Here is a 57671-nt window from a genome sequence, read left to right on the forward strand (position 1 = left end):
CTTTGCGTAAGTACCCTCGCTTTATTGTTGCGACTCCAGGCCGTCTTGCGGATCACCTTGAGCACCGCTCACTGTTTTTAGATGGTGTTGAAACGCTGATCCTTGATGAAGCTGACCGTATGCTGGATTTAGGTTTCGCACCTGAATTGCGTCGTATCGCGAATGCAGCTAAACACCGTCGCCGTCAAACGTTGATGTTCTCTGCGACACTTGATCACGCGGAAGTGAACGACATTGCAAATGAAATGCTAGATTCGCCTAAACGCATCTCAGTGGGTGTTTCTAACGAACAGCACCTTGATATCACTCAGAAGTTTTATCTATGTGACCATCTAGATCATAAAGAAGCAATTCTGGATCGTGTTATTGAAGAAGCTGAATACCGTCAGGTGATGATTTTCACGGCAACTCGTGCTGATACTGATCGCCTAACCGAGAAGCTAAACGAGAAGAAGCTTAAAGCGGTGGCATTGAGCGGTAACCTAAACCAAACGCAACGTAATGCAATTATGAGCCAGTTCGAGCGTGCGGTTTACAAGATCTTGGTAACAACAGACGTTGCTTCACGTGGTATTGATATTCCAAACGTAAGTCACGTTATTAACTTTGACATGCCTAAGCATACAGAAGAGTACGTGCACCGCGTTGGTCGTACTGGTCGTGCGGGTAACAAAGGTGATGCAATCTCTTTGGTTGGTCCAAAAGACTGGGACAGCTTCAAGCGTGTTGAGCTTTACCTTCAACAAGATCTTACCTTCTCGGTACTTGAAGGACTTAAAGGTAAGTTCAAAGGTATTAAGCCGCGCAAACCTGCTTTTGCTAAAGGCGGTCCTGCGAAGAAGAAAACCAACACTCAAGCTAAGAAAACGCCGAAAAAACCGGTTAAGCGCGATAAGAGCTTCCATAAGAATGTGGCAGTGGGTGATACAGTATTTATCCCTAAGAAGAAAGTTGCGCCAAAAACTGACGACGAGTAATCAACTCGCGTGAGCTAAAAGATTATGTTTATAAAAACAGATCTTTATACAAGCTAGCGTAAATAAAAACCGCCTATGAAGGGCGGTTTTTTTGTATCTGGTTTCTGCACCTGAGAGGTGTTGTCTCAGGTTACAGAGTCATTCGAAAGGCTTTAGAAATCAAAGGTTGAGAATGAATACGCTAAGATATGGTCGGCAATGTATTTGTGGATGGCGGTCGTTGGGTGTGTTACTCCCCAGAAGACATAGCTGTCTGATCCGTACGCTGCGCAATCATTGGTTAAGCTGTGACTTTTTAGGTAGTCGGCCGCTGAGCTTCTATTGATATTAAGGCAGGCATCACTCGCGTTTCGAAAGCCATGTTGCTCTGGATTATCGGTAATGCTGGCGAACAACGCGCTTGCATCGAACAACACCACGTTTTTACCCATGCTTTGGTAATACTTGGCCTGCGTCTTGATGAATTGATTGAACTCTAAAATCTTGCCACGAACTTTAATGATCTCCTGTTCAGTTGAGTATTTGAATTGAGGTGCTTTGGTTGCATCGGGCAAGGTGAACAGCAGGATATTGTTTGCACCAGATTCCGTTAAGCGGATCAAAGCGCTGCTGAAATCGGCCTTTACATCGGCCACTTCTCGGTTGTAGTTCATAAAGTCATTGAGGCCAAACTCTAAAGTAAACAACGAGTTTTCTGGGCGGTAGTTTTTGGCGATTTTCATATAGGTTAAGTAAGAGGTGACTTGGTCATATACTCCGGTTAATGCGACGTATTGATTGGTGCCAGCAGCCCCACCTACTGCCCAGTTATAAAGAGGTACATCTTTCGCCTTGGCTAAATACTCTGTCCAGACTAAACCGTTTGAAAAGTGCCCTAAAAACCATGAGTTAGCGTTCGGGAAAACCCATTGAGAACCGTTAAATAGGTTACCGGTGTCAGAAAGACTATCACCGAAGGTGACGATACGGTTGATGGTGTTCGCTTGGACAACGTTGTCATTTGTCCAAATCGAGTGGTTATAAGAGAAGCGATTGTCTGCTGCAAAGTAAGTGATGTCTGCGGCGTCATGTTGGATGTCGAGCGTCTGTTCACAACGCTGCTTGATTTCAGATCGCGGAGCATCACTGTAGAACATGTTCTTGAAGGATACAGAAGACCACCAGTATCCATTGATTGTGTAGTAATCACCATTTTCCTTTTTCGCCCATTTCCAGTCGGTGGCTGGAGAGTCATGTGAGGCATCGGTTCGATACCAGCATCGAACATAAGAATAGGTCTCTGAACCTTGTGTACTAAGTACTTGTGCGGATGTAATGGATTCAGGTGTCGGTATTGAATCTTCAGCTGCATAAGCACCAAAAGGCAGGGTTAACGCGAGTATAAAAGCCGTATTTTTCATCACTGTATTCTCTTTTATATTTAGTGAGCCAAACAAAACGTTGTTGCTTGTGACTGTTTTAATAACTGAATTGCTAATAACTGGTATGACCTATATCTAAAACCAATAACTCTCGTCAATACATTCAGTTTTTTAGCGACTCATAACTGGCATCAGTGTCAAAGTTCCAACTACTTTTTGATTGAAAAACAATGGCTTCGAAATGAGATAGCTAATATCTAACATTTGATTTTAACGAACTATCGCAGGCAAACACGTCGTCATTGACCTGTACGGGATGATTTGTCTATTGAATGCCTAAATGAAAACGTTATCAGAAGGGTGGGAGGTAAATTTTAATTTAATCAGCAACTTACCCGTTGGTGGTGTCAAGCGATGTTGCATTTCTAATGTTCATCACAATTGTTTAATTCAAGTTCAATATCACAAATATCAAGTTATCACTTTTTGTTTTATAAAATCATCATCTACGGTTTCTTTACTCATCAGAGGTCTAATCTGTTTAAGGAAAGAGCATTGAAAAAGATATTAATTTGGACGATAGCCTGCCTATCCAGTTTTGGCGTCTATGCCGGAACAAGCGCATCAGCATTAGAAACCAGCGGATACACTGCAACGAAATACCCTATTATGCTGGTACACGGTTTGTTTGGTTTCGATACATTAGCAGGCGTGGATTACTTCTATGGCGTACCGGAGTCTCTAACAAAAGATGGTGCGAGCGTATACGTTGCTCAGGTTTCTGCTACCAACAGTTCCGAAGTTCGTGGTGAACAGTTACTCGCTCAAGTAGAGACGCTGTTAGCCGCGACAGGCGCAAGTAAAGTGAATCTAGTTGGTCATAGTCACGGTGGTCCTACTGCGCGCTATGTCGCATCGGTTCGACCTGATCTTGTTGCTTCGGTGACGAGCATTGGTGGTGTTCATAAAGGATCTAAAGTGGCAGACCTTGTTCGCGGGACGGTATCTGAAGGGTCAGTTTCAGAAGGTATCGCGGTTAAATTGGCTGGTGGATTGACGGCGCTGATCAACCTGTTATCTGGTGGAACGGATCTTGATCAAGATGGCCTTGCGTCTCTTGAAGCGTTGACCACTGAAGGTTCGCTTGCATTCAATCAGTTTTACCCTGAAGGCGTGCCAACGTCTGAGTGTGGTGATGGTGAATGGCAAGCAAACAACGGTGTCTATTACTATTCATGGACAGGATCTTCCACTTTTACTAACCTTCTTGATCCTACCGACGGAGCGATGACAATCCTTGGTTTAGCTTTTAATGAACCTAATGACGGGTTAGTGGGAGCATGTAGCGCGCATTTGGGCAAAGTGATTGGTGATGACTACAAAATGAATCACCTAGACGAGATCAATGGACTATTGGGTATCCACCATCTTTTTGAGACCGATCCAGTGACCTTATATCGTCAGCACGCCAATCGATTGAAGTTGGCTGGCCTTTAGGTTGCACTGCCCATTCATGACGAGAACAAGGAAAGTATGATGAAAAAGACCGCCATTTTGTCGATAACCACGATAGCCCTGATGAGCACAGCGGCGGTCTTTTTGTATCTAAAGAAGGAAGATACAAGTTCATATAATCACAGCGAACAAAGCGCTTCTTCATTGAAGGTTAGCTCTCAACAAGATACTGAAATCGATAGTGCGTCAGCTAAAGACATGATGGAATATTTCGTGTCAGGCAATACAGAATTAACCCTTGAAGATATCCGTGACAATGTAGCGAAACACCACGAGCAATCACAAGCGGCAGTGGTCGATGAAGCATTGTTCGCAAAGTACCTTGAGTACAAGTCGGCACTGACAGCATTGGATGTCCAATTCGACACCACCTCAATATCCGCAGAGGACTTACGCGCACTGAATCAAGCTCTGCTTGACCTTCAAACTCAATTTTTCAGTGAGAGCGAGATAAGTATTCTGTTTACCCATGACAATAAAATGAGGGAAATCGCTTTAGAAAAGTTACTTCTGAAACAAGAAGGGCTAGAAGAACAAGAATATCAGCAAAGGCTTGAATCCTATCTATCTGAACAGCCAGATTACGTTCAAACGAGCCATCAGAATCAGGTATTACTCCCACAGCTATCCAGTTCAGAAGGTCTAGACGAACAAGGTAAATACTTGAAAAGAAGTGAACTGGTCGGAGAAGAAGCGACACAGAGGCTCGAAGCGCTTGATCAACAAAGGGCGGACTTTGATGGAGCTTTAGATATTTACTTTGTTGAACGAAATGACATTTTGAATGACTCAGCACTCTCAGAAATTGAGCGACAAGAGACTATCGCACAGCTTCGGACTACGCATTTTCAGCCCGAACAACTTCGAAGAGTCGAAGCGATTGAAAGAATCAGAGCTGCTGAGAGCGATCAGTAATCTCCAGCAATTAAAAAAGCCAACTACTGATGACTCGATAGTTGGCTTAATAATGAAGGTCGGTTACTGCAATCTGTACATGTTAAGTAAGTGCTTACAGTTTAAGGCTTAAATTTTGTATCCTAGAGCCTATACCATAAGCCGTTACAGCTGAACCTTAAAGATTATTCGCCCTTACCCCTTAACCCTTAACCCTTAAACCTTAAAGAAACCCAACTGCTGCTTTTGTTGTTCAGCGAGGTTTGATAACTCGTGGCTTGCTGCTGCTGCTTGGGTAATGCCGGTTACGTTTTGGCTTACTAAGCTGTAGATATTTGAGATATTACGGTTAATGTCTGAAGTCACTTGGCTTTGCTCTTCTGCAGCAGCGGCGACCTGAGTGTTGATTTCCGTGATATCCGTTACTGAGTTCGCAATGCCTGAAAGTGCAGAGCTTACCTCACCCGAAAGAGTCTGGTTATGTTCCAACATAGACAGCGAACTGCTCATACTCTCATTCGCGTTTCCAGATTGAACCTGCAAGCCTTCAATGATGGTTTGGATTTCTTTGGTCGAATCTTGTGTACGTGCTGCTAGCATTCTCACTTCATCAGCTACAACCGCAAAACCACGTCCGCTTTCACCTGCACGAGCGGCTTCAATAGCAGCGTTAAGCGCTAGAAGGTTAGTCTGCTCTGAGATGCTTTGAATAACCTCAATGACATTACCAATCTTCTCTGAGTGCTCTTTTAGCGTGCCAACAACGTTCGCAGCTTCGCTAAGCTGAATCGCCATTTGCTCGTTTGCTTGGTTACTTTCATTAAACAAGCTCATGCTGTGTGTCGCCATTTCGTCAGCTTGCTTAGACGCGGAGTCAGCTTGTACTGCATTTTCGTTGACGTTTGCTGCTGTGCTCTCAAGTTGATTCACGGCAGAAGCAACTTGTTCCACTTCTTGCTTCTCTTGGTCTGAGTTCGCACTTGATTGTGTCATTACAGCGGCTAGTTCAGTCGATGCTGACGCAACTTCGATGCTGATTCGAGACAGTGAACTTACCGTGTCACGCAATTGCTCAACGGATTTGTTTACGTCTTGCGCAAGACGTGAGATCTCATTATCTCCATGTTCTTCGGCTTTAACTAGCAGGTTACCTTTTGCTACTTCGCGCATGGTTGCCTGAATATTGTTGATTGGTTTAACAATGATGCCAGCCAGTGTCCAGCTAATAACAAGAGCAATAGAAAGAATCACTAAAAGCCCAATAGTCGCAGTATTTAGGGTGCTAGTGTGTTGCTGACCATTGGTATGGACTTGTTGAGTAGCAAGCAAGTTTAGCTTTTTAGAAAGACTGTCGATTGCTTTTACCATTTCGTTACCTGCATGGCGGTATTGGTCAATTGCCGTTTGGTAACGAGTATCAAAGTCAGAAGTTAGCACTGAATTACCGTGTTTTGCCTTTAACAGGGGAAGCATGGTATTGCGTGAAAAGTTAACGTAATGGTCCATCGCCTTGCTCATTGCTGCGACTTCATCTTGCATACCTGGCACTGTGTCTAATGAGCTCAGTAGGCGTGAGTTTTGATCGCGTTTTTGATTAAGCGTTTCAACGAGCGTGTTTACATCATCAGGGTTGAACAAGCTATAGATTGCTTTGATGCGCATGCCGTAACTATTGTCGACGATTTCGCTGAGTTCTTCTTTATGTAGAATGAGTTGATCTGTTGCTGTTGATACATCTTTAAATGCGTTTTCCAGCTTGTCACCACCGATGATGACACCCGTCAAAAGTAATACGACGGAAAAGAGTACTGGAATAAGAATTTGTATTTTAATTGATAAGCCACTGAGAAGTTGGCGCATGAATTGTCCCTCTATAAATAAGTAAATGAGCCGATGCAATTGCTTTTATTATAATTATCCCGTGATTCTAACTACTGAGAATGACAATTCAATCAGTAATACATTCGATTTAGATATATGCGATAGGCAATTGATAAATTATGGTTGTTTATTGTGCAAAATGAGCGTTTTTCTTTATTTCTCTATGGCTTACCCGTTCTGGGTGGCTGTGCGGTAATTGGTAATATTCGGTGTTGGTGGAATGTTGAACGATTTGGGTTAAATAGATTGAAATAAATGTTTAACGTTTATGAGTTATTTAAACTTATTGCTTCAAGGTTATTTGACACGAAAAAAGACGGAAATAAATGTCAGCTGTCATATAGGCTTCAATTTAATGAAACACAACTGTCACATTCAGATTCTAAAGTGGGCACCGTTCAAGTTAAACACAACGGCAATAACGCCACTTAAGGAAATTTGTGATGAAAAAGACAGTTATCGGTGCAATCGCTCTTTTAGGTGCACTAACAGTGACTCCAGCTTCAGCTAAAGAAACTATTTCAGCAGTTGGTTCAAGCAGCGTGACGCCACTGATGGAAGTTTTCTCTGAAACATACATGAAAACGAATTCAAACGTATTTATCGAAGTACAAGGCCCAGGTTCGTCTGCTGGTGTTAAAGCGGCGAAGAACGGCAGTGCAGATTTAGGTATGTCTTCTCGTAACCTTAAAGATAGCGAGAAAGAAACAACACTCGTTGAAGAAGTGGTTGCTCGTGACGGCATCGCAGTCGTGGTTAACCCTAAGAATGGCCTTGACGGTCTAACGGCTGAGCAAGTAACGGCTATCTACAAAGGTGAAGTAACAAACTGGAAAGACGTTGGTGGTGCGGACAAGCCAATCGTAGCAATCACTCGTGATACAGCATCTGGTACTCGCGGTGCATTCGAAGACATCATGTCTCTTAAAATGAAGATTTCTGGCACGAAAGTATCAGCAATCTCTCAACGTGCTCAAGTTGCTAACGGTAACGGTGCACTAAAAACAATGGTTGCATCTAACCCTTACGCAATCGGCTATATCTCTTTAGGTACAGTAGATAACTCAGTAAACGCGCTTGCAATTGACGGTACTGAAGCATCTGTAGACAACGTTAAGAACGGTTCTTACAAAGTAGCTCGTCCTTTCCTAGTACTTTACAAAGAAGGTAAGCCTTCTTCTGAAACTCAAAAGTTCCTAGATTGGATGCTAACTGACGAAGCTCAATCTCTTGTTGAGAACAAAGGCTACATCTCAGTTAACTAATCTATATCTCAATTAATTAAATATTGCTCAGCCTACCTTTTCAGGCTGAGCCTTTTCTATCCCACTTCGAGTTAATCCGTACGCTTATACAGCGTGTTAAGGATTTCGATATGTGAGACTTGTTATGACCATCGCAACGAATAGTGAACAGCTTATGAATAGCGAAGCGACTCAACTGAAACGCGGCTTACGTAAAAAGAAGCGTGTAGATTGGAAAGAGCGTATTTTTCACGGCTTATTTCTTACTAGCGCAATCATCGGCATCGTATCCCTTGCTGTTATTGCTTTTTTCATCGTTAGAGAAAGTATCCCTGCGTTCCAGGAAGCGGGCCTATCGGGCATCGTGCTAGGACAGAACTGGCTACCACCAGCACTTTACGGTGTTGCTACCATGATTGTGGCATCTGTCGTATCGACATTAGGTGCAGTAGTGGTCGGTGTGCCGATTGGTGTGTTAACGGCAATCTTTATTGCTGAAATCGCGCCAAAGCGTCTGGCGGACATCATTCGTCCTGCTGTCGAATTGCTAGCGGGTATACCTTCGGTAGTTTACGGCTTCTTCGGCCTCGTTATTATCGTTCCTCTGATTCAAAACGTATTTCAAGTGCCCGCGGGTAACACGATTTTGGCGGGTATTATTGTTCTGGGTGTGATGATCCTTCCGACGGTAATTACGGTTTCTGAAACCTCAATCCGTGCTGTACCAAGAACGTACAAAGAAGGTTCTTTAGCGTTAGGTGCTTCAAAGATCTTTACTATCTTTAAGTTGCTCGTTCCGGCTGCTCGCTCAGGCATTATGACGGGCGTAATTTTGGGTATTGGCCGTGCTCTTGGTGAAACGATGGCAATCATTATGGTGATGGGTAATGCACCTGCAATGCCTGAAGGTATCTTAGATTCAGCTCGTACACTAACCGCGAACATTGCGATTGAAATGTCTTACGCGAGTGGTATTCACGCAAGTGCACTCTATGCGACGGGTGTTGTTCTCCTTGTTTTCATCATGTCTCTGAATGCAATTCTCCTTTACTTGAACCGTGAGAAGGCGAGGTAACATTATGTCTTTAGAAAATAACGTAGCACCTCAAGCTCACCCTACGAACTTGCAAGGTAAGACGATGAATAAAATCGCGTTAAAGAAAGCCCGCGCACGTAAAGACGCCGTTCTGAGTGGTTTTATATGGGCTGCTGCCGCGTTAACGGTGGGCTTTTTGTTCTGGATTATGTGGTACATCCTCTCAAACGGCTTGCAGCACGTTGATTGGAATTTCATCACGGATGACTACACGCGAACGGGCGATGAGCACGGCATTTTTCCGATGATCATCTCGACAATCTACATGGTTATTGCTTCGATTGCGGTTGCTGCGCCATTGGGTATCATGACGGCAATCTACCTGACTGAATACGCAAAAGTAGGCAGTCGCTTAGTTAAGATCATTCGATTTTGTACCGAGTCATTAGCAGGTATTCCGTCAATCATCTTCGGTCTGTTTGGTATGACATTTTTCGTGGCTATTTTAGGTTTAGGTTTCTCTATCCTATCGGGCGCGTTGACTCTGAGTATCTTGATTCTTCCAGTGATTATTCGTACTACTGAAGAAGCATTGATGGCGGTATCTCAAACTTATCGAGAAGGCTCATATGGTTTAGGGGCTTCTAAAATCTACACAATCTGGCGTTTGATTCTACCAAGTGCAATGCCGGGTATTATCACTTCAGTTATTCTGAGTATTGGTCGTGTTATTGGTGAATCAGCGCCAGTATTCTTGACCGCAGGTATGGTTGCTCGTATCCCAGATTCACTATTGGATTCTGGCCGTACATTAACCGTTCACTTATATAAGTTAACGACGGAGCTATTTACCATTGAAGAATGGAATCAAGCATACGGCACAGCAACAGTACTGATTGTTCTTGTACTGCTGATCAACACACTCACGAAGTTGATCGCAAGACGTTTTAATACTGCAACTTACTAAGCAGGGTTTTCTAGAGCCAAATGAGCTCCTAAAACAGTACAGACTTTGACGAATTACGAGATTACGAATATGAACAAATTTAATATTAAAGACCTAGACCTTTTTTACGGTGAAAACCAAGCGCTTAAATCAATCAACCTACCCGTGCCAGAGCGCCAGGTGACCGCTTTAATTGGCCCGTCGGGTTGTGGTAAATCAACGCTATTACGTTGCTTGAACCGAATGAACGATCTTATTGAAGGTGTAAAAATTACCGGCCTTCTTGAGATGGATGGCGACAACATCTACGGCAATATCGATGTGGCTGATCTACGTATCAAAGTCGGCATGGTTTTTCAAAAGCCAAACCCCTTTCCAATGAGCATCTATGAAAACGTGGCATACGGACTACGTGCTCAAGGTATCAAAGACAAAAAGCACATTGATGAAGTGGTTGAAAGTTCACTTCGCGGCGCGGCGCTTTGGGATGAAGTGAAAGATCGTTTGAAAGCACACGCATTCGGTTTGTCTGGTGGTCAGCAGCAACGCCTGTGTATTGCTCGCACTATCGCAATGCAACCAGACGTAATTTTGATGGATGAACCTACTTCAGCACTTGATCCAATTGCGACTCATAAAATTGAAGAGTTGATGGAAGATCTGAAGAAGAACTTCACTATCGTTATCGTAACGCACTCTATGCAGCAAGCCCGCCGTATTTCAGACCGCACGGCTTTCTTCCTAATGGGAGAGCTTGTAGAGCACAACGAAACCAGCGTTATCTTCAGCGAACCAAAAGATGATCGCACTAAAGGCTATGTAAACGGTGACTTTGGTTAATTGCTTAATCGATAACGTGGTCAATACCACTAACTGAAACGCAGGTTAGATATTCGATTCGATTTACAGAATTATCACTATAACTATAAGCGATGGAAGTTTTGCCCCACTTTAGGTGGGGCTTTTTTATGCTGTTAAAAAACATCACATGTCGACGAAATTTTGGGCAGGAAATCCCATTTTTGTAGTCCTTCTCATGCTTGTGATAATGCAAAAGGTCAAATTGCGACCCACTTAACATCTCATTTTTAGTTACATTGATTGCATATCAAGGCTTCTGTATTTTTGCGTTATTCTTATTAGCCAATGGACCAACGCCGTGCATGTTAAAGCCTTTGCAAAACAGATATCTGCTACGCGTGATCACCGTTTATTGGCTGAGTCTCTGTTTGACTACCTGATTAAAATGCTTGGCCCCCAAGGGGTCGGAATATTTGCAGAGCCAATACCAGAAAGTGACTCGTTACCGTTGTTTTCCTGCGGTGAATTAACTTCTCTTGATCATTACCCTTCAACATTTTGGCCATGGGTTTCACAGTTCGACACTGCAGACGGTGTGTTACCGATGTCGCTCAATACGTGCAAGTGGGAGCACAGTAAAGCGCTTGGTGGAGAGTCGTTCATCATGATGCTCGACAACGCACCAGCCTGTAGAACTTATTTAATTATTCAAAATTGCATCGCAGAAAAAGTTAATCAAACCTTTGACCAAGGGCTGGATGGCCTTCAATTAGCGGCAGCTCGCTGGCAGTGTATTCGCGCAGAAAAAAATGCAGCTATCGAGATTAAGCATAGGGATACACGTGAAGCGCAATATCTTGATGAAATTAAGCTTCGAGAGTTGTTTGTAGATAATATGAAATTGGTTCATCAGGTGGCGTTAGAGCTCTCGAACCCTGAATCATTGGATGCACTCTACAAAGCATCGGTAGAGGCGGTACGCGATAGACTTGGTTTTGATCGCGCTATATTTATGTTGCTTGATATGAAAAAGCGTTGCTTTAGTGGCACCTACGGCACCGATGAACTAGGAAAAACCAACAGCGAACATCACACTCAATATGACCTGCATCAGCTTGAATCGGAATATATCGAGGCATTGTCTGACAACCACACTAACTTGGTCGTTATTGAACATGCTCCACTCTACACTGAAGGTAAGGTTGTAGGGCAAGGGTGGAATGGCATGCTTATTTTGCGTGAAGGGGATAAACCCGTAGGTTGGATTGCCATGGACAACTACATTCACCGCTCGCCAATCACCAATTACCAAAAGCAGATGCTTGAATCGTTCGGCTCTCTGCTGTCTCAGATATACATTCGTAAACGCCAAGAACTGAACATCCGAATGCTGCATTCGAGTATGGTTGAGTTGTCTCGCTGCGATAGCGTCAGTGCTGTGTGTAAGTCCGCCGTCAGTTTTGCTATTCAGCATTTAGGCATTGATCGATTAGCCGTTTTCCTTACCGATAAAAATTGCAGTTACATGCAAGGTACTTGGGGTACCGATATAAAAGGCGATATTGTCGATGAGTCTTATTATCGTTCAGAGCTGGTAGAGCGTGACATTGTGTCTGCAGCTCGTACTTACCCTAACCAAGTCGCTTTTGAAGAATCGGTCCCTATTTATCATGATTACAATATTGTCGGGGTTGGCTGGACGGCAATGACAATGCTCACCACAAATACAGGCGTTCCGATTGCGTTTATCGCTGCGGATAATTTGTTAACACGAAGCCCTTTAACTTCACAACTGCGTGAAGTGATACGTATCTTCGCCTCTAGCCTTGCTGAAGTCTTACAAAGAACCATGGCGCAAGAAGAGATCAAAAAGCTCAATGAAACCCTAGAACAAGAGGTTAGCAAGCGAACTCAAGAGCTTGAAAATGCGAATGAACAGCTCGATGTGATTTCTAAACTCGACCCGCTGACTCGTCTTGGTAACCGCCGTATGCTGTCACAAGTTTTAGATGATCTGAATTGTGAGGAACAAGGTGCATTTGCTACGCAGAATGAGGTCACCTTTGGGTTAATTCTTGTCGATCTTGACCATTTTGGTTTGTACAACAGTGTCTATGGCCATACTGAGGGGGATGTCGCTTTACGTGCCATTGGCAAGATACTGAGCACTCATGTTTACGGTGATCAAGAAACCTTCTGCCGTATCGGCGGTGAGGAGTTTATGTTGTTGATGATCGGCACCAATCACACAACAACAAAGCAGCGTGCAGAGTCGATTCGACAAAGTATTGAAGACGCAAAAATTCTCCATTGTAAAAGTAGCACTAGCCAATATTTAACCGCGTCTGTGGGTTATGCATCGATAACTTCGGATCAGCGCCAGTTCGATTTTGATTTGTTGTATGGCAAGGCAGATAAGGCTTTGTATAAGGCGAAAGATTCAGGGCGAAATAGAATTGTCTCGGCTATGAAGCGAAGAAAAGTTGCGGCTACACTGACTTAGTGTGGTATCTGTTTTTCCCGTTCTCAAAAACGACTGAAGCCGTGATGTTCACAATGTGGTCATCACGGCTTCGTTCTTTTTTTGACTTAGATTTTCTGTTTAATTAGCTTTCTGCTTACTTAGAACACCGGTTAATTAAAGCCTTTCTAACGTGCTCTTGTGTGCTTTGTTCGAGATGCGTTTTGGTTTCTTAACCGCTTTGATTACCTCAGAAGGGTCCCATGACTGACTTGGTGAGCCAGCTTCAGCATAGAGGCTCTGATTTAGTCTGGTGAGCTCAGCTTCGATTGTTTCTAACGTTTCATCACTCAAGTCTGGGTTTTCTGTTTTCCACTGTTCGAACAAAGTTCTCGTCTTCACACCGTCTTTCATTTTCAGAGCTGCAATAAGCGCTTCTGCCGTATCGGATTGACGTTCATCTTTTTGCTTTTGTTTTACTGCTGTACCGCGGCGTGACCAGAAGTAGAAAGCAATCGCAGAACTGGTTAACCACAACACAGCAAATAGGGCGGTCAGATAAGGCCACATTCCCGGGTTTTCAACGGTAATAATCGTCGGACTGGCTTGTTGTGTCGGCGCTTCAATCGCTGGAGGAGGCGTACTTGATGTTGCTCGCTCGCTAGCCTGAACCGACAACTCAAGACCAAGAGCTTTACTGATTTCTTGTGATTGTGAGTCAGTGTTAAACCAAGCTTGAGAAACATCAGGAAGCGAGATATTTCCAGCCTCTTTCGGAATCAAGACTTGCTTGTAAACAACGACAGCATCACCGGATTGAGTGGTGCCAAATTGCGGCTTTTCTTCATAAACACGCACCGTTTTAGGGTAGGTGATATTCAGTTTTGGCAGTTGGTGCTGCGTTAAGTTGCTAGCCGTCATAGTTATGGTTCGAGTTAACGAATCACCGGCTTCTATTCCAATCTTCTGTTTGTCGTTACCTAAAGCATTGCCATCCCTGAGTTCATTGCCTTGGCTATCTGACCATTTCTGAATCAACTTGAAGTTCGATGTTGGTAACCACTCACCTTGATAGCCTTTTGGTACCGGATTCACTGTTACATCTAAGGTTTCAACAGGCGTGTCGAGCTGGAAAAGGCGCGTCGTGCTTGAGTTGTTGGTTGAGTAAACAACAGCACCGGTTAACTTTGGCCCTTGAAGCTGAAATTGTCCTGCTTGCTGTGATGATATATGGAAAGATTGCTGAACAACCGTGACTTCTTGTCCGTTGATAACATCTTGGAACTGTTTCGACTCACCGATGGGTTCCACGTCCAAATTTGATGAGTTTGGTAGAGAGATTTGGGGATCTTGTAATCTTCTTGGATCCGCTTTGATGATGAGTTTTACATCAAGTTCCGCGACCTCTTGAGGGTATAGCGAGTCTTTACTCAGATTAAGTTGAAACTCGGCCATATCACTCTGCTTTGGAGCGGCTTTATTAACCGAAACGTTGATGGTGATCGGTTGGGTTTTTGCGCCTTCAATATCAAAGCTAGGAATCTCTAATCGGCCTAATCGAAGTGGGGCAAGGGTAATATTCCACTCGCTAGATACGGTGCGGCTACCATTGACGATTCGCATCGATGACCCAAAACTTGGGGTGCCGACGTAGAAATTTTTCTGAAGGGAGGTCAGGTCTAAAACACCGGACGATACTTTTTCATCGGTCGCCACTCTAAGTAGGAATACTTCATCTTTGGTCACACTGTTTTGCGAAACACTCGCCACAGCGGTCGCTGCCAATGCAGAGAAGGACGAGAAAGCTCCCAGCAACAAAGTCAGGAGTATTGATAAAAATGGCTTGTTTAAAAATCGCATGGTTACCACTTTTTGTTTTGGTTGTTAGGAGCACTTTTTTGTCGTGCTTGTAGAATCATTTGCGCTTTAAGCAATTGGCTCGGATCACGAGCGCTTTCTACTTGCTCAAGTTTTCGCATATCAGGATCGCTCGACATAGGTTGACCTGATACTTGTGCGGCAGCTTGTTGAGCGTTGTTATCACTGTCTTCCTTAGCAGCCTCTTGTGCTTGAGTAACTTGAGATGCTGAGTCATCTTTATCTTGTGGCTGTTTATCTGCTTGATCCGCTTTGTTTTGTTGCGCAGCTTGCTTGTCGTTTTCTTCATCCGCCTTGGAATCAGGGCGGCTATCAGCTTGGCTTTGGTCAGTATTCTGAGCTTGGTTTTCACTTTGATCTTGTTTATTGCTTTGATCTTGGCTGTTGCTTTGACTTTGTGACTTCCCATTGTCAGTAGAGCTTTGTTGTTGATCCTGCGAGCTTTGCGAAGAATCATTTTGCTGACCTTGCTGACCTTGCTGACCTTGCTGGTCTTGTTCATTTTGGTCTTTGGACTCAGAATCGTCTTGCTGTTGCTGTTGCTGTTGCTGTTGCTGTTGCTGTTGCTGTTGCTGTTGCTGTTGCTTCTGAGCCTGTTCGACAATCTCTAGGTTCTTCTTTGCATAAGCATGTTCAGGGTTGCTTTCGAGAATACGTTGATACTCTTTTATCGCTTGGTCGTACTTACCTTGCTTTGCTTGTGCATTGGCGAGGTTGTAGCGAGCATCTTCGCCAGAAAGGTCTTGCAGCGTCTGCTCAGCCGCTTCGAAATCACCAGCTTTGTATTGCGCTATGCCTTTCCATTCTTGCTGCTCGAACTGTTCTGCAGCTTGTTGAAAGTCCTCATCTTGATACAACTGATAACCCACTTGGTCATCGGTTTTCCAAGGGTTTGCAAACGCAGTATTCGGTTGGCTGAACGAGACAAGCACAGCTAGGCCACACCAAATGACCCCTTTTCGAAATAGCCCAAGAGCAGGAAGTAACAAAAACGGCAATAACCAGAAACCGTTGTTCACTCTGGTGTTGAGTGAGTTATTGGTTTTAGTCACTTCTGATGTTGTCGCAACTCGGTCAAGATAACTTGCGATGTGTTCAACGTCTGAGTTATCTAATTGCAATTCAGTGAATGTGCCGCCAAAGCGACGCGTCAGGTCGTGCATATTGCCTACGTTGGTTTTCGCAACCACGGTTTGTCCTGAGTCGGTCTGTAACATCGAACCTGTAGGTAACGAGATCGGCGCGCCGCTTTCCGTACCTACAGCCAAGACTGATAACGTCCAATTACTACCAGAGAGTAGCGAGTCGATATCTTTCTTCTCTTGACCATCAATATCATCAGCAATCAGTACCAGATCGCCTTGATAGATATGAGCACGAGTCATCATCTCAATCGCAAGCTTAACTGCCGATGCTGCATTGCCGCCTTGGAAGGGCATGATATCTGGTGATAGGTTGGGTACGAGGTTCTTGATGGTGTTGATGTCAGACGTTAGCGGACTGATGGTGTAAGCATCTCCGGCGTATGCCACCATTCCCGTTAGGCCTTCTTTCCAGAGTGATAGTAGATCCAAAGCCTTGTATCGTGCCTGTGTTAAACGGTTCGGCTTAATATCAGTGGCATACATAGACATCGACATATCCATGATCACAACTCGCGCCTGTGTTTTTTCAAAGCTTGGCTGTTCATTTTTTTCAAAGCTTGGACCGGCCAATGCGATGACACCGACCAACCACCAAACACCGAAATAAGTGCTGCGGTTTTTCGAGGGCTTGCTCGATTCTGGAGCCAAATAACGGGCGATGTGTGACGCCAATAACCCTTGCTTGGATTGTCTCTTGCTAAGCCACCAAATAGCGGGCAGCACGGCAATAGCCAAGAACCAATATGGGTAGATAAAAGTAAAGTTAGACATTGTTTCTCCTAATGGCTAACAGCATAAATGCGAAGAACATTGCCGCAGACAGAGGCCAGACAAACCACTCTTGTTGTGGTCGCCAGATCTTAGTGGCATTCGTCACGGGCTCTAACTGGTTGATGGTGTCGTAAATCGTTGCCAGCTCTTTGCTGTCTCGCGCACGGAAGTATTGACCGCCAGTGCGTTTGGCGATTTCCATTAGAGTACGTTCATCCAAGTCTTGAGCAGTATTGACCTTACGAGTCATGAAGAACTCTTTGACCATCATTTCACCCGCACCGACACCCACGGTGTAAATCGTCGCGTTGTATTTCTTTGCAATATCCGCGGCTTCAAGTGGATCTAATACGCCAGCAGTATTGCTGCCGTCACTGAGTAGAATCATCACACGCTGAGGGGCGTCACTGTCGACAAAGGTTTTGGTGGCAAGGCCGATACCATCACCGATCGCAGTTTGAGTACCGATAAGCTTTAACACCGCTTGATTGAGCTGTTGTGAAAGCGTGTCTCTATCTAACGTCAGTGGCGTCTGCAAGTAGGCGTGATCAGCAAATAGCACCAATCCGACTCGGTCCCCTTTTCGTCGCTCAATAAAGTCACTCAATACATGTTTCACCGCAGATAAGCGATCGATGTATTCGCCATTGAATTGCATGTCTTCTTGGCTCATCGAGTAGGAGAGGTCGACAACCAACATCAAATCACGGTGTTTTGGCTGAAACTCAACCGGTTCACCGTACCAAACTGGACGTGCCATGGCCGTCAACAATAAAAGCCAGATGATGACCGACAAAGCTTTGGGTAAGCGGCTGCTCGGCGTTTTGGTATTGCTGTCTTCTGGTAGAAATGGAAGCCTTAGGGCACTGCTTGATTCTGACCTTGGCGAGAACAAGTAAACAAGGATTGGCAATGGCGCGAGGAAAAACATCCACCACCAAACGAACTCGATGTTTAGTAAGCCCCAGCTTGGAAACATAGAGTTTAGTAAGTCAAAGCTTAAAAGATCAGTCATAACGACCTCGCTTTGGAGGAAGGGCTTTACGAAGCCAGGTTTCGCAGTCATTAACCAATTGCTGTTGAGCCTTTTTCTGTTCGTCGTTCATTAGGGCTGCATTTTGATAGAGAGCTTGCTGCCATTGCGATTGTTTTGCGGCGAACAAAGGTTTTGCCAATTGCGCATCTAAGAACGTCAACCAATCATCACCAGATAAGCCTGCCACTTTTTCGCGTGGGAAATAGCTTAGTGCTGCCTGACGAACGATGTCTTGAGCTGCACTCGGAGACAAGGTATTTGAAGGCTGACTATCACGAAAGCAAGCAAGTGCTTCGTTCTTCGCGTATTGGTTCTTTTGTCTTTTGTTTACAATGAAAAATACTAAGGCGATCAGAACAATGGCCGTGATAATGATTAACCACCAACCCCATGCCAAAGGCCACCATGACGGTGCGCTTGGCGTAATAATAGGGCTCAAGTCGAGAGGTTGATTCATGACTGAACTCCTGATACTTGGCTCATTAACGATTGCGCACAAGACAATGAACTGTATGGGATCGCCAAAGAAAGGCTCATTTGCATAAGCTGTTGTTGCTTCTGATCAAATGCGTGACTGAGCTTTTCCTTTTCCTTGCTTGATGAAAAGTTAAACCATTGCGTTTTATTGCCGTCGGTGATCTGTTTTGAACCTTTGAATGCAGTAACACCTTGCTCCAACGGGTCGTAAAAATGCACCAAGCGAACTCGATTATGTCGACGTATTTGATTGATAAGTGAGTAATTACTTTCGTTATAACGAACAAAATCACTGAGCATAATGATATCGCTGCCTTTCGGGCAAAGCTGGTGAAGAGACTTCAGCCCATGCTCTAAGGTTGTGTCGCTGTGATTGTCTGGGTTGGTCAGCGCTGCGTTATTGATTTCTATGACTTTTTGCAGAATACGCAGTGGAGCGTGGTTGCTAGCACTGGGTTTAATCTCAATGATCTCTTGGCCAGTATCTATCACTGCGCCAATACGGTCTTTTTGAGCGACGGTTAACCAGCAAAGTTGGCTGGCAAAGTGCGCGAGTTGAACCGATTTAAGCAATAGGGTTGAGCCGAAAATCATACTGCTCGACAGATCTAAGAACAAAATCACAGGCTGTTCTCTTTCTTCAGAAAACAGTTTGGTGTGCGCCTTGCCTGTTCTCGCCGTGACGCGCCAATCAATGCTGCGGATATCGTCGCCCGCCTGATATTGACGAACCTCAGAGAAATTCATCCCGCGACCTTTACGATTGCTTTCGTGCTGGCCGTTAAGTTGCGACCACAGGCTCTTGGCTGGAGGCAACCAGCGAACAGACTGCGCTTTGTATTGCAGCAGTTCGTCCAGGTTTAACGTGACGCCGTCACTATGGTTGGGTAATTGATTCTTCATGCGCGTATCCCTATGCGCTACCAACCAACGAGAGAAGGTGTGCGATCACTTGGTTTGCAGTGACCCCTTCGGCTTGTGCGTGGTAGCTACGAAGCAGGCGGTGACGCAGTACAGGGAATGCCATCGCTTGAACATCTTGTGGAGTAACATAGTCGCGGCCAGCAAGCCAAGCGTGAGCGCGGGCACAACGGTCTAACGCGATGGTTGCACGCGGGCTAACACCCATGTCTAACCATTGATCAAGCTGGTCGCTGTATTGCTTAGGTTGGCGCGTCGCCATTACCAATCTGATGATGTACTGCTCAATGGTGTCTGCCATGTGAATGTTGAGCACTTCTTGGCGAGCTTCGAAGATAGTTTGTTGAGAAATAGGCTCTGGTTGAACTGGTTGATTGCCTTGAGCTTCGCCTCTGTTTAGGCGCAAAATCTCCAGCTCACTTTCCATGTCTGGATAAGCCACTTCTAAATGCAGCAAGAAACGGTCTAATTGAGCTTCTGGTAGCGGGTAAGTGCCTTCTTGCTCAATTGGGTTTTGCGTTGCCATTACCAAAAACAAATCGGGTAAGGCATAGGTTTTTCGTCCCGCCGTCACCTGCTTCTCAGCCATCGCTTCTAACATCGCGGCTTGCACTTTCGCAGGAGCACGGTTGATCTCATCCGCGAGAATTAACGAGTTAAAAATCGGGCCAGACTGGAAGGTGAACTCTCCCGTTTCTGGGCGAAATATATCGGTACCCGTTAAATCAGCAGGTAACAAATCTGGCGTGAATTGAATACGGTGGAAGTCTCCCTCGACACAGTCAGCCAATGATTTTACTGCGCGAGTTTTTGCTAGCCCGGGAGGCCCTTCAACGAGGATATGACCATCGGCCAAAAGGGCGATCATCAGCTGCTTAACGAGCTCTTTTTGACCAATGATTTGAGACTCTAGATAGTTTTGAAGGACTTCGAAATTTGTTTTGTGCATTTTGGACTCTCTGGGTATCCATTTGATTTTTATTTTGAGTATTGGTCACTGATTACTAGGAAAAAGTTCCAGTACGTTTGCGGAATTTATTTTTTCAAAATTGGAATTATTTACAAGAGGTTAACGAGAAAAAACATCAATCAGTAGTTTGTACCATACCAATCGATTTTTATATATCAAAGCTTCAAGGCTCTGCCGTTGTGCGTTGTTAGTGAAACTTAATTACTCAGATAACTAAAACGAATAGTTAACTTTCGGTGCATTAACCTTGCTAATTGTTTCCGCTAAAGAATAAAGGGTTTCGTCGTTTCACCATGTTACAAATTTTTGCGAAATACCTCTCTAGTTTGATGAGGTTTAGCCGATACATGGTGGAGAGTGCACTACTGGTTTAAGTGCACCAAAAAAAATCCTGTTCAGGATATATAAATAACGAGCGATTCTTTTTAAAGGTCCAAATATGTTGAAAACTAACTCTCTGAGTATTAAACAAAAAGTTGTACTTGGAATTACCTTCGCAGTTCTTGCATCAACGGTGATTGTCGGTGCGATGGCGCAAAAGCAAGCAAGAGATGTTTTGAGTCATCGACTAGTCGATATTGAGCTTCCGGGAATGTTAGAGCGAATTAATGGTGAAATTGACCGTGAAGTCTCTCAGCTATTGTTAGCTGCAGAACAAATTGCTTCGAATGAATTCATTTCTGACGCTATCGAATCGACCGATCGCGATGCAGTGTTAGAGAACAAGTTGGTAAAACAATTGAATAATGTTCGTAACCAATATCAGCTAAATGATGCCTCAGTAGCGAACCGTCAAACGGCCTACTACTGGAACCAAGATGGCTTCCTGCGTCAACTCAATCAACAGCAAGATGGTTGGTTCTTTGGCTTTACACAATCAGGCCAGAAGACAATGGTCAGTATGTTCCAAGAAGCGACAGGTGAAGTAAAAATGTTCGCTAACTACCAACAGCCTTCTGGTTTAGCGATGTCAGGCTTGTCGAAGTCGATGGGGGACATGGTAAGTCTACTTAATAGTTTTAAGATTGAAGATACAGGTTTTGTTTTCTTAACGAACAGCCAAGGTGATGTTCAAATTCACCGCGAACGCTCGCTTGGTGATTCATCACTTCAAAAACTTTACGGTCCTCAATCTAGTCAGTTGTTAAGCAAGTCAGGATTTAACTTGATTACAACGGAACATAAAGGACAAGAGTTGTTTGTCGCGAGTTTGTATGTGCCGTCAATGGATTGGTTCGTTGTTGGTGAAGTTCCGACGAGCGAAGTTTTTGCTGAGCTTGATGCAACGGCTAAACAGATGCTGATCATGACCGCTGTTGTAGCGTTAATTTTTATTCTGATGGGCGTGGTGCTAGCAAACAGTATTACTCAACCGATTAAACTTTTGGCTAAGCGATTCGGTGACCTTGGCGAAGGTGACGGTGACCTTGCTCAGCGTATCGAAGTGAAAGGCAACGATGAAATTGCACAGCTTTCAAAGGGCTTTAATGGATTCATCGAAAAGATTCACGAGTCGATGAAAGAGGTGTTTTCTACAAGCCAAGCACTTCAAGTCGCGGCTGAGAGTGTTTCTAATAAAGCACACATCACCCACGACAATAGCCAAGAACAACGAGATCAAACTCTTCAGGTAGTTGCAGCCATTAACCAGATGGGTATGACAATCAGCGAGATTGCATCGAATGCGGCAACGGCTGCGGAAACGGCAACACAGGCTTCAGGCAATACTGAAGTAGGCCGATCTGTGGTAAATAAAGCAAAAGACGCGATCAGCCGTTTAGCGCAAGACATCGAAAGTACAGGTCAAGTGGTAGAGCAGTTAGCTTCAACGACTCAAGACATTGGCTCTATTTTGGGTGTAATTCGTGACATCTCTGAACAAACCAACCTACTTGCTCTGAACGCTGCTATTGAAGCTGCGCGTGCGGGTGAACAAGGTCGTGGTTTTGCCGTTGTAGCCGATGAGGTTCGTAACCTAGCAAGCCGTACCGCAGATTCTACGGAAGAGATTCAGAAGATGATCAACCAACTGCAAAGTGATGCTAAAGATGCCGTAACGGCGATGAGTGCAGGTAAAGTGATTACACTTGAAGGTGTATCGGCGTCGGATGAAGCGGTGGATGTACTGGGTGGTATTTCAGACCGTATCGTTGATATCACTGATCGTAACACTCAAGTGGCAACGGCAACGGAAGAGCAATCAACCGTAGTTCACACCATCAACCAGAACATTGAAGAGATCAACGCAATCAACGAAGTGACGACTGGAACCGCAGAGCAGCTTGCTGAAGCGAGCCAAGAACTTCAACAGCTTTCTTCTCGTCTAGATAAGATGGTTGGCTCGTTTAAGCTTTAATAGCGGATAAACTTGCAACACTTACATTGGAGCCGGATTCATTTCACGTGAATCCGGCTTTTTTACGTCTGATATGCTTGTTCGTTTGATACGGCACTTTACGTTTGTTGGACAGTTTATGTTTGGTATGGCTTTTACGTCTGATGCTAATTGTTACGTTTGGTATCGCTTTTTACGTTGAACGTCGCCATTCAGACCGCAGTTCTGCATTTAAGCTGATGTTCACTTGATCTGGTTTCGGGCTTTGCACCTAATCGCCCTAGCATCATAGAGCGTAAATGAGTAAAATCTCGCTAGGTTTAATATTTAGGTAAGTATCATGAGCGATTTTGAAAAAGAACTAGAGCAGATGACTCAAGAGATGGGCGATGAGCCTGAAGTGAAACTTCCATCACTTGAAGAGCAAAAAGCGATCGTTGCTGAATTTAAGCGACTAGAAGCGGAAGGCAAACTGACACCTGAAGTGTTAGAACAGCATTTTGGCCAGTTCAATAAAACAAGTGATACGCCAATTCACTAAGTTATTTACTATGATTGGTATTAAAGTTGAGCAAGCCTATATCTTTATCGTTTAGATAGGATGGCTTTTAGCTCAAACAGATAAAGGTCTAGCATTCGCTAGGCCTTTTTTGTTTTTATACTGAACAGACAACAGACAACAGACAACAGACAACAGACAACAGACAACAGACAACAGACAAAGCGCGATCTATTTAATGAAAGTAAAACTCGTTGTCAGAAAATGAGAAATCCCCCTTACAAGGTAAGAGGGATTCGATACGGGCAAGTTATATCCTAAAAAGACGAACCGATTAGTCGGTGCCGTACTCTTTGTACAAGCGACGACATGCTCGACCATCGCTATGGAACAAGTGACAACGGTGTGCAGGAATACCAATCGCTAGCTTGTCACCAGACTCAATCGTCAACGTGTCTGGCTGGCGATAGATAACGTCAGCATCGGCACTGTCGAGGTTTAGGTAAACTTGTGTTTCGTTACCGAGCTTCTCGACCATCAACACATCAGCTTCAATCGTCGCATCACCTGTTTCAGCAGACAACAAGTGCTCAGGACGAACACCTAGAGACATACGGTCACCAGCGTTGACAGTCGTGCCATCAACTGGGATCCAGAAAGTCATACCGTTTGAAAGTTGTACCAATACGCGTTCTGCTTCAGCTTGTTCGATGTGAACCGACATAAAGTTCATTTTTGGTGAGCCAATAAAGCCAGCAACGAAACGGTTTTGAGGATAGTGGTAAAGATCAAGAGGTTTACCCACTTGAGAAACAAAACCACCATCAAGCACAACGATTTTATCCGCCATTGTCATCGCTTCAACTTGGTCGTGTGTTACATAAATCATGGTACAGCCCAGCTGACGCTGTAGCTTCGTGATTTGTGAACGCATTTGAACACGAAGTGCTGCATCCAGGTTAGATAGAGGCTCATCAAGTAGGAATACGTTTGGTTGAGAAACCAAAGTACGACCAATCGCAACACGTTGACGTTGACCACCAGACAATGCTTTAGGTTGACGTTCAAGAAGGTGACCAAGCTGAAGGATTTCTGCAGCATGTTCTACACGCTTGTCAATTTCAGCTTTATCGGCGTTTGCCAGTTTAAGACCAAAAGACATGTTGTCGTAGAGATTTAGGTGAGGGTAGAGCGCGTAAGATTGGAATACCATACCTACACCACGTTTTGATGGCTCAACATCGTTCATGCGTTGTTCACCAATGTACAAATCACCAGACGTAATATCTTCTAGACCTGCGATACAGCGTAATAGCGTCGATTTACCACAACCTGATGGTCCAACGAATACTACGAACTCACCTTCGTTGATGTCTAAGGTTACGTCCTTAGAAATCTGTACATCACCATATGATTTATAAACGTTTTTTAACGTGACACTCGCCATCTAGCTTGTCCTCGATCGATCAAATTTTAAGTTTTACTGCTTATCATTATAAGGAATTTTTGGGTCAGCAGTAACTGTAGGAATTGGTAAGTATTGAGTGAGTAAGAAAAAAGTGGGTGGGACTTGAATTCTTTAACCAAGCCCACCCGTCATAGCCAAACTGGTGCCTATTTCCCCCACATCCAGCTAAATCTCCCCCGTGATTCAATCACAGATTTAGCTCGATGCTTAATAAAGACAACAGCGGGCAGTGAAGCCAACTAAATGAACAATGCGTCAACGCATAACATTCGCTGGTAAAGGGTTCTTACTATCCACTCTTGGATGAATGCAGTTTCGGTGAATTCGCGTAATGGTACATCCTCCCAATAGAAAATTAACTAGGGGGAGTAGGAGGGGAGGAGTAGATAAAGGGGGTTATCTATAACTGGCGATCCAGTTCAAATAAATCCACCGCATAACGGTGATGTGGATCACGATGAGTATCTACTTTGTGACTTCGCTCGCCAATCTTACCGGATGACGATCACGAAATTAGGCCATAATAGCTAGGGCGTAGTGGCTAGGATGATGAGCTGTCATTGATTTTCTCAGATCATAGCCTCCGAAAACTGGCTCGTCTTAATTGAATGCGCCCTACGTATAAATATAAAAAGGATATTGACATGAAAAACGCTCTAAGCGCTGTAGCTCTAGGCACAATCGTTGCTCTGGGTTCTTTTGGTGCAAACGCTGCTATCGAAGAAGGTCAACTAACTATTTGGGTTGGTGGCGACAAAGCTTATGAAGGAATGGCTGAAGTAGGTAAACGCTTTGAAGAAGATACTGGTGTTAAAGTAACCGTCGCTTTCCCTGACAAACTAGAAGAGAAATTCTCTCAGGTTGCAGCAGCTGGCGATGGCCCAGACATGATTTTCTACGCACACGACCGTTTTGGTGGTTTTGCAGAAGCCGGTCTTCTTGTTGATATCAAACCTTCTAAAGAAACTAAAGAAGGTATCGTAGACTTCGCATGGGATGCTGTTTCTTACGACGGTAAAACAATCGCTTACCCAGTTGCAGTTGAGTCAGTTTCTCTTATCTACAACAAAGCACTTGTCCCTAACCCACCTAAGTCTTGGGAAGAGATCCCTGCACTAAACGCTAAGCTTCAAAAAGATGGCAAGAAAGCAATCATGTGGCCTCTACGTGGTGGCGCTTACTTCACATGGCCTCTACTTGCAGCTGACGGCGGTTACGCGTTCAAGCAAACAGCGGAAGGTTACGACATTAAAGATGCAGGCGTAGCGACTGACGGTGTTCAGAAGTCTCTAGGTTTCATTGAGAAGATGGTAAAAGACAAAGTTATTTCTGCGGATATGGATTACTCAGTTGCTGAGTCTGAATTCGTAGCAGGTAACGTTGCAATGACAATTAACGGTCCTTGGGGCTGGGCAAACATCGAGAAAGCTGGCGTAGATTACGGCGTAGCAACATTGCCTAAGTTCAACGGTAAAGCGTCTAAGCCATTCGTTGGTGTATGGGCTGGTGGTATCAGCACCGCTTCTCCAAACCGTGATCTAGCCGTTGAGTTTATGGAAAACTACCTACTAACTGATGAAGGTATGAAGAGCTTGAACGACGACAAGCCATTAGGTGCTGTTGCTCTTAACTCTTTCCAGCGTCAACTAGACAGCGACACTCGTATTGCAGCAACAATGGATAACGCGATGAACGGCGAAATCATGCCTAACATCCCTCAGTTCACAACATTCTGGTACAGCATGGAAGAAGCTATTGGCAACGTAGTTGATAGCCGTCAATCAGTAGAGCAAGCACTAAAAGGTGCTGAAGCTCGAATGACTAAGTAACAACCAAGCACTACCTTTTAAGGAGGGGGCAACCTCTCCTTACTTTTCTATTTTTATATCTCGTTAGCAGGTTCCTCTATGCAGTCAGTTCAAGGTTCAGATGCGATCCCGGCACCATCAAGCCTTCCAGGCAGTAAAAGCGTCTTCATCAAATGGGGGTTGCTTGGTAGTGTTGGCTTAATTAATGGCTACGCTACAATTTTAATGTATTCTCGCGGTGAGCTCGCATTTGCGCTGCTTACTGTGATTTTAACGGCTTTGGCTCTTTACATTTTTGGTAGTAAGAAAACTTACGCCCACCGTTATATTTACCCAGGTATTGCCGGAATGATTTTATTCATTCTTTTCCCACTGGCATACACCGTCGGGCTTGCGTTTACTAACTACAGCGCAAAAAACCAGCTCTCTCTAGAGCGCACTCAAACCGTTCTTTTAGACCGTTCATTCCAAAGCGGTGAAAGCTACCCATTTACTTTGTACAAAACAGATAACGGTCACCAGATCGTTGTGAAAGATGGCGACCAGCTGTTAGCAACTGATGTGTTTTCTCTGGAAGGCATGACATCAACAGAGATGGACCTATCTGCAATTGACTCTGTACAAGGTGAAAAAGAGAAGATCAAAGCGATCATCCAAAATCGCTCTGTGATCAGTGGTGTCGATTTCCATCTGCCAAATGGTGATGACATCCGCATGAGCGGCTTACGTAAATTTGCTGCCGTTGCACCGCTTTACACTCTTCAAGATGACGGGGAAACGTTATACAACAATGAATCTGGTGAAATATTGAAACCAAACATGGAAGTGGGTTTCTACCAACCGGTTGACGAGAAAGGTGAGTTTATCGGTAACACCATTTCTCCAGGATTTGTTGTAGACATTGGTACAGCCAACTTTGAACGTGTTTGGAAAGATGACGGCATCAAAGAACCGTTTATCAGTATCTTTATTTGGACGGTTGTATTCTCCATTTGTACGGTAGCCTTCACACTTGCAATTGGTTTGGTTCTGGCAAACGTTGTGCAGTGGGAAGAGCTGAAAGGCCGTGCTGTGTATCGTGTTCTACTAATTTTGCCTTACGCCGTACCAGCATTTATCTCGATTCTTATCTTTAAGGGCCTATTCAACCAGAGCTTTGGTGAGATTAACATGGTGCTTGAGAGTATCTTTGGTTTAAGCCCAAACTGGTTCTCCGACCCGATCTTAGCGAAAACCATGGTGTTGATTGTTAACACTTGGCTAGGCTTCCCTTACATGATGATTCTATGTATGGGTCTACTAAAAGCGATTCCTGAAGATTTGTACGAAGCGTCAGCAATCGATGGTGCTAACTTCCTTGATAACTTCAAGCGAATCACTTTTCCATTGATGATAAAACCGTTAACACCGCTATTGATTGCAGCGTTTGCCTTTAACTTCAATAACTTTGTCATGATTCAACTATTGACGAACGGTGGCCCGAACATGATTGGTACTTCTGAGCCAGCGGGTTACACAGACTTGCTTGTAAGCTACACGTACCGAATTGCATTCGAAGGCGGTGGTGGTCAAGACTTTGGTCTAGCAAGTGCAATCGCAACGCTTATCTTCCTATTGGTTGGTGCCCTAGCGTTACTAAACCTTCGTTTCACTAAATTGACTCAAGATTAAGGAGCACGACAATGGCTATGGTACAAGGTAAGAGCCTTAAATACCGAGTATGGGCAACGCATATTGCGCTGTGGTGCTTCTTAGCGCTAATTATTTTCCCACTACTGATGATTATTGCTATCTCATTCCGCGAAGGTAACTTTGCAACCGGTAGCTTGATTCCAGACAACCCATCTTTGGAACACTGGAAATTGGCTCTGGGTATGTCAGTGACAAATGCTGATGGCTCAGTTACTCCGCCTCCATTCCCAGTACTGACTTGGCTGTGGAACTCAATAAAAGTAGCGGGTATTACGTCAATTCTTATTGTTACACTGTCGACAACATCGGCTTACGCATTTGCTCGTATGCGCTTTAAAGGTAAAGAAACTATCCTGAAAGCGATGATGATTTTTCAAATGTTCCCTGCGGTATTGGCTCTAGTGGCTATCTACGCACTGTTCGACAAATTAGGGCAATACATCCCATTCTTAGGCTTGAATACGCATGGCGGTCTGATCTTCTCGTACTTGGGCGGTATTGCATTACACGTTTGGACGATTAAGGGCTACTTTGAGACGATTGATAACTCTTTGGAAGAAGCTGCAGCATTAGATGGCGCAACACCTTGGCAAGCGTTCAGATTGGTTCTATTACCACTGTCAGTACCCATCCTAGCGGTTGTATTCATTTTATCTTTCATTGGTGTTGTTGGTGAGGTACCAGTTGCTTCCATCCTATTATCGGACGTGAACTCTTACACGCTAGCGGTAGGTATGCAGCAGTACCTATATCCTCAGAACTACTTATGGGGCGACTTTGCGGCAGCAGCGGTACTTTCCGCACTTCCGATTACTATCGTGTTCTTACTGGCTCAGCGTTGGTTAGTTGGCGGTTTGACGTCGGGTGGTGTAAAAGGATAAGCTGTCCTTATAAGAAAGACAAAAGAGCGACCGTTAGGTCGCTCTATATTGGCATTTTTATTACATCATTTGGTTTGGCCGCCGATCAGTAATAAAAATAACCCTCAGGTTACGCATAGCTGGCTACTAATCAGGTTCCTTACGCTATTAATGATTAGTGGTTTTTGTAACTCTAACCCAGGTACTTACTTGGGTTTTTTTATGCCCGCTACTTTTATCTCTATCTCAGTCTTTTTGGTTTCTTTCAGTCATTAATTACTGAAGCACCTCTTTCTTGGATTTTTCCGGTTTCATCTCTCTAATTGAAGACATCAACGAGTCTCACAAATCAGACACTCAGTATAGGGGGCCGCAGCTCTATTGATATATGAGTAATATTTCCATGCGTGATACTTCAATAATTTGGATGCAACGGATCGGTCGATTACACAGAAAGTGCCTACAAAGGCAGACTCGTGTTAATGTTTTGTGGTGGCTATTCTCGGTAGTTATTGATTTGGCGGTAAATATTCCTGAAAGGGAAAGGGAAAGGGAAAGGGAAAAGGAAAAGTAAGAGGTGATGTAAGACTAGAACTCTTTGCTAGAAGGTGCGCAACCTAAATGCTGAAGTAAAACATAGATGCTGTCTTGATAAAGAGCTACGCGACGAAACAGATCCGCAAACGTCTGATCACCGCCAAAACAAGCTTGGATATAGTGGTTAATTTCATTAGTGTCGTAGCCTTCGACGTACAAACTTCTTACCCATTGATACTCAACTGCCTGCAAGTTCGTCAGTGTAGATTCGCAAAGGGTGGGAAATGTCGTGCTCAAAAGTGGCTCCAAGAAATTTAAATACATCCATTATGATTGGCGGTATTTAAACAGAGCAAAATGACGACTTTATTACAGTCAAAATAAATCCCTGACCAAGTATCGGATCATTTTAACTTTTGACTGGGTATCACGCTTTATAGTCAGCATTAGGTGTGTAACGGATTTACTTGGGTATAGAGAAGGAATTGAAAATGCCAAGCAAGTACTGCTTGGCATCGTAATAAGGTTTTGTAGAGTAGATCTGCTAGCTGCGCCTATTTAAGATACTTTACGTGTGCTTCCATCTCTTCACCGATCTGTTTTCGCATGTTCATTAGGCGAATAGCAGAATCTCTTAATTCGATGTCTTCTGATGTTTCTGGTACCCATTCTGGCACTTTAGTCGGGTTACCATTTTCATCAACAGCGACCATAATCACGATACAGTGAGTCGTTAGGCGGTTGTTGAGTTCTTTTGGGTCGCTGGCTTGAACATCGATAGCGATGTGCATAGAAGATGAACCCGTATAAATGACCTTCGCACTTACTTCAACAAGGTTACCCACATGGATTGGAGCAACGAATCGAATACCACCAGCGTAAGCGGTAATACAGTACTTACCACTCCATCCAGCAGAACAAGCGTAAGCCGCTAAATCGACCCATTTCATTACGGCACCACCATGAACTTTACCGCCAAAGTTCACATCCCCGGGTTCAGCTAAAAAACGCAGAGTAACGTCTCGTTTACCATCTTGTCGGCTATTGTGACTGCTCATCTATCTTCCTTCATTATTATTGTTCTGAATAACATGCTCGTTACTTGCTAATAACAATATACTTAAGATGACATAAATTAAAGCGGATAATCTCACGAACAAGACTATTTTTTTCAAACAGATGGCGAGTTGATGACTATTGATGTTTAAAGGAGGTGGACGTGACTCTCCAACAGAGGAGTACCCTATCGAGCAAGTTGGCGGAAGGGTCGATTGAAAAAAAACACCTAGCGGAATGCTAGGTGTTTCTAAGCCGTGTGGTACTCATGTCGGTACCTTTTTGAGTTAGCCAACTAACCGTCGCTTATCTGGTTTAGTTAAAGTGATGGTATCTTAATCAATCCCAAAACGATAGTTAGGTTTGTTTTCTTATCAGCTCACTTTCTGTTCTGAAAAGTATAGAACCTTCGCGTGGATATTTCCTTTCGTATTATTGCCAGAAAACTCTTTTAATGCATTTTGCAGTAATAATCTGTATTTATCGGGAAATTAAGGTGTTAAAACTAAATTGGTATCAATTTTAAAGTATTCACTTTTGTATAAACCAAAGTAACTAGACGGTTCTCTTGTCACTATAACTTTTCTAAATGGCTCATAGTGACCTGGGTTACATGAGCCGTGTGACCATAGGAGAGCGATTAGATCAACAGTTACCTACTTTCTGGAGAGTTATTCTAACGCTTTGAACACTTAAACCGTACTTAGTGCATTAAATGGAAGTTGCTGAGATATTGCAATAGTAAACACCATTATTAAGCGTACTTAAAAGCTTCATGAACGAAAAATAAAATCAGAGAGCATGAATCGAGAAATCGACAATAAACAAAAGTACCTGCTAATGAGGCAGGTACTGAGTGGAAAATGTAATGGGGCATTGTCGCAGGTTAAGCGGGGTTAGTTTTGCTGAGGTAAGGGAGCCTCAAGCCTTGGCTTTCTTTTGATTTGCGTGAGGATGACGCCTGAAATCACCATTGCACCACCAATAATGTGGAACTGGTTAATCTTTTCACCCAGCCAGGTGGAAGCTAATACAATCGCGATAACTGGCATCAGATTCATGAACATCGCGCTTGAATCCGCGCCAATGGTGTCAATCGCTTTCACCCACATCCAAGGTGCTAAAATTGAAGCTGCAACTGCGGCGTAAGCTATCAATGGGATCGCTTGTTGCGGTGGTAAAAGCTGTTCGCTGGTAAGCCAAAGTGGCGTAAGCATCGCGACAGCAAACAGACCCTGAATGTAAATCACCACCCAGCTACTGATTGGCATTTTCCAGCGTTTCAATAACACACAGTAAGAAGCATAAACAAAGGCCGCAATTAACATATAGCCATCGCCTTGAGTCAATTCTTGATGCATGAAGAATAACGGGTCGCCTTTACCTAACATCAGAGCTAAGCCTGACAGTGACAACACACCGCCAACAATACTCAAACTAGAAATCGACTTGTGCAACAGAGGGACGCTTAAAAACACACTGATCAATGGAACCAAAGAAGTGATCAGTGCCATGTTAGAAGCGGTTGTGGTTAAGCCCGCGTAATAACCTAGAGATTGGTTCAACACCATGCCCAAAAAGCCGAGGAACGCTAATTTTGATAGGTTTGGTTTAATGACAGCCCACTGTTTCATTACTGGGCGAATACAGAAAGGCGTGAGAATTAACATCGCAAAAAACCAGCGGTAAAAACTCATTGCACTAGGTTCTATAGTGCTTGCAGCAAGCTTGTTGACGATTGCATTGGCGCCCCAGATACAGACTGTAAAAAATGGTAAGAGATAATGCATGTGAGTTCCGTCGCAAATGAGTTGATGTGGCTAGTTTGACAGGTCGTTATACTTACAAGTATCTTTAGAAAGACATCAGGCGCGATAGGAAGACAAGTTTGAAAAAACACTCCAGAAACCTTCACCCATCCTTATCAATTGATAAGGCACCATCCAACGTATTTATGAATTTTGAAGCGTTTCTTTCGAACACTGAAACCCGAGTTCATAGCCACTCATGGGGACAGGTTCAATTGATCAGTGGCGGTATATTAGAGATGGAAGCGGAAAGCACTCGATTTCTAGCGCCACCACATTTGGCGATTTGGGTACCGGCTGGGGTGATGCATTGCAGTTATAACCGTAAGCCTTTGGACTACTGCTCGCTAAATATCGCCCCAGAACTCACGCAGCACCTGCCTGATAAAACCAGCCTTATAAAGATCACGCCGATTGTGTCTTCTATCATCGATGATTTTCGCGATCGTGGGATAAATGTTGCGGAAACAGAACAAGATCAAAGACTCGTTCAGGTACTGCTTGACCAACTTGCGCAGCGTGAGGTTGAACACCACTTCTTGCCTTCAACCGACAATAAGTACCTCGCGCCTATATTGGCTTCTGTTGAAGAAAACCCAACCGACGAAGTGACGCTGAAAGATTGGGCTGAGCGTGTTCACACCACGGAAAGAACTCTTTCTCGCCACTGCCAGACGGAGCTCGGAATGAGCTTTACAGAGTGGCGGCTACGAGTGCGCTACCTTTACTCGATGGACTTGTTAAGAAACGGCCAATCGGTTAAGGAAGTCGCTCTTACATTGGGTTACAACCAAGCAAGCCCATTTATCACAATGTTTAAACGTTACGCGAACCAAACGCCAGAGCAGTATAAAAACCGTTTGTTGTGATTTGTTCTTGCTCCGTTTCTTGTTTGCCCTTAATACCCCGTCAATTCCATATAGCCAGGTCCGGAATGAGAACCTTTAATTATGATTGGCCCTTCCCAATAGGGTACAGACAGTGGCATTTTTGCTTCTGGATTGAGTGCCGAGACGGTCAGTTCGATTTGTTGAGTTGGAATCGAAACTTGCCATTCTGTTGGATAATCGCGTCCGTCGATTTCTGTTTGCTTGATAGCGGTTAAGCGGATGTCTTGCTGCTTAATCGCGATGCCAGAGCCATTTTGTTTCATCAGCCTTGCATGGGAATAACTGGCTTTGCCTGTTGTTGAGTTTCGAAGTTGAAATACCACCAAGCTGGTTTCATCACTCAGCCTTAGCGCAAACCAATCCCAACCTTGTTGCGAGTCGAGTAAAAACTGAGAGCTCCATTCTCTGTCTATCCAACCTTTACCGGAAACCTGATGCGTCACGCCATCAATCGTCACGTTACCCGATACATTAATGAATGGTTGGCTGTAGTAATAGGAAGCCACTTTGCCATCGCTACTTTTAGTGCTGTAGCCTTGTTCGCCTTGCTTTTGATAGGGCGCGTTGTTGGTTAACTTAAGCGAGTAGCCAAACTGATCGGAATTAGCGTTCAAGGTTGCGGGGAATAGATCATCGCTTGATGAGTTCCATTGCCAGTCATCAAGATAGACACGAAATGGTGAAGCGGTTACTCCTGCCAGTTCTGTTTGGTCGCGAGACCATTTTTCATCGGCGTAGTGTTTATCTTTAGTGGTGACGGCGCTGTGTGCCATGTAGATTTGCTGACTTTGCCACGTAGTTTTCTTAGTGCTATTGCCACTTTCCTGTGGTGCAGCCGCGAAGCGGAACTGTGTCCACTGCACGCCTAACGCATTGCCGTCTTCATCAATTAAGTTAGCGGTTAAATACCACCATTCATGACGAAAGCTTGGGTGTGCTTGGTGGTCGGCAGGGAAGGTGATGTCGACACCTTTTACTACTGGTGTGAATTGCTCAGTCTCTTTTTGTGTTTCATTATCGGCTTGTGTTCCAGTGCCGAGTATCGAACCCATATTTTGAGCTGATGGTTGCGTGGACTCCTCACACCCTAAAAGGAGCAAGATGCCAAGTGTGAGAACGAAAGCTCTTGTTGGTCGAGTCATCACAACACCTCACTCTGTAAACTGGATACCACGGGTTTACTGACCAAACGCCACAGCGGAATCAAGGTCGCTATCACAGCCACTAAAATGGTGATGGCTGCGATGCTGAGTGCATCACTCCAATTCCACACGTAATTTAAGCTCCAACCAAAGGCGCGCAGGGTAACGATGTCCGTCAACACATAACCGACCATAGCGCCGAGTGGTAAAGCGATAACCAGAGTGAAGGCGACCAACACAACGATTTGCCCGACCACCATCGCCATCAATTTTCGCTGACTAACACCGAGCGCATACAACCTTGCAATAGCGGCTTTACGTGCATCGAGCAACATGAAACAGGCGCAGAACAACCCAATCACCGCCACCATTAATGTGACGCCATTAAGCGCCCGAGTGATGGCAAAAGTTTGTGAGAAGATATCTAAAGCGATCGATTTGATCTGTGCTTGATCGTAAAGCTGACTTGGGTGCAGGTTGAGTTTTTGGCGCAGTTGTTCGTACACCACTTGTGGGTCGCCAGATACTTTGATTCCCAAGCTGGTGGGCAAATCAGTAAAGCCGCTTTCGAGCCATAGATTAGGCGCAAGTAACACTTCACCATTCGGTGAGCCGTAATCATGAAAAATCGCGCCGACGATGAGTGTTTTGTCTTGGATCGCATCAAGTTCAAGTTTGCTATTCAATGATAATCCGAGCTTGACCGCGGTAGGCTCGCTGATCGCCACTAATTCACCTTGGTAAAAGCGTGACCAGAAGTCATCAACGTGAGATTGGAACACCATGGTTTGCTCAAGTGTGTCTTTGTCTTTGGTGCCGAGCAAAGTCGGCAAGCCCTGCAAGTTATCATCGACGTAGTATTGCTTATAGACGGTTTCAACGTTCTCAAACTGTTCTAACGCACGTTCCACATTCGCGATTTCACCTTGGGCAGGGCTAACATAAATATCGGCATGTAAGCGTTGTTCAAGCCATTGCTTTAACGTGGATTCAAAGCTGCCGACTAAGGTATTCATTCCCATGTTAGCGGTAACCGCTAGAAGCAGCGCCATCATGGCAAGGGATAGGGGAGATATTAGCTCTCTCAGTTCAGCAAAAAGATATTGTATTAACCCTGACTTGGTGCGCTCTTCGCTCCAATTTGCTAACACGCTGAGCGTTTTGGGCAAATACAAAGGAATCGATACCACTAACACTCCAAGCCAAGCCATGGTGAAGCGATGATGTTCGCTTAGCCATAACCCTGCTAACGCGACAATGGTTAATACTAACCCGATAACAAACAGCTGATTTTCGTTTGAAGCCTCTGGCGCTTGATAGAAACCGCCATGGGAAGAGAGTGGTTGTCGAATACGCTGCTTAAAGTGTTGCCAACATGCAACTAACGTAGCCGCTAACGTAAGTAATAAAGCTTGTACCAACCATTGCCACTGCCATGTGCCGGGAAGCAGTGTTGCACCATAAAGTTGCTCAAGCGTTATCGCTACGGTTGGATGCAGCCAATGGCTGAGTTGAATGCCGAGAATGAAACCAAGTGATGCGCCCAGTGTGACTAAAAGAGTCAGCTCGACTAACAGAGCCGAAAACACGATGCTTGGCGCAACTCCAGCTTGTTGAATTTGCACCAACAGCCGATTACGTTTAAGCAAACTGTACTTCACACCGTTGTACGCGATGAACAGGCCAACCAAAAACGCCAACAAACTCATGGCGGTGAGATTGAGGTGAAAGCTATCGGTAATTGAACCGAGATCCGTGCTTTGGTTGTTGGAAATCCATTGTCCTTGCTCGCCGATAAGGCTTTGCCACTTATCCTGAGTATTGCTGTTAATGTCGCTCTTAGTGTCAAAAACTGCGATATAGCTCAGTTGCCCTTGCTTGTTAAGCAGTTGCTGAGCGAATCCAATGTCCATCAACATTCTGCTACCCAGTTGCCATTTATCAGGTAGTACCACAACTTGGGTGACTATTTCATCGAGAGTTAGTGTGTCTACTTCGCCCAAGTTCTGGTGTTGTGATTGGCTCATCATCACTATGGGCTCACCCGCCAAGAGTTGCGGCAAAGGTAAGGTATTGTCGAACAGGGATATGTTTTGACTGTCTTCTGACGTTCTATCGTTTTCGGCTGGCTTGTCGCTAGAATAGCGAGATCTTGAGGTGAGAGCCGCGATCAACTCACTACCTTGTACCGACCAACGACGACCTTGTTCGTCCCTCACTCGCCCTTCAATTACAGGCAGTGTTGCACTTAATCCATTCTGTCTTAGCTTGAAATAGAGCGATTCCGGTAAATAGTTTTGCCCTGCTGGTGGAATGATAAGGTTCTGGGCTTGAGCGCTAAGTTGCTCGGTCGATTCTGCATAACTGCGCTTAGCATTGAGGTTGATCGCTTGCACCGCGACAAACAAGGTGACCGCTAGCACAATGCCGATCAGAATCGCTGCGGCTTGCAAGGGCGATTGGCGATAGTGCGCCGTGAATAGGTTCAGGGTGAGCTTGGTGTGTGGAAGCCAAGTTTGAGCGAACTTAACTTGCTTCATTGGATTGCTCACAACGCTGCTGCTCTTGGGGTTAGATCCGCGTTCCTTAAACAGCCATCATCTAATACCAATTTTGTCTGCATAAAGCTGGCACATTCTGGGCTGTGCGTAACCAGTAATACGGCGGTGTTGCCTTGCGTGGTGATTTCGTTCAGCAGCTTCATTACCTCAATGCCAGCTTTGTGATCGAGGTTGCCTGTCGGTTCGTCGGCAAGCAATAGCTTAGGTTGATGGGCTAGCGCACGCGCTATTGCGACTCGTTGTTGCTGACCGCCAGAGAGTGCGGATACGTGTCTTTCGAGTAGCTCACTGATGCCCAATGCATCAACTAAATAATCGCACCAGTCGCTCCATTTCTGTTGATTTAAATGGAGAGGAAACGCGATGTTTTGTTTTACGTTGAGTGGCGTTAATAAGTTGAACTGTTGAAAGATAACGCCTAGTTTTTGATGGCGGAATCGGCTCCACTGTGGATCTTTCCAATCTGATGTGTTCTCGCCATCGAGCCACAATTCTCCACTGGATAGAGGTTCAAACCCCGCAATAATGTTAAGCAGAGTACTCTTTCCACTGCCACTCGCCCCTGTCAAAGCCACGCTTGCCCCTGTTGCCAAAGCGAAGTCGACATTTTCCAACACGCTATGAGTGTCTTTACCATCAACAAAGCTTTTGCTGGCATGTGTGAGTGTGACAATTGGGCTTTCCATTTCCTTTCCTTATAACCAAAACTTACCAACAAAAGGTGTCGTTACTTGTGGTAATTACCGAAGCGACAAGCTCTATAAAACTGTAGACAACAATTTGAAACAATAGGGCGATTTATATCGAATTATTAATAACTTGTACTGCAAAAAGAGGGAAATAGATCAATGTGAGGAGGAATACAGTTGTTAGTGGGAGTGTTGAGCCACCTCGGAGGCTTTCGCATCTATCGTTAGATGGTTCGTGACTACGTTTAAGTGCAATAAATCATGGCTTAACGTGTTAAAGGTTTTCTTTATGAAAGTGGTGAGGGTTGGTGCTGTTTTGCTAACTTGTTTCTGCCCCTTTCCGTGCCAGAGACGCTTAACTTTACAAATCACATTGAGTTGGTTTGACCTAATTTTCCTTATCTGTGTAGTGTTTAGTAAGATGGTGTCTGACCACTCAAGACATATGTTAAGTGGCTGAGGGTGATAATAGGAAAGATGGATGAACAATTACTCAATGAGAGAATCGACGTTCCTCATTTAATTGATGCTTCAATTAATGCCAGTATTTTTGCGTAAAGATGCGATTGATTGCATAATGGTGCTGACATAAATTGATTAGGTGGTCATATGGGAATTACTCTTACTGGCGGGTATCATCTTGAACGATTGAGTGACGATAGTATTCTGATGAAAATGAATCTATTCCAAGACTCATTTCTGATTAGAGTTGTTAACGATCAAAAATCAAAACATGTTCTGATTTTTAACGGGGAATATGGGAAAAGACAAGACCTTGAAGGAGTAATTTTCTGGGAGCACCACCACTCAGAGGATTTTGTGCAATCTGTATCGTCTTCTATCGAAGAATTTATACCAAATCAAAGATGTGCTTTGGCGCTTAGTTATGTACTCGATGGCCTACTAAATGGAAATGAATTTAAAGAGATTAGACAGTGAGCGATATTAGTGAAGCGAAGGAGGTAGCGTACTATTCAGAGAGCTTGTCTGCTTGGTACACGACTAAGCTTGAAAAAGATAAACACCTTCTGTCACTATCATCCGCCGCAATAGCGCTATTGGTAACCTTGGCTACTACAGTTGGCATACATGATATCAAAGCTGGAGTTGCTTATTGTATCGCTCTTGTAGCGTTCTTAACCTGCATTGTTTGTGTCCTTGTGGTGTTAGACAAAAATGCGGAATACCTGAAATCTATCGTCACTCAATCGAAAAAAGTCAAAAACCAAAGTACTAAATTGGAGTGCCTAGATAAAATCAGCAGCGGGGCTTTCGTTATTGGTGTTGTATTCACTTTGCTCGTTGGCCTTTTTTCTGCTCTGGATTCATACGAAGTAAAAGGAAACGTTATGACCGATAAAAACAAAAATACTGAACAAACCACCTCTAACAAAATTGAAAACACAAGTAACCTAAAGATAAATAGCCTTGCAGGGGCGCATGAAATGGCTCCTAGCGCAGCATTGGATGAGTTAACATCAACAGACTCAACTCAGAGCGAAAGTGCTAAACTTGAGGAAGAGGGTGAGTAGACTTCTTAGACGTTGAAGTTTTGTAGTCATTGTAGAAGGTCAGGTAAATTAGTCAGGATATAATCCGCATGTTCTCATAGCATAACATGACCAGAACTGGTTAATGAAGGCAAGTGACTTTTCTCAAGTTGAAGGCGTCTTTTAGGATACTTGGACTGATTCGATTAGTTTCGGTTTCACAAAGTGCCCTAAGAAGCTTTTGTCCAACTATGAGTTAACCTTTACGGCTCATTCATTTTACGGCTCATTCATCCAATATTAACCGTTTTACTCAGTACAGATGTGGTGTTGGAAGATGGGAACGACAACGACCTAACCACGCTCTAAGCGTCGTTAAGTCGCTATTAGTTGAGGTCAGGGATTAATTGAGCGCTTCAATCAGAGTGATTTCGCGTTTGATTTGTTTGCTCTCTTGCTCAGTCGCCTGCGCCAGTTTCTTTTCGCGTGTGGTTATGGCTGTTTGTTTGGCTTCGTCAGATTTGAACATCAGTTCTTTTACGTTGATAGAAGCGATGTTTGTGTAGCGGCCATCGTCACTGGTCGGGATTGATATGGTTTCATCATTAATCAATGACTTCACTATCTCTCGTTGTTCATTGTAACGGCTCTCTAAACCAGAAAGTGCCCATCGCTGCTGAGTTTTACCTTCATACTGACCGTTCTTTTCTTCTTTGAGATACTTGATGGTCATATTACGGATTGTGCCTGCTTCTTCTCCATACTCTGCTTCCGTATCAAAGAGTACAGGGAACGATTCACCTTCTAGCACGCCGCCTTTCTTGGTTAGATGACCCATTCGATAGCTATTCATACCAATACGGATTTCTGTTTGATCAGTAACCGGTGTGCCATCTGCAAACGCGAGGTTGGTGATGCGTGTACCTGCAGGCTGAGTGAGGTCGATGGTATAAGTCACGCCCGCGAAGAAGTCATTGGTTGAGTATTTTGATGCTCTACGGTCAGGGTTAAAGCTGTAGGTTACATCACCGGGTTGCACTGAGTTGAAGTAGCCCGCAGACCATTCCATGTAGGTTCTTAGCTCTTTGCCTGTCATCTGGTAGACAGTGATTTCGCCACCTGCGTATTGGTAGTTGTACGCGATGTCTTTGGCTTTGATTGGGCCAACATCGAGCTCTGCATTGTTGTTGTCTATTTGAAGTGCGATGACATTGGCTTTGGGTACATAGAAGAAGCTCGCTTCTTGGTATAGCGCACTGATGCCTGTGTCTTGAACGTGGACTTGAGGGATGCCGCGGATTTCGTTTTCTGGGACTAAATCAACGCCGGTAAGCTGAGCGACAGGTCGATTCGCCATTTCTCTGAGTTGTTTGTGATAAGGCTGGTATAACTCGTCCATATTTTCATCAGAGTCGATACCTTTAATTTTATAGGTGAAACTGTCTTTGTTGACGAGAGTGAATGTGCCATCGCGTTCTTCAAATTGAAGATCAATACGAGATAAGGCGCGGCCATATTTGTCGGGTTCAGTAATGATAACGCCATTCACAACGGCTTTATCAATGCGAGTGTGCATGTGACCAGCGACGATGGCATCAAGCTCTGGGTTTGCATTGGCAATGTCGGTGACACCGGTGTCAGCAATGTCATTCTCGTTTTCAATCCCCATATGGGCAACCAATACGATGGCATCCACTTGATCATCAATCTCTTTGACGATTTTTTTCACTTCCAAGGTTGGGTTAGTGAAAGTGACGCCTTCTAAACGGTTGGTGCCTTGCGCAAAGACCTCCGTCATTGGGGTATCCATTCCGATCACGCCGATCTTAATGTCACCGCGTTCTAGAATGGTGTAACCCGGTAAGAATGGATTTCCGTTTTTGTTCTTGATGTTGCCGCCGAGAGACTGCCCTTTAAATTGGGTAACGGCTCTGTTGAGCGTTTTAAGGCCAAAGTCGAATTCGTGGTTACCTAAAACCCATACATCGTATTTCATGTGGTTAAAGCCAAGCATCATTGGATCAACAGGCTCGTCTTTGAAGGTTTCTACGAAGTTGCCTTGGATGGTGTCGCCAGCATCGACAAGGATAATGTTAGATTGCTCTTTGCGGATCTCACCAACTTTGGTCGCGATTTGACTCAAACTACCACGAGTATTGAGTTTATCTGCCGCGTAATCCCACGCCATAAAATGACCATGAATATCTGAAGTACCCAGTATCGTGACATCGTGTATGTCGCCATCAGCTGCAAAGGTGGGAAAGGCTAGAGAGAGTAGGATGGCGCTTGATAGTATGTGTCTTTTCATCAGTATGTTCGCATCGTGGTTTTAAGTATGACGCTACCATATAGAATCGAGATTACCTTATGGGTGATCAGTGTCATATTTATAGTGATATAACTTACTGATGTTTCAAATAAATGTGATTCATGACCATCTCGTAACCACTTAAGTTATGGAGAAACGCATTACAACTCTTTACTTCGTTCTCAATACTCAATTCCTTGAATCAAACTTTCTCAGTGAATCAATTTTCGTAAGTACTTCTGTCTTTGTTCAAGGTGATTGGGTTGTCCTGTCATTTCCAATGCTTCTTAGCGCGGTCTTAATATTTCTATTAATAACTATACCTTCAACTTATTGTTATGTTATAACGTAGCAATAAGTGTTGTTTTTGGATGTTCGGTGGGAATTTGAATAAACCTGTATTGTCTGTGCGCGGGCTCTGCGCTGATGGCTTGGCTAACTGGAGAGCCGTCTCCGATGTGACATTTGATGTGAACGACGGTGAATGCGTTGCCATCATTGGGCCTAATGGAAGTGGAAAGTCCAGTTTGCTGAAAGGCATTACAGGCGAATACAAAACCGTCGCGGGTGAGTTGATGTTGTCTGGCATTGCACTTGGAAGCCTTGAGCGGCAGCAGATAGCTAAGCAAGTCGCGGTGGTTACTCAGCATGAGCATGTTGATCCTCGTTTGAGCGTTGCTGAGTATGTTGGCTTAGGCCGCACTCCTCATACGTTTTGTTGTAGTGCAAAAGAGCACAAACGAGCGGTTCAGCAGGCGATGCAAGATGTTGGTCTTGTTCACAAAAGCCAGCGGTGCTTTGGTGAGCTATCCGGTGGTGAACAGCAACGTGCAAGTATTGCTCGCGCCTTCGCACAAGAGCCGCGACTTTTACTCTTAGATGAGCCTACAAACCACCTTGATCCTCTCGCTCGTCTTGAACTTCTGAGCCTAATTAAACAACGTGGCATTGCGTCTGTCGTGGTGCTGCACGATTTACCTTTGGTAGCGCCATTCGCCGACAAAGTCCTGTTGATGTCAGGCCAAAAAATGGTGGCGTTCTCAGCCCCAGAGGCGGTGATGCAGGACCGATACATGATCCCTGTTTTTGGATTGCGCGTTCTCACGTTCAATCATCCTAATCTATGCAGCACCATCCATCATTTTGAAGCTGCATCAACTTACTCAACTCACTTAACTCTCTCTAATTACTCTTTAATAGGAGCAGCCCAATGAAGTGGCCTGTAATTTCCAGTCTTTTGTTTCTTTTACCTTTCTCTTTTGCGCATGCGACAAGCACTCAATACCCAGTGACGGTTGATAACTGTGGGAGCCCACTGACCATTGAAAAGCGGCCCTCGCGTGTGGTTGTACACGACATCAATATGACCGAGATGGCGTTTGCTCTTGGTCTTCAAAAGGAGATGGTGGGCGTTACGGGCATTACTGGGTGGTACAAGATGTCGAGTTCGTTCGAAGAACGTTTAGGAGACATTCCTGAGCTCGCACCTAAGTATCCTTCATTAGAAACATTGATTGCTGCTGATGCTGACTTCTTTTTCGCTGGCTGGAATTACGGAATGAAAGTGGGCGGTGAAGTGACGCCTCAAACACTGAAGCCATACGGGATTGATACCTTAGTGCTTTCTGAAAGCTGCATTCATACCCAAGGTCAAAAGGAAGGCGCGACAATGGATCTGCTTTATGGCGACATGCAAAAGTTAGGCGTTATTTTCGACAAGCAAGCAGAAGCCGAGGCTTTGGTAAGCAGCTGGAAAGAGAGAGTTGAAAAAATAGCAGAAAAGCAAAAAGCATCAGGTAAGCTGAGCCCAAAAGTGTTCTTGTTTGATTCGGGTGAAGACAAGCCTTTCACCGCGGGTAAGTACGGAATGCCAAACGCAATGATTGAAGCCGCTGGTGGTCAAAATATCACAGGCAATATGGAAGCTAGTTGGGCTCGAACCTCTTGGGAGAATGTCGCTCGTGAAAACCCAGATGTGATTATCCTTCTTGATTACCAATCGGCGAGTGGTGCCGATTCGTTGCAACGTTTCCTCGAAGCCCATCCGTTAATGAAATACACCAATGCAGTCACTTCTGGTCGTTATGTCAAACTGCGTTATGAACAACTCACCCCTGGGCCTGCCAATATCGATGCTATTGAGAAACTTGCAGAGGCGTTCGTTTCTGAGTGATCGGGAAGGTTGTCATATGAAACCTTGTTATTGATAAGAGTAGTAGTCCTTTGATTTTATTTGATAAATATCGGGCAGCATGGCTAACAGGTATCACTGCCATGCTGCTCGCCTTCATGATGAGTTTACAATTTGGCTCGGTACCTTTGTCTTTCAAAGAAGTGCTCATAGGGTTGAGTTCTTTCACTGATCCAACGCCGGATATGACCAGTCGAATACTGATCGATCTAAGGTTACCTAGAGCATTGTTAGCGGTTATCGCGGGTGCAGGGCTGGCGATGGTTGGGGCGTTGCTTCAAACCTCGACACGAAATGATCTGGCGGATCCGTTTCTGTTTGGCTTGTCATCTGGCGCGTCTGCTGGTGCTGTGTTGGTGATCACTAAAGTGGGAGACGCTCTGGGTGTTTGGTCACTGCCACTGGCTGCATTCTCGGGTGGTATTGTGTCGGCTACCGCTGTTCTGATTCTGTTTTCGATGCAGAAGAAAAAGGGCAATGACAACTTGATCTTGTGTGGTTTGGCGATCTCATTTCTATTCGGAGCCATCACGAGTTTTTTGATCTATTCAGGCGACCAGAGAGCGGCGAGTTCGATTTTGTTCTGGACGATGGGAGGCTTAGGGCTCGCGCGTTGGGATAATTTAATTTTTGCCTTGGCGGGCGTGTTGTGTCTCATAGCGTTAATTTTCAAACGTTACCGGGAGCTCGATACTTTGTTGGTGAGTGAACAGACGACAAGCTCATTGGGGATCAATGTGCACCGCCTACAAAGCGAGATTTTTCTTTGTTGTGCGTTTTGCACTGCGTCGATTGTATCGATGACCGGAGTGGTCGGTTTTATTGGCTTGATGGTACCCCACTTAGTACGACCATTTTCAGGTGTCACTCACAAGCGAGCTCTGCCTTTGGTTGCCTTATGGGGCGCGGTTCTCTTACTATTTGGGGATGTGATTAGCCGAACCATATTAGCGCCACAAGAACTGCCTGTAGGTATTGTTACGGCAGCGCTTGGCGGGTTATTCGTTTTGTATCTTGTTTGGCGTAAATAGTGTGTGCTCAATTCCACCAAACTATACAGGCAGTAAGATGATCTTGCCGTTCAAGCGTGTGGTTTTCGATTCAATGAGATCAATCGCGGTTTGCACTTCATCGAATGGCAGGTAGCGGTCGACGTCGAGTTGAATGTCGTGTGTGATGAAGTGATCTAGCATGGTCGTGAACTTATCACGGCGAACATCTTTGCCTTCAGCCTCTTCCCAATAACGTAAGAAGAAGGTGCTGAAATCGATACCTTGGTTTTTCGCGTGCTCAAAAAAGCGTGGTTCATAAAAATCGAGCGACAGCGTCCCATAGTTGATAAAACGCCCATTATTGCCAAGGGTGTGGATAAGATCGGTTCCGGGTGAGCCGCCAATCGCATCAAAGGCAACGGTTGGTATCGGCAAGCCTAACGCCTTAATTTGAGAAGCTAAATCGGCGTTTGCATCTAACACCCAACTGGAAGTGGTTGGGTATTGTGTCGGCTGTGATGTAACGACAATGATTTTGAAGCCGAGTGATACTGATAATTGCGAAAAGATCTTACCTATGGCTGAACTGCCAGCGTTGATGATCAACACATCTTCTTGGTTCAGCTTGGTTACCTCTGTCGTTAGCACCCATGCGGTTAGCGCATTAATGTACAACTGGCAGGCGTAGCCATTTTCTAGATGCTGAGGAATTTGGAACAGGTCATCTGGTGATACATCGACATAGGTCTGCCACGTTCCACTGGTTGCTACGAGCACTCGCTGATTTACCGCAAACTCAACATTGCTGGACTCTACAACGCTTCCTACCGCTTCAAATCCCGGTACTCTCGACGGCTGGTGGCTATGTTTGTATTGGCCCACACCATAAATCGACAACAGATCACTAGGGTTGATGTTAGTCGCTTCAATTTGTACGCGAACTTTATCTTTGTCTAGTGCCCCTAAAGCGACATATTCTAACTTGAGAGATTCTTTTGGCTGACCGAAACGGAACTGGCTAATTCGGGTATTTTGCTTAGTGTCAGTCATAGTTCGGGCACCTTTGTGGTTTATGAGCACTGCATCGACTTTAAGTGTAGCGTGTTCATAAATAGTATTGGTTCGGTAATATTGCTCAACATTGATGCTGTTGGCAATCTATTGTTGAAATTGAAAATAGTTAACCAAAAGTTGACCAACACCTATCTACAATGGCTCCTAGTTTGCTAACTAGGAGTTAATAAATATGAACATGGCTAAGGTAATGTCTAAGTGGAAAACAATACTAGCTCTGACCATGGCCTTGTTTGCTATTGCGTTTCATCTACTTCTGATTTGGGGACTATTTTGTTGGTTTTTGGGGTGGGAAAATCTTCGAGCCAAAGAAGCCTTTTTTGTTGAACGTATTGAACTAAAAGAACATCCCGTCTTGTTTACCTTGATCATCATCAGTTGGTTTGTGATGGGAGGGATATATTTCTATATGGACAATAGAGTCTTTGAGTTTTTTAGTTCTTTGTAGCTAAGCAAAAGTGAATAATTAGGAAACGTTATGAAAATCTATTTAATTAAAGCATCTGCTGGCAGCGATTACTCAAAATATAAAGCCTCGACAGGAGGTCCTCCACAAAACATATTTGCAGCCGCTGCGGCAACACCAAAATGGTACGAGTTAGATATGGTTGATGAAACTATAGGTGCAAAAGCCGACCTTTATAATGATGCAGATTTGGTGGTGATATTTATGTCGACTCCAGATGCTTATCGGGCTTATGAGCTAGCTTCTCAATATAAGAAAAAAGGCAAAACAGTCATACTCGGGGGGTTACATACTCAGTTTAACCCTGCAGAAGCGGCAGTATATGCGGATTGTTTGGCGATGGGAGAAGTTGAGAACTACTGGGTTCAGTTACTACGTGACGCAGAGTTTGGTTCGCTACAGCCTATTTATGAAAGCTCCGAGCCTGTCGATCTCAGTATGCTCAATTCATACCCAACAAATATCATCAATCCTGAAGCGTACAATTATACATGGTCAGTAGTTGTGACAAGAGGTTGCCCATTTAAATGTAACTTCTGTTTGGTGCCAAGGTTCTTTGATAAGTTCCAGAAAAGGCCAATCGAAAATATCGTCAGCGAGTTAGCGGATCTCAAGACATTAGGTATTGAGTGGGTTGAGTTACACTCCGACAATATCACTCATGACCGTGAATATGCTTTGGCACTATTTAAAGCCATTGAGCCGCTTAACATGAGCTTCTATGGGGAAACGACAGTCTTGATTGCTCGTGACACCGAATTGCTTAGTGCTGCGGTGAAAGCAGGATTCAAAGCGGTATTGTTAGGTATAGAAACTCCTTCTGAAGAGGCATTAAAGGCGCAAAAGAAAGGCTTTGTGAAACCCTCTAAGATGAAAGAATACATTGCTGAGATAAGATCACATGGCATTGAGGTATGGGGAGACTTCTTGTTCGGTTTTGATGAACACGATACTTCTATCTTCAAACAGACGCAGAAGTTCGTTGAAGATATCAAGATTGATAAGGTCATCCCGCATTATATGATTCCGTTTCCCGGTTCAGAGTCTTTTAATAAGTTAGAGCGAGAGGGGAGACTTCTCACTAAAGATTGGTCTCAGTACGATGGTAGTCACCCGGTTTACCAACCAAGTCGTATGAGTGTTGAAGAGCTAGAAGAAGGTTTGTATTGGATTTGGAGAAAGAATGCGAGCTTGAAAGAACGAGTTGTTGCCTGGTTCAATTAAAATTTTTTCTGGAGACATGGAATAAAAATCGCGAAGGTCCATAAATAAATTTTCCTTATTAGAAATTCCTGGCTGATTCAGTACACTTTAAAGGCTCCATGTGGCTGTCTCTTATACACAAATCCCTAAGCCACGCTTGGGGATTTTTTTTGAACTATTTTTAGGTTTCATGATCTGATCATCTAAGCAATGACAAGGATGATTATCATGACCTATATAGAGCCAACCCTTTGGGCACAAAAACAGTTCGGTCAAGCCCACCTTAATGACCCTAGACGCACTCAAAGACTCGTTGCTCTCGCAGCCTCACTGGCCGAGCAACCTGGCGTACCCGTCTCGAAACTCATTATCTCCCCTGCTGAAATGGAAGGGGCTTATCGCTTCATCCGTAATGAGCAAATCAAAGCAGAAGATATCGCAGAGGCGGGTTTTTATGTCACTGCACAAGAAGCATTAGAGCAACAGACACTTCTTGCCTTAGAAGACACCACTTCTCTCAGTTACTCCCATCGCAGCATTCGAGATGAACTCGGGCACTCCAATCAAGGCAATCGACATCGCGCCATGTTCGTACACTCAACCTTACTTTTTGCTCCCGACACTCAATCTGTTATTGGTTTAATTGAACAACAGCGCTGGACTCGTGATATAGAAAAGCGAGGTCAAAGGCACCAGCATGCGACTCGACCATACAAAGAGAAAGAAAGTTATAAGTGGGAACAAGCCTCTCGCCATGTCGCTGAGCGACTTGGCGATAAAATTTCGGATGTCATTTCTGTGTGCGATAGAGAAGCCGACCTATTTGAATACCTCACTTACAAGCGAGAGCAACAACAAAGGTTCCTCGTTCGCTCAATGCAAAGCCGCTGTATTGAAGAGCATGATAATCGTCTTTATAGCTATGCCTCTACCCTGTTATCAGCCGGAGAGAAAGTGCTCGAAATACCGCAAAAAGGCGGTCGTAAAGCTCGCAAGGCTCATTTAGATATCAAATATGCCCCCGTGACACTCAAGTCTCCTGCTAACAAGAAAGAGTTCGATAACATTCCGCTTTACTACGTGGGATGTATAGAACAAGGAGAGAGTGGTAATAAGCTCGCATGGCACTTACTGACTTCAGAGCCGATAACGAGCAAGGAAGAGGCACTCAAAATCGTCAGTTATTATGAGCGGCGCTGGCTAATAGAAGATTTTCATAAAGTCTGGAAAAGTGAAGGGACTGAAGTTGAGCAACTGAGAATGCAAAGTAAGGATAACTTAGAAAGGCTCAGCGTCGTTTTGGCTTTTATCGCGACTCGGTTACTCCAATTGAGGTTTATGAATGAATCAGACGAGTTATCTAAGACCAGTTGTGAGCAGGTATTAAAAGGCAAAGCGTGGAAGTTAATGTGGCTCAAGTTGGAGAGCAAAAAACTACCGAAAGAAGCGCCTAATATATCATGGGCTTACAACGGTATTGCTCGGTTAGGTGGTTGGAAGAATACCAAGCGAACAGGTCGTGCTTCTATAAAGACGTTATGGCAAGGATGGTTTAGGTTACAAACCATCCTTGAAGGGTATGAACTCGCTAAGTCTCTTGATTAACCAGACTTGTGATCAAGAGACAGCCTAATTAGGAGCCATTTTTATTCTACTTAGAGGCGTTTTTAAACGTTACTAGTTTGCCAATGCGGGTTCCGATAACTCTTGAACACAAGCTCGGCTGATGTCTTCATCAATGTAGGCCATCCCAAGTTTATTCAGATAGTCCATACGATCGGCTGAGCGAAGCTCGATGTCGGGGCCTGCAATGTTGTTCTCTTGATAGATCTCGGTGAGGTGAGACATGAATTGCTCGCCAACACTCATCATCAACAGGCTCATTGCGCCAACGTCCGGTCTGACTTTTGCTTGTTGCTTGTCAGATAGATTGACGGCTAACACGATAGGTTGCTCTTCACCCTCAAAACGAGTGCTGCGTTCGCGAATGGTTTGCTGAGCCCAGTAGTAGGCCAGTTCTTTGCTCTGAGTTAAGAAAACGGGCTCAACGGATTCTGTGTAGTTATTGCCAATCGTTGCCATGGTTTTTGAAGCGGCTTCATTGAGTGCTTTGTCTCCTGAGCGTTTCAGCCCTTGGCCTTGGATTGAAGCGAGCAAGGCTGAAGATGTGCCGTGATACCAAGTATCACCAGTAGCGAAACCATTTTCTGACAGCAGTGTTTTAGCATCTTGTAGGTGTGTCGGTATTGAAGTCATAGGCACTCTCAATAAATAGGCATATCAATAAATAGGAAAATCAACAAACAGGAATGTGATCAGTTTAAACAGAATTTTTCAGGGTCACAGTGGTGTGGAACACAAATCTGAGGCTTTGAGATGAAGCCGGCAGTACAAGCTTCATCCCAAAACCTCCTCCCTCCCGGTACCTAACAGGGAAAAGGGAAGGGGAGATTCTAGAAGGGAAACGCTGTTAACGATTAATCAAATTGATTAGACGTATTCGCTTCACCCGCTGCTTTTAGTGCATTTTCACCAGCAAAGTATTCTTTGTGGTCATCACCCATGTCTGAACCAGACATGTTTTGGTGTTTAACACATGCGATACCTTGGCGAATCTCTTTACGTTGAACATTAGCAACGTAGCCCAACATGCCTTGGTCACCGAAGTATTCTTTTGCAAGGTTGTCGGTAGACAGTGCTGCTGTGTGGTAAGTCGGCAGAGTAATCAAGTGGTGGAAGATACCCGCTTCGCGAGATGCGTCTGCTTGGAATGTACGAATCTTCTCGTCAGCGCTTGCAGACAGTTCAGTTTCATCGTATTCCGCACTCATTAGGCTTGCACGGTCGTAAGCTGATACATCTTTACCTGCTGCTGCCATTGCATCGTATGCTTGTTGGCGGAAGTTTAATGTCCAGTTGAATGATGGAGAGTTGTTGTAAACCAGTTTCGCATTAGGGTGAACTTCACGTACGCCGTCCATCATCTCTTTGATTTGACCGATGTGTGGTTTCTCAGTCTCAATCCAAAGAAGGTCAGCACCCGCGTTGATTGCTTCAATACAGTCGAATACACAGCGGTCTTCACCAGTACCTTCGCGGAATTGGTATAAGCCTGAAGGCAGACGCTTAGGACGAACTAGCTTGCCGTCACGGTTGAAGCAAACATCACCTTCAGCCATATCTGCAACATCAATCTCTTCAACATCTAGGTATGAGTTGTAGATATCACCTTGGTCGCCAGGTTCTTTCACTACCGCGATTTCTTTTGTTAGGCCAGCACCTTGTGAATCGGTACGAGCAACAATGATGCCGTTGTCGATGCCTAGTTCAAGGAAAGCGTAACGAAGTGCGCGAAGTTTTGCGTGGAAATCAGCATGAGGAACCGTTACTTTGCCGTCTTGGTGACCACATTGCTTCTCATCGGCTACTTGGTTTTCGATTTGTAGACAACATGCACCCGCTTCAATCATTTGCTTAGCCATTAGGTAAGTCGCTTCTGCGTTACCGAAACCTGCATCGATATCGGCAATGATTGGCACTACGTGTGTTACGTGGTTGTCGATTTTGTCTTGGATAAGGTCTTGTTGATTCACATCACCCGCTTCACGTGCTGCGTCTAGCTGACGGAACAAGCCACCTAGTTCACGAGCATCCGCTTGGCGTAGGAAGGTGTATAGCTCTTCTACTAGGCCAGCAACTGACGTTTTTTCATGCATAGATTGGTCTGGAAGTGGACCGAAGTCAGAGCGAAGTGCTGCTACCATCCAACCTGAAAGGTATAGGTAACGACGGTCTGTCTTGCCATCAAAGTGCTTCTTAATAGAAATCAGCTTTTGTTGGCCGATGAAACCATGCCAGCAACCCAGTGATTGAGTGTATTGAGAGCTGTCTTCGTCGTAAGCCGCCATGTCTGAACGCATAATATCTGCCGTGTATTGCGCAATATCCAGACCTGTTTTGAATTTGTTTTGAGCTCGCATACGAGCTGCAGATTCAGGGTTGATTGCATCCCATGGAGCACCAGCAGCGCTTTTTGCAACTTCAATCTTTTCGATATCTTGTGTAATTTGCGACATAACTATTCCTTAGTTTCACGTGGACATGTTGGCCAATTTGGCGAGGTCATTCGATTTGGATTAAATCTAACCATGGACAAAGAATAACCATATATGTGATAATTTTGTTAATTTATAGTTATTATATTCGGTATTTTTCTTATGAATATTGCTCGTATAGACCTTAATTTACTTGTGTATTTAGACATGTTGCTGCGTGAAAGAAACGTAACACGAGCAGCAAATCAGTTAGGAATAACTCAGCCAGCCATGAGTAATGGCCTGCGTCGATTGCGTGATTTATTTGAAGACCCGCTGTTGGTGAGAACCAGTGAAGGGATGATACCGACCGAGCGAGCACATAAACTGCAGCCATTGATTCGAAACATCTTGGCTAATGTAGAAAAGACATTGCAGCCGACCACGGAGTTTAATGCAGAAGACAGTGAGCGTGTGTTTCGTATCATGGCGAGTGACTATGCTGAGTCGACCATTATTCAGCCGCTATTGAAAAAGTTGAGCGAGATAGCACCGAAAATACGCTTGGATATCATGACGCCAAGTGACGTGAGTTATCAGGATGTGGAGCAAGGCACTGTTGATATTATCATCAACCGTTTTGACGACATTCCACAGTCGTTCCATCAGATGAGCCTTTGGCACGACGGGTTCTCTTGCCTATTTAGCTGTGATAACCCGATAGCCGACAACTTCGATATTTTGTCTTATCTAAAGGCGCAGCATATTTGGGTAAGTAAGACGGGTATGGGCACAGGTGTCGGGATCAACCCAAGCGAAGCGCAAAAACTTGGTTGGATAGATGAAGCACTAATGCGCATTGGCAAAACGCGTAATATCACGGTGTTCACACGACACTACCTGTCGGCGATTCTCTTCGCTCAACAGAAGAACCTGATCCTGACCATTCCAACCAAAGCGGCGCAATTGCAGCGCAACAACCCTCGATTGTTAATCAAACCTGCGCCATTTGCTATTGAACCCTTCGAGGTGAAAATGGCTTGGAGTCCATTATTACAAACCAATCCAGACCATCAATGGATGCGCCGATTGATTAAAAGTGTCGCCAATGAAATAGAGAGTGGTGTGACGGAATAACACAGTTTGTAGGGTATTTTTTATATGAATATCCAGTATAACTGGCATAAATTAGCTAAATTTATGTCCGTTGAGTAAGTTTAAGTTAGTAAAGTAAATTTGAGCTAGTCACGAAAATTTATTGAGTAGCCATCAGTTAGTTTGAGAGAGATTTTATGAGCAGTCGTATTCAACAGGGAAGCTTGAACATTGATAGCACCCTCTACCAATTAATTAATGATCAGGTCATTCCTGGGACAGGCATTGTCGCTGAAGACTTTTGGCAATCTTTTGCAACCATCCTTGAAGATTTGGCTCCAAAGAACCGCGCATTGCTTATTAAGCGCGACGACCTTCAACATCAAATTGACGTCTGGCACCAAGAGCGTGCAGGCCAGACCCTAGATGCGGCAGAGTACAAAGAGTTCTTACAGCAGATAGGCTACTTAGTCCCTGAGGGCGAAGACTTTCAAGTAACCACCGCAAGCGTAGAGCCTGAAATTGCAACACAAGCGGGCCCACAGCTCGTTGTGCCTATTATGAATGCACGTTTTGCACTTAACGCGGCGAATGCGCGTTGGGGCAGTTTATACGATGCGCTCTACGGAACCGATGTTATCAGTGAAAGTGATGGTGCCGAAAAGGGTGGCAGCTTTAACCCGGTTCGTGGCGCTAAAGTAGTGAGCTACGCTCGAGGCTTCCTTGATGATGCTGCACCGTTAAACGGTGTTTCCCATAAAGACGTAACCAAATACAGCATCAGCAACGTCAGCATTGGCAATACACTGACAGCGACCTTAGACAACGGCGAAGAAGTCACTCTAATCGATCGCAACCAGTTCATTGGTTACCAAGGTGATGCGAGTGCGCCTTCAAGTATTCTGCTTAAGCACAACAACCTACATATTGAAATTCAAATCGACCCGAGCGCGCCAATTGGCAGCGTTGATGTGGCTGGTATTAAAGATGTGTTGGTGGAATCGGCTCTCACCACCATTATGGATTGCGAAGATTCGGTAGCAGCGGTTGATGGTGAAGACAAAGCATTGGCTTACCGTAACTGGTTAGGCTTGATGAAAGGTGACTTACAAGAGTCGCTAGAGAAAAATGGCAAGACCATCGTTCGTAACCTCAACCCAGATCGTCAATACACCAGCGTGACGGGAGGCGAGATCTCGCTGAAAGGCCGCAGCATGTTGTTTATTCGCAACGTGGGCCATCTAATGACCAACCCTGCCATTATTGATGCTGACGGTAACGAAGTACCTGAAGGTATTATGGATGGCATGATCACTTCACTAATCGCGATGCATGATTTAAAAGGCAACAGTGCGTACCAAAACTCGACCGCGAACAGCATCAATATTGTTAAACCTAAGATGCATGGCCCTGAAGAAGTGGCGTTTACCAATGAGTTGTTTGGTCGAATCGAAGATGCACTAGGGCTAGATCGATTCACAATCAAAGTCGGCATCATGGACGAAGAACGTCGTACCTCTGTGAACTTGAAAGAATGTATCCGCGCGGCTAAAGATCGTGTTGTATTCATCAACACAGGCTTCCTAGATCGAACCGGTGATGAAATTCACACCAGCATGGAAGCGGGCCCATTTGCTCCTAAAACACAGCTGAAAACCATGACTTGGATTGGCGCATACGAAGACCAGAACGTTGATCTTGGCTTAGCTTGTGGCCTGCAAGGTAAAGCCCAGATCGGTAAAGGCATGTGGCCAGAGCCGGACAATATGGCGAAGATGATGGATGCGAAAATCGGACACCCACAAGCAGGTGCAAATACCGCTTGGGTTCCTTCTCCAACTGCCGCGACTTTGCATGCTTTGCACTATCACAAGGTGAGTGTACCAAGCCGCCAGAAAGAGCTTCGCGAGCGTGTGAGAGCGAACGTTGACGATATTCTGACTATCCCGCTATTAGGTAATCAAAAGCTGACTGCGAAAGATATCCAAAATGAATTGGACAACAATACTCAAGGTATTCTTGGCTACGTAGTGCGTTGGATTGACCAAGGAGTCGGTTGTTCGAAGGTGCCTGATGTTAACGATGTAGGACTAATGGAAGACCGCGCAACGCTACGTATTTCAAGCCAACACATTGCTAACTGGCTACGTCACGGTATTTGCGAGGAAGCCCAAGTAATGAAAACCATGAAGCGCATGGCAGCTGTGGTTGATGAGCAAAACTCTGGGGATCCAAGCTACCAAAACATGGCGCCTGATTTTGAAAATAGCATTGCTTTCTCAGCGGCTTGTCAGCTCGTATTCGAAGGCTGTGCTCAACCTAGTGGTTATACCGAGCCAGTGTTGCATGCGATGCGACTGAAGCTGAAAGGAACCGCACAATAAATAATAAAAAAAGAAGTACCCCTATTTGAACCGAGCCCAAGGTGCCGCGCTAATTTAGCGCGGCTTTTTTTTGTGTGGGAAGGGGAGAGAATGGGGCAGGTTAGTGCTCACTAAGACTTAATTATTTCCAAACCTAGTTACTACCAAAGCACAGATACTTGATATCCATGTACTCATCGATGCCTTCTTTAGCGCCTTCACGGCCAATCCCTGATTGCTTAACCCCACCAAAAGGTGCAACCTCAGTCGAGATCATGCCGTCATTAATGCCAACCATGCCGTATTCCAGCGCTTCTGCTACCTGCCATACGCGGTGGATGTTCTGGCTGTAGAAGTAAGATGCCAAACCATAAATGGTATCGTTGGCCATCTCGATGAGTTCTTCATCAGTCTCAAATTTCATCACAGGCGCGACTGGGCCGAAGATCTCTTGTTGAACGATGTCCATGCTGTGTTTCACATCTTTAAGAATCACAGGTTGAATGAACAAGCCGTCAAGCGCTTGAGTTGGGGTTACAGGCTGCGCACCTTGTTCAATCGCTCGGTCAATCAACCCTTGGATGTTTTGTTTCGCCCTTTCACTGATAACAGGGCCAATAGTGACGCCTTCATCTAATCCGTTACCAATTTTAAGCTGCTGAACGGCTTGGTCGAATTTCGCTACAAACTCGTCATGCACCTTGCTATGAATGTAGAAACGGTTCGCACAAACACAGGTTTGGCCTGCATTACGGAATTTTGAAGCCATTGCGCCTTGAACGGCCGCGTCGATGTCCGCATCGTCAAACACGATAAACGGTGCATTGCCACCCAGTTCCATTGAGGTGCGCTTAATGCCTTTTGCCGCTTGAGCCATCAAGATACTGCCGACTCGAGTCGAACCAGTAAAAGAGATCTTTTTGATCAGTGAGTGTGATGTGAAAAGCTCGCCAATCTGTTCAGGGCTATCGCCAAGTACGACTTGAAGTAGATCTTTAGGAATGCCCGCTTGGTAAGCCAATTCAACCACAGCAAATGCAGAAAGCGGCGTTTCATCTGAGGGCTTCACAATAAAACTACAGCCAGCAGCAAGGGCAGGAGCGGCTTTACGAGTGATCATCGCAATTGGAAAGTTCCATGGCGTAATGGCACATGCGACTCCGATAGGTTGCTTGATGGTCACCAAGCGTTTGCCAGCGACGGTACTAGGAATAGAATCACCATAAGTACGCTTGGCTTCTTCGGCGAACCATTCAATAAAGCTAGCACCATAAACCACTTCGCCTGTCGCTTCTGCTAACGGCTTACCTTGTTCAATGGTCATTAGGCGAGCAAGATCTTCTTTGTTTTCAAGGATCAGTTGATGCCAACCACTTAGCAATGCAGCACGGGATTTAGCGGGAATTTTTGCCCACTCTTTCTGCGCAACATGAGCACGTTCGATAGCGCTCGCTAACTCCGCCTCGGATGAGATTGGCGCATGCCCAATAAGCTCACCCGTTGCTGGGTTTGTGACTGCAACTGCGTTGTTCGCTTCTGTCACTATAAAAGAGAGTATGTGCTGGTTCTTAATGTTTAGCATCGTGATTCCTTTGTTGTGATTACTTTAGACGTGTTGCTTATGTGCGGGTTGGCGAGTGATTAAATGACTTCGACCAAATGTTGATTGGTCGAAGTTCATTGATGTTGATTCGCTAATCTTGGTCATTTTCTGAGATAGTTCTGCTCACTAGCCCCAGTTATCAGACTCGATTTTAGCGAGCGCTTTTGCTGCTTTTTGAAGAGCTGGCAGAAACTTGATCGCTTCGTCTGGTTTTACGCGAATCACTGGCGCTTGTATTGCTAAGCCAAGATTGGATTGACCAGTAGAAGACGGTATCAATACAGCGATACAGACTAAACCGGGTAAGAATTCTTCATCATCAATAGCAAAACCTTGGATCTTCGCTTCTTCGATGTCTTTCTCTAGCGTCGAATAGTCGGTGATGGTTTTTACTGTGTATTGAGTGAGGGGCACACTTTCGATCAGTCTTCTGCGTTGTGATTTCGACATGTGCGCCAAAAACAATTTGCCTGTGGCTGAGCAATGTACGGGCACGCGAGAGCCGGGTTGTAGATGGAAGCGAAGCGGGGCTTCGGTTTCTGCGCGATCAAGATAGATGATTTCACCGCTCGACAGTGCCGTTAGGTTGCAGCTCTCGCCGACTTCTGCTCGAAGGTTTTCAAGAATAGTACGTCGTGCGCTGTGCATGGTGCTATTGAACAGCAGGTTTTCAGCAAGCTTTCTGAGTCGAATACCAGAGCTGTAATGCTTTTCGTCACCATCTCTTTGAATAATACCCGCAGCTTCTAATTGTTGCAGCATGCGGTGCAGAGTTGGTTTCGGTAGTCCGGTTTCTTCGACGAGCCCTTGAAGAGAAATAAACTCATCTTTTTGCGCTATCACCTCTAATAGTGCAAAAAGTCGGAGAGTGGGCGTATCTCCTTGAACTTGTGGTGTTTCTGTTTGCATACAGTGATTCATCCTTGCGATATGTCTATGTATAAGAGTGTACATACCAAATTAAAAATCTTCAATTATCTGAATAAAATTTGACCTTTTTTATTATTTCAATAATATAAATATAAATTATGGAACAATTAATCTCAATAAATGGAACTTAAGATGAAGGCGATTGAACGGATTATTGATAAGGCTCACTTAGATCGTAAGCGAGTGGTTTTAAGCGAAGCAGAAGACCCTCGTGTACTCAAAGCGGCGCGATTGGCGATAGATAAACAGCTCGCTTACATCAC

General features: G+C 44.7%; 46 protein-coding genes and 1 pseudogene (2 of these 47 only partly in view). 25 read left to right on the forward strand and 22 right to left on the reverse strand.

All coding sequences use genetic code 11. From position 1 onward, the window contains the following. Positions 1 to 977: the 3' portion of a DEAD/DEAH box helicase gene (locus tag OCV30_RS18030; RefSeq protein ID WP_009845828.1), read on the forward strand. It extends 355 nt beyond the left edge of the window; 977 of the gene's 1332 nt are visible here — the last part of the coding sequence; its start codon lies beyond the left edge, outside the window; the stop codon is at positions 975 to 977. A 152-nt stretch (positions 978 to 1129) separates the two neighbouring features. Here OCV30_RS18030 and OCV30_RS18035 read toward each other — a convergent pair whose 3' ends face one another. After that, positions 1130 to 2377 carry an SGNH/GDSL hydrolase family protein gene (locus OCV30_RS18035; protein WP_065678489.1) on the reverse strand — a complete coding sequence of 416 codons (1248 nt, stop codon included), beginning with the start codon at positions 2375 to 2377 and terminating at the stop codon, positions 1130 to 1132. A gap of 516 nt (positions 2378 to 2893) precedes the next feature. On the opposite strand from OCV30_RS18035, the gene OCV30_RS18040 reads away from it, so the two are divergent. Then, positions 2894 to 3835, forward strand: coding sequence for a lipase family alpha/beta hydrolase (locus OCV30_RS18040; protein ID WP_012600192.1), 942 nt, complete (start codon positions 2894 to 2896; stop codon positions 3833 to 3835). Positions 3836 to 3874: 39 nt separating this feature from the next. Further along, entirely contained in the window at positions 3875 to 4768 is an 894-nt protein-coding gene (locus OCV30_RS18045; RefSeq protein ID WP_065678488.1) for a lipase secretion chaperone, read from the forward strand. 195 nt (positions 4769 to 4963) lie between these two features. On the opposite strand, the gene OCV30_RS18050 is transcribed toward OCV30_RS18045, so the two are convergent. Beyond that, the gene (locus OCV30_RS18050; RefSeq protein ID WP_009845824.1) at positions 4964 to 6607 is read right to left on the reverse strand and encodes a methyl-accepting chemotaxis protein; all 1644 of its coding nucleotides are present in this window, start codon (positions 6605 to 6607) and stop codon (positions 4964 to 4966) included. A 464-nt stretch (positions 6608 to 7071) separates the two neighbouring features. Between OCV30_RS18050 and OCV30_RS18055 the strand changes: the two genes are divergently transcribed. From OCV30_RS18055 to OCV30_RS18075, 5 genes are all read left to right on the forward strand, one after another. After that, positions 7072 to 7893: a phosphate ABC transporter substrate-binding protein gene (locus OCV30_RS18055; protein ID WP_009845822.1), complete on the forward strand. Its 822-nt coding sequence runs from the start codon at positions 7072 to 7074 to the stop codon at positions 7891 to 7893. Between the two features lie 124 nt (positions 7894 to 8017). Continuing rightward, entirely contained in the window at positions 8018 to 8947 is a 930-nt protein-coding gene (pstC, locus tag OCV30_RS18060) for a phosphate ABC transporter permease subunit PstC (RefSeq protein WP_009845821.1), read from the forward strand. Between the two features lie 64 nt (positions 8948 to 9011). Continuing rightward, positions 9012 to 9875, forward strand: coding sequence for a phosphate ABC transporter permease PstA (gene pstA, locus OCV30_RS18065; RefSeq protein ID WP_012600195.1), 864 nt, complete (start codon positions 9012 to 9014; stop codon positions 9873 to 9875). A gap of 69 nt (positions 9876 to 9944) precedes the next feature. Then, positions 9945 to 10694 (forward strand): phosphate ABC transporter ATP-binding protein PstB, encoded by a 750-nt coding sequence (gene pstB / locus OCV30_RS18070; protein WP_009845819.1) that lies wholly within the window; start codon positions 9945 to 9947, stop codon positions 10692 to 10694. A 319-nt stretch (positions 10695 to 11013) separates the two neighbouring features. After that, positions 11014 to 13158: a sensor domain-containing diguanylate cyclase gene (locus tag OCV30_RS18075; RefSeq protein WP_065678487.1), complete on the forward strand. Its 2145-nt coding sequence runs from the start codon at positions 11014 to 11016 to the stop codon at positions 13156 to 13158. A gap of 135 nt (positions 13159 to 13293) precedes the next feature. Here OCV30_RS18075 and OCV30_RS18080 read toward each other — a convergent pair whose 3' ends face one another. Genes OCV30_RS18080 through OCV30_RS18105 form a run of 6 tightly spaced genes read right to left on the reverse strand, consistent with a single transcriptional unit; the run spans position 13294 to position 20293 of the window. Further along, complete coding sequence (locus tag OCV30_RS18080) at positions 13294 to 14976, reverse strand: BatD family protein (RefSeq protein WP_065678486.1); 1683 nt, start codon at positions 14974 to 14976, stop codon at positions 13294 to 13296. A gap of 2 nt (positions 14977 to 14978) precedes the next feature. Continuing rightward, entirely contained in the window at positions 14979 to 16910 is a 1932-nt protein-coding gene (locus OCV30_RS18085) for a vWA domain-containing protein (protein WP_065678485.1), read from the reverse strand. Next, on the reverse strand, positions 16903 to 17925 hold the full coding sequence (locus OCV30_RS18090; RefSeq protein WP_065678484.1) for a vWA domain-containing protein: 1023 nt from the start codon (positions 17923 to 17925) through the stop codon (positions 16903 to 16905). The genes OCV30_RS18085 and OCV30_RS18090 overlap by 8 nt, the downstream gene beginning before the upstream one ends. Next, entirely contained in the window at positions 17918 to 18403 is a 486-nt protein-coding gene (locus tag OCV30_RS18095; RefSeq protein ID WP_065678483.1) for a DUF4381 domain-containing protein, read from the reverse strand. Before OCV30_RS18095 ends, OCV30_RS18090 begins: the two co-directional genes overlap by 8 nt. Continuing rightward, the gene (locus tag OCV30_RS18100; protein WP_065678482.1) at positions 18400 to 19326 is read right to left on the reverse strand and encodes a DUF58 domain-containing protein; all 927 of its coding nucleotides are present in this window, start codon (positions 19324 to 19326) and stop codon (positions 18400 to 18402) included. Before OCV30_RS18100 ends, OCV30_RS18095 begins: the two co-directional genes overlap by 4 nt. Before the next feature lie 10 nt (positions 19327 to 19336). Next, positions 19337 to 20293 (reverse strand): AAA family ATPase, encoded by a 957-nt coding sequence (locus OCV30_RS18105; RefSeq protein ID WP_012600202.1) that lies wholly within the window; start codon positions 20291 to 20293, stop codon positions 19337 to 19339. Between the two features lie 460 nt (positions 20294 to 20753). Between OCV30_RS18105 and OCV30_RS18110 the strand changes: the two genes are divergently transcribed. Further along, on the forward strand, positions 20754 to 22670 hold the full coding sequence (locus OCV30_RS18110) for a methyl-accepting chemotaxis protein (RefSeq protein WP_065678481.1): 1917 nt from the start codon (positions 20754 to 20756) through the stop codon (positions 22668 to 22670). Between the two features lie 319 nt (positions 22671 to 22989). Next, positions 22990 to 23190: a restriction endonuclease subunit S domain-containing protein gene (locus OCV30_RS18115; protein ID WP_009845810.1), complete on the forward strand. Its 201-nt coding sequence runs from the start codon at positions 22990 to 22992 to the stop codon at positions 23188 to 23190. A 292-nt stretch (positions 23191 to 23482) separates the two neighbouring features. On the opposite strand, the gene malK is transcribed toward OCV30_RS18115, so the two are convergent. Further along, a complete protein-coding gene (gene malK, locus OCV30_RS18120; protein ID WP_017104284.1) occupies positions 23483 to 24595 on the reverse strand; it encodes a maltose/maltodextrin ABC transporter ATP-binding protein MalK in 1113 nt (370 codons plus the stop codon). A 665-nt stretch (positions 24596 to 25260) separates the two neighbouring features. On the opposite strand from malK, the gene malE reads away from it, so the two are divergent. The 3 genes from malE (at position 25261) to malG (ending at position 28997) form a co-directional block, all read left to right on the forward strand. Continuing rightward, on the forward strand, positions 25261 to 26445 hold the full coding sequence (malE, locus tag OCV30_RS18125) for a maltose/maltodextrin ABC transporter substrate-binding protein MalE (protein WP_009845808.1): 1185 nt from the start codon (positions 25261 to 25263) through the stop codon (positions 26443 to 26445). A gap of 78 nt (positions 26446 to 26523) precedes the next feature. Beyond that, positions 26524 to 28095: a maltose ABC transporter permease MalF gene (malF, locus tag OCV30_RS18130; RefSeq protein WP_009845807.1), complete on the forward strand. Its 1572-nt coding sequence runs from the start codon at positions 26524 to 26526 to the stop codon at positions 28093 to 28095. 11 nt (positions 28096 to 28106) lie between these two features. Further along, positions 28107 to 28997 carry a maltose ABC transporter permease MalG gene (malG, locus tag OCV30_RS18135; protein ID WP_009845806.1) on the forward strand — a complete coding sequence of 297 codons (891 nt, stop codon included), beginning with the start codon at positions 28107 to 28109 and terminating at the stop codon, positions 28995 to 28997. 567 nt (positions 28998 to 29564) lie between these two features. Here malG and OCV30_RS18140 read toward each other — a convergent pair. The 3 genes from OCV30_RS18140 to OCV30_RS18150 form a co-directional block, all read right to left on the reverse strand. Beyond that, a complete protein-coding gene (locus tag OCV30_RS18140) occupies positions 29565 to 29837 on the reverse strand; it encodes a hypothetical protein (RefSeq protein ID WP_065678480.1) in 273 nt (90 codons plus the stop codon). Between the two features lie 230 nt (positions 29838 to 30067). Next, positions 30068 to 30571, reverse strand: coding sequence for an acyl-CoA thioesterase (locus OCV30_RS18145; RefSeq protein WP_012600206.1), 504 nt, complete (start codon positions 30569 to 30571; stop codon positions 30068 to 30070). An 894-nt stretch (positions 30572 to 31465) separates the two neighbouring features. Further along, on the reverse strand, positions 31466 to 32359 hold the full coding sequence (locus OCV30_RS18150) for a DMT family transporter (protein WP_065678479.1): 894 nt from the start codon (positions 32357 to 32359) through the stop codon (positions 31466 to 31468). A gap of 98 nt (positions 32360 to 32457) precedes the next feature. On the opposite strand from OCV30_RS18150, the gene OCV30_RS18155 reads away from it, so the two are divergent. Next, complete coding sequence (locus tag OCV30_RS18155; protein WP_012600208.1) at positions 32458 to 33246, forward strand: AraC family transcriptional regulator; 789 nt, start codon at positions 32458 to 32460, stop codon at positions 33244 to 33246. 29 nt (positions 33247 to 33275) lie between these two features. Here OCV30_RS18155 and OCV30_RS18160 read toward each other — a convergent pair whose 3' ends face one another. From OCV30_RS18160 to OCV30_RS18170, 3 genes are read right to left on the reverse strand one after another with little or no spacing between them, the layout of a single operon-like run. Continuing rightward, positions 33276 to 34409 (reverse strand): lipocalin-like domain-containing protein, encoded by a 1134-nt coding sequence (locus OCV30_RS18160; RefSeq protein WP_065678478.1) that lies wholly within the window; start codon positions 34407 to 34409, stop codon positions 33276 to 33278. Continuing rightward, positions 34409 to 36949 (reverse strand): ABC transporter permease, encoded by a 2541-nt coding sequence (locus OCV30_RS18165; RefSeq protein WP_065678508.1) that lies wholly within the window; start codon positions 36947 to 36949, stop codon positions 34409 to 34411. Before OCV30_RS18165 ends, OCV30_RS18160 begins: the two co-directional genes overlap by 1 nt. 8 nt (positions 36950 to 36957) lie before the next feature. After that, positions 36958 to 37656 carry an ABC transporter ATP-binding protein gene (locus OCV30_RS18170; protein WP_065678477.1) on the reverse strand — a complete coding sequence of 233 codons (699 nt, stop codon included), beginning with the start codon at positions 37654 to 37656 and terminating at the stop codon, positions 36958 to 36960. 612 nt (positions 37657 to 38268) lie between these two features. Between OCV30_RS18170 and OCV30_RS18175 the strand changes: the two genes are divergently transcribed. Both OCV30_RS18175 and OCV30_RS18180 read left to right on the forward strand, forming a co-directional pair. Then, positions 38269 to 38598: a hypothetical protein gene (locus OCV30_RS18175; RefSeq protein ID WP_065678476.1), complete on the forward strand. Its 330-nt coding sequence runs from the start codon at positions 38269 to 38271 to the stop codon at positions 38596 to 38598. Continuing rightward, positions 38595 to 39191, forward strand: a complete 597-nt coding sequence (locus OCV30_RS18180) for a hypothetical protein (protein ID WP_065678475.1) — start codon at positions 38595 to 38597, stop codon at positions 39189 to 39191. The genes OCV30_RS18175 and OCV30_RS18180 overlap by 4 nt, the downstream gene beginning before the upstream one ends. A gap of 361 nt (positions 39192 to 39552) precedes the next feature. Here the strand turns inward: OCV30_RS18180 and OCV30_RS18185 are convergent, their stop codons facing one another. Next, positions 39553 to 41457 carry a bifunctional metallophosphatase/5'-nucleotidase gene (locus tag OCV30_RS18185; RefSeq protein ID WP_065678474.1) on the reverse strand — a complete coding sequence of 635 codons (1905 nt, stop codon included), beginning with the start codon at positions 41455 to 41457 and terminating at the stop codon, positions 39553 to 39555. A 371-nt stretch (positions 41458 to 41828) separates the two neighbouring features. Here OCV30_RS18185 and OCV30_RS18190 point away from each other — a divergent pair, with 371 nt between their 5' ends. The 3 genes from OCV30_RS18190 to OCV30_RS18200 all read left to right on the forward strand — a co-directional run bounded on the left by OCV30_RS18190 (position 41829) and on the right by OCV30_RS18200 (position 44679). Further along, positions 41829 to 42671 (forward strand): ABC transporter ATP-binding protein, encoded by an 843-nt coding sequence (locus OCV30_RS18190; protein WP_083994579.1) that lies wholly within the window; start codon positions 41829 to 41831, stop codon positions 42669 to 42671. Further along, entirely contained in the window at positions 42668 to 43630 is a 963-nt protein-coding gene (locus OCV30_RS18195; protein WP_065678473.1) for an ABC transporter substrate-binding protein, read from the forward strand. The genes OCV30_RS18190 and OCV30_RS18195 overlap by 4 nt, the downstream gene beginning before the upstream one ends. Before the next feature lie 101 nt (positions 43631 to 43731). Continuing rightward, positions 43732 to 44679 carry a FecCD family ABC transporter permease gene (locus tag OCV30_RS18200; protein WP_065678472.1) on the forward strand — a complete coding sequence of 316 codons (948 nt, stop codon included), beginning with the start codon at positions 43732 to 43734 and terminating at the stop codon, positions 44677 to 44679. Positions 44680 to 44700: 21 nt separating this feature from the next. Here OCV30_RS18200 and OCV30_RS18205 read toward each other — a convergent pair whose 3' ends face one another. Together OCV30_RS18205 and OCV30_RS22980 are read right to left on the reverse strand one after the other, a co-directional pair. Then, positions 44701 to 45690, reverse strand: coding sequence for a zinc-dependent alcohol dehydrogenase family protein (locus tag OCV30_RS18205; RefSeq protein WP_065678471.1), 990 nt, complete (start codon positions 45688 to 45690; stop codon positions 44701 to 44703). Positions 45691 to 45710: 20 nt separating this feature from the next. Further along, positions 45711 to 45797, reverse strand: a pseudogene (locus OCV30_RS22980) (phytanoyl-CoA dioxygenase family protein); the annotation flags it as partial. Positions 45798 to 45886: 89 nt separating this feature from the next. Here OCV30_RS22980 and OCV30_RS18210 point away from each other — a divergent pair. From OCV30_RS18210 to OCV30_RS18220, 3 genes are all read left to right on the forward strand, one after another. Next, positions 45887 to 46162, forward strand: a complete 276-nt coding sequence (locus OCV30_RS18210) for a hypothetical protein (RefSeq protein ID WP_065678470.1) — start codon at positions 45887 to 45889, stop codon at positions 46160 to 46162. A 30-nt stretch (positions 46163 to 46192) separates the two neighbouring features. Further along, entirely contained in the window at positions 46193 to 47404 is a 1212-nt protein-coding gene (locus OCV30_RS18215; RefSeq protein WP_065678469.1) for a B12-binding domain-containing radical SAM protein, read from the forward strand. Between the two features lie 207 nt (positions 47405 to 47611). After that, a complete protein-coding gene (locus OCV30_RS18220) occupies positions 47612 to 48988 on the forward strand; it encodes an IS4 family transposase (protein ID WP_102305277.1) in 1377 nt (458 codons plus the stop codon). Positions 48989 to 49060: 72 nt separating this feature from the next. Here the strand turns inward: OCV30_RS18220 and OCV30_RS18225 are convergent, their stop codons facing one another. Next, the gene (locus OCV30_RS18225; protein ID WP_029404990.1) at positions 49061 to 49639 is read right to left on the reverse strand and encodes a hypothetical protein; all 579 of its coding nucleotides are present in this window, start codon (positions 49637 to 49639) and stop codon (positions 49061 to 49063) included. A gap of 221 nt (positions 49640 to 49860) precedes the next feature. After that, a complete protein-coding gene (locus OCV30_RS18230; protein WP_065678117.1) occupies positions 49861 to 51459 on the reverse strand; it encodes an isocitrate lyase in 1599 nt (532 codons plus the stop codon). A 141-nt stretch (positions 51460 to 51600) separates the two neighbouring features. Here OCV30_RS18230 and OCV30_RS18235 point away from each other — a divergent pair, with 141 nt between their 5' ends. Together OCV30_RS18235 and OCV30_RS18240 are read left to right on the forward strand one after the other, a co-directional pair. Then, positions 51601 to 52554 (forward strand): LysR family transcriptional regulator, encoded by a 954-nt coding sequence (locus OCV30_RS18235; protein ID WP_009845781.1) that lies wholly within the window; start codon positions 51601 to 51603, stop codon positions 52552 to 52554. A gap of 155 nt (positions 52555 to 52709) precedes the next feature. Beyond that, positions 52710 to 54896 (forward strand): malate synthase G, encoded by a 2187-nt coding sequence (locus OCV30_RS18240; RefSeq protein WP_065678118.1) that lies wholly within the window; start codon positions 52710 to 52712, stop codon positions 54894 to 54896. Between the two features lie 133 nt (positions 54897 to 55029). Here OCV30_RS18240 and OCV30_RS18245 read toward each other — a convergent pair whose 3' ends face one another. Together OCV30_RS18245 and OCV30_RS18250 are read right to left on the reverse strand one after the other, a co-directional pair. After that, positions 55030 to 56457 carry an NAD-dependent succinate-semialdehyde dehydrogenase gene (locus OCV30_RS18245; RefSeq protein WP_065678119.1) on the reverse strand — a complete coding sequence of 476 codons (1428 nt, stop codon included), beginning with the start codon at positions 56455 to 56457 and terminating at the stop codon, positions 55030 to 55032. Between the two features lie 147 nt (positions 56458 to 56604). Next, on the reverse strand, positions 56605 to 57387 hold the full coding sequence (locus OCV30_RS18250) for an IclR family transcriptional regulator (protein WP_016790487.1): 783 nt from the start codon (positions 57385 to 57387) through the stop codon (positions 56605 to 56607). 153 nt (positions 57388 to 57540) lie between these two features. Between OCV30_RS18250 and pta the strand changes: the two genes are divergently transcribed. Continuing rightward, positions 57541 to 57671, forward strand: partial view of a phosphate acetyltransferase gene (gene pta / locus OCV30_RS18255; RefSeq protein ID WP_065678120.1) — the beginning only. Its footprint extends 943 nt past the window's final position; 131 of the gene's 1074 nt are visible here — the first part of the coding sequence; it begins with the start codon at positions 57541 to 57543; its stop codon lies off the right edge, out of view.

The organism is Vibrio atlanticus, assembly GCF_024347315.1.
In the GTDB taxonomy this organism is placed as follows: domain Bacteria; phylum Pseudomonadota; class Gammaproteobacteria; order Enterobacterales; family Vibrionaceae; genus Vibrio; species Vibrio atlanticus.

Coding starts and splice junctions, on each gene's coding strand:
- OCV30_RS18035 (WP_065678489.1), bottom strand. CDS start 2,377: ATGAAAAATACGGCTTTTATACTCGCGTTAACCCTGCCTTTTGGTGCT.
- OCV30_RS18045 (WP_065678488.1), top strand. CDS start 3,875: ATGAAAAAGACCGCCATTTTGTCGATAACCACGATAGCCCTGATGAGC.
- OCV30_RS18050 (WP_009845824.1), bottom strand. CDS start 6,607: ATGCGCCAACTTCTCAGTGGCTTATCAATTAAAATACAAATTCTTATT.
- OCV30_RS18055 (WP_009845822.1), top strand. CDS start 7,072: ATGAAAAAGACAGTTATCGGTGCAATCGCTCTTTTAGGTGCACTAACA.
- pstC (WP_009845821.1), top strand. CDS start 8,018: ATGACCATCGCAACGAATAGTGAACAGCTTATGAATAGCGAAGCGACT.
- pstA (WP_012600195.1), top strand. CDS start 9,012: ATGAATAAAATCGCGTTAAAGAAAGCCCGCGCACGTAAAGACGCCGTT.
- pstB (WP_009845819.1), top strand. CDS start 9,945: ATGAACAAATTTAATATTAAAGACCTAGACCTTTTTTACGGTGAAAAC.
- OCV30_RS18080 (WP_065678486.1), bottom strand. CDS start 14,976: ATGCGATTTTTAAACAAGCCATTTTTATCAATACTCCTGACTTTGTTG.
- OCV30_RS18085 (WP_065678485.1), bottom strand. CDS start 16,910: ATGTCTAACTTTACTTTTATCTACCCATATTGGTTCTTGGCTATTGCC.
- OCV30_RS18090 (WP_065678484.1), bottom strand. CDS start 17,925: ATGACTGATCTTTTAAGCTTTGACTTACTAAACTCTATGTTTCCAAGC.
- OCV30_RS18095 (WP_065678483.1), bottom strand. CDS start 18,403: ATGAATCAACCTCTCGACTTGAGCCCTATTATTACGCCAAGCGCACCG.
- OCV30_RS18100 (WP_065678482.1), bottom strand. CDS start 19,326: ATGAAGAATCAATTACCCAACCATAGTGACGGCGTCACGTTAAACCTG.
- OCV30_RS18105 (WP_012600202.1), bottom strand. CDS start 20,293: ATGCACAAAACAAATTTCGAAGTCCTTCAAAACTATCTAGAGTCTCAA.
- OCV30_RS18110 (WP_065678481.1), top strand. CDS start 20,754: ATGTTGAAAACTAACTCTCTGAGTATTAAACAAAAAGTTGTACTTGGA.
- OCV30_RS18115 (WP_009845810.1), top strand. CDS start 22,990: ATGAGCGATTTTGAAAAAGAACTAGAGCAGATGACTCAAGAGATGGGC.
- malK (WP_017104284.1), bottom strand. CDS start 24,595: ATGGCGAGTGTCACGTTAAAAAACGTTTATAAATCATATGGTGATGTA.
- malE (WP_009845808.1), top strand. CDS start 25,261: ATGAAAAACGCTCTAAGCGCTGTAGCTCTAGGCACAATCGTTGCTCTG.
- malF (WP_009845807.1), top strand. CDS start 26,524: ATGCAGTCAGTTCAAGGTTCAGATGCGATCCCGGCACCATCAAGCCTT.
- malG (WP_009845806.1), top strand. CDS start 28,107: ATGGCTATGGTACAAGGTAAGAGCCTTAAATACCGAGTATGGGCAACG.
- OCV30_RS18140 (WP_065678480.1), bottom strand. CDS start 29,837: ATGTATTTAAATTTCTTGGAGCCACTTTTGAGCACGACATTTCCCACC.
- OCV30_RS18145 (WP_012600206.1), bottom strand. CDS start 30,571: ATGAGCAGTCACAATAGCCGACAAGATGGTAAACGAGACGTTACTCTG.
- OCV30_RS18150 (WP_065678479.1), bottom strand. CDS start 32,359: ATGCATTATCTCTTACCATTTTTTACAGTCTGTATCTGGGGCGCCAAT.
- OCV30_RS18160 (WP_065678478.1), bottom strand. CDS start 34,409: ATGACTCGACCAACAAGAGCTTTCGTTCTCACACTTGGCATCTTGCTC.
- OCV30_RS18165 (WP_065678508.1), bottom strand. CDS start 36,949: ATGAAGCAAGTTAAGTTCGCTCAAACTTGGCTTCCACACACCAAGCTC.
- OCV30_RS18170 (WP_065678477.1), bottom strand. CDS start 37,656: ATGGAAAGCCCAATTGTCACACTCACACATGCCAGCAAAAGCTTTGTT.
- OCV30_RS18175 (WP_065678476.1), top strand. CDS start 38,269: ATGGGAATTACTCTTACTGGCGGGTATCATCTTGAACGATTGAGTGAC.
- OCV30_RS18185 (WP_065678474.1), bottom strand. CDS start 41,457: ATGAAAAGACACATACTATCAAGCGCCATCCTACTCTCTCTAGCCTTT.
- OCV30_RS18190 (WP_083994579.1), top strand. CDS start 41,829: ATGTTCGGTGGGAATTTGAATAAACCTGTATTGTCTGTGCGCGGGCTC.
- OCV30_RS18195 (WP_065678473.1), top strand. CDS start 42,668: ATGAAGTGGCCTGTAATTTCCAGTCTTTTGTTTCTTTTACCTTTCTCT.
- OCV30_RS18200 (WP_065678472.1), top strand. CDS start 43,732: ATGCTGCTCGCCTTCATGATGAGTTTACAATTTGGCTCGGTACCTTTG.
- OCV30_RS18205 (WP_065678471.1), bottom strand. CDS start 45,690: ATGACTGACACTAAGCAAAATACCCGAATTAGCCAGTTCCGTTTCGGT.
- OCV30_RS18210 (WP_065678470.1), top strand. CDS start 45,887: ATGAACATGGCTAAGGTAATGTCTAAGTGGAAAACAATACTAGCTCTG.
- OCV30_RS18215 (WP_065678469.1), top strand. CDS start 46,193: ATGAAAATCTATTTAATTAAAGCATCTGCTGGCAGCGATTACTCAAAA.
- OCV30_RS18220 (WP_102305277.1), top strand. CDS start 47,612: ATGACCTATATAGAGCCAACCCTTTGGGCACAAAAACAGTTCGGTCAA.
- OCV30_RS18225 (WP_029404990.1), bottom strand. CDS start 49,639: ATGACTTCAATACCGACACACCTACAAGATGCTAAAACACTGCTGTCA.
- OCV30_RS18230 (WP_065678117.1), bottom strand. CDS start 51,459: ATGTCGCAAATTACACAAGATATCGAAAAGATTGAAGTTGCAAAAAGC.
- OCV30_RS18235 (WP_009845781.1), top strand. CDS start 51,601: ATGAATATTGCTCGTATAGACCTTAATTTACTTGTGTATTTAGACATG.
- OCV30_RS18240 (WP_065678118.1), top strand. CDS start 52,710: ATGAGCAGTCGTATTCAACAGGGAAGCTTGAACATTGATAGCACCCTC.
- OCV30_RS18245 (WP_065678119.1), bottom strand. CDS start 56,457: ATGCTAAACATTAAGAACCAGCACATACTCTCTTTTATAGTGACAGAA.
- OCV30_RS18250 (WP_016790487.1), bottom strand. CDS start 57,387: ATGCAAACAGAAACACCACAAGTTCAAGGAGATACGCCCACTCTCCGA.